Source organism: Desulfuribacillus alkaliarsenatis (assembly GCF_001730225.1).
Lineage (GTDB): Bacteria > Bacillota > Bacilli > Desulfuribacillales > Desulfuribacillaceae > Desulfuribacillus > Desulfuribacillus alkaliarsenatis.
Genome location: NZ_MIJE01000033.1, coordinates 1 through 57671 on the forward strand (window position 1 = coordinate 1; position 57671 = coordinate 57671).

General features: G+C 33.5%; 56 protein-coding genes (1 of these 56 running past the window's edge). 37 read left to right on the plus strand and 19 right to left on the minus strand.

Features of this window, described 5'->3' with window-relative positions:
• Window positions 1-605 precede the first annotated feature (605 nt).
• The 24 genes from BHF68_RS11880 (at window position 606) to BHF68_RS11985 (ending at window position 23007) form a co-directional block, all read left to right on the plus strand.
• Window positions 606-860 carry a hypothetical protein gene (locus BHF68_RS11880; RefSeq protein WP_069643887.1) on the plus strand — a complete coding sequence of 85 codons (255 nt, stop codon included), beginning with the start codon at window positions 606-608 and terminating at the stop codon, window positions 858-860.
• A gap of 74 nt (window positions 861-934) precedes the next feature.
• Complete coding sequence (locus BHF68_RS11885) at window positions 935-1255, plus strand: retropepsin-like aspartic protease (protein ID WP_218070361.1); 321 nt, start codon at window positions 935-937, stop codon at window positions 1253-1255.
• A 205-nt stretch (window positions 1256-1460) separates the two neighbouring features.
• A complete protein-coding gene (locus BHF68_RS11890) occupies window positions 1461-2090 on the plus strand; it encodes a hypothetical protein (RefSeq protein ID WP_069643889.1) in 630 nt (209 codons plus the stop codon).
• 477 nt (window positions 2091-2567) lie between these two features.
• Window positions 2568-2765, plus strand: a complete 198-nt coding sequence (locus BHF68_RS11895; RefSeq protein ID WP_069643890.1) for a hypothetical protein — start codon at window positions 2568-2570, stop codon at window positions 2763-2765.
• Window positions 2753-4099 (plus strand): group II intron reverse transcriptase/maturase, encoded by a 1347-nt coding sequence (ltrA, locus tag BHF68_RS11900; RefSeq protein WP_069643891.1) that lies wholly within the window; start codon window positions 2753-2755, stop codon window positions 4097-4099. The genes BHF68_RS11895 and ltrA overlap by 13 nt, the downstream gene beginning before the upstream one ends.
• Before the next feature lie 141 nt (window positions 4100-4240).
• Window positions 4241-5038, plus strand: coding sequence for a Shedu anti-phage system protein SduA domain-containing protein (locus tag BHF68_RS11905; RefSeq protein WP_069643892.1), 798 nt, complete (start codon window positions 4241-4243; stop codon window positions 5036-5038).
• A 21-nt stretch (window positions 5039-5059) separates the two neighbouring features.
• Window positions 5060-5188 carry a hypothetical protein gene (locus tag BHF68_RS15710; protein ID WP_301553638.1) on the plus strand — a complete coding sequence of 43 codons (129 nt, stop codon included), beginning with the start codon at window positions 5060-5062 and terminating at the stop codon, window positions 5186-5188.
• Between the two features lie 369 nt (window positions 5189-5557).
• Entirely contained in the window at window positions 5558-5713 is a 156-nt protein-coding gene (locus BHF68_RS15410) for a hypothetical protein (RefSeq protein WP_176719934.1), read from the plus strand.
• Window positions 5714-5786: 73 nt separating this feature from the next.
• Entirely contained in the window at window positions 5787-6176 is a 390-nt protein-coding gene (locus BHF68_RS11910; protein ID WP_069643893.1) for a hypothetical protein, read from the plus strand.
• 455 nt (window positions 6177-6631) lie between these two features.
• Window positions 6632-7480 (plus strand): site-specific integrase, encoded by an 849-nt coding sequence (locus BHF68_RS11915; protein ID WP_069643894.1) that lies wholly within the window; start codon window positions 6632-6634, stop codon window positions 7478-7480.
• A gap of 278 nt (window positions 7481-7758) precedes the next feature.
• The gene (locus BHF68_RS11920) at window positions 7759-8265 is read left to right on the plus strand and encodes a hypothetical protein (protein WP_069643895.1); all 507 of its coding nucleotides are present in this window, start codon (window positions 7759-7761) and stop codon (window positions 8263-8265) included.
• 120 nt (window positions 8266-8385) lie between these two features.
• Window positions 8386-8838, plus strand: coding sequence for a hypothetical protein (locus tag BHF68_RS11925; RefSeq protein ID WP_069643896.1), 453 nt, complete (start codon window positions 8386-8388; stop codon window positions 8836-8838).
• 51 nt (window positions 8839-8889) lie between these two features.
• The gene (locus BHF68_RS11930; protein ID WP_069643897.1) at window positions 8890-9192 is read left to right on the plus strand and encodes a hypothetical protein; all 303 of its coding nucleotides are present in this window, start codon (window positions 8890-8892) and stop codon (window positions 9190-9192) included.
• A 39-nt stretch (window positions 9193-9231) separates the two neighbouring features.
• Window positions 9232-10644 (plus strand): DUF4179 domain-containing protein, encoded by a 1413-nt coding sequence (locus tag BHF68_RS11935; RefSeq protein ID WP_069643898.1) that lies wholly within the window; start codon window positions 9232-9234, stop codon window positions 10642-10644.
• Window positions 10645-10673: 29 nt separating this feature from the next.
• Window positions 10674-11687: a hypothetical protein gene (locus tag BHF68_RS11940; RefSeq protein ID WP_069643899.1), complete on the plus strand. Its 1014-nt coding sequence runs from the start codon at window positions 10674-10676 to the stop codon at window positions 11685-11687.
• Between the two features lie 141 nt (window positions 11688-11828).
• Complete coding sequence (locus BHF68_RS11945) at window positions 11829-13034, plus strand: B12-binding domain-containing radical SAM protein (protein ID WP_084019408.1); 1206 nt, start codon at window positions 11829-11831, stop codon at window positions 13032-13034.
• A gap of 79 nt (window positions 13035-13113) precedes the next feature.
• On the plus strand, window positions 13114-13755 hold the full coding sequence (locus BHF68_RS11950) for a CvfB family protein (RefSeq protein ID WP_069643901.1): 642 nt from the start codon (window positions 13114-13116) through the stop codon (window positions 13753-13755).
• Between the two features lie 78 nt (window positions 13756-13833).
• On the plus strand, window positions 13834-15297 hold the full coding sequence (locus tag BHF68_RS11955; protein ID WP_069643902.1) for a tetratricopeptide repeat protein: 1464 nt from the start codon (window positions 13834-13836) through the stop codon (window positions 15295-15297).
• Window positions 15298-15353: 56 nt separating this feature from the next.
• Entirely contained in the window at window positions 15354-18080 is a 2727-nt protein-coding gene (locus tag BHF68_RS11960) for a helicase C-terminal domain-containing protein (RefSeq protein WP_069643903.1), read from the plus strand.
• Between the two features lie 70 nt (window positions 18081-18150).
• Entirely contained in the window at window positions 18151-19035 is an 885-nt protein-coding gene (locus tag BHF68_RS11965) for a ComEC/Rec2 family competence protein (protein WP_069643904.1), read from the plus strand.
• A gap of 92 nt (window positions 19036-19127) precedes the next feature.
• Window positions 19128-19928 (plus strand): S-methyl-5'-thioadenosine phosphorylase, encoded by an 801-nt coding sequence (gene mtnP / locus BHF68_RS11970; RefSeq protein WP_245669673.1) that lies wholly within the window; start codon window positions 19128-19130, stop codon window positions 19926-19928.
• Window positions 19929-19953: 25 nt separating this feature from the next.
• Window positions 19954-20994 carry an S-methyl-5-thioribose-1-phosphate isomerase gene (mtnA, locus tag BHF68_RS11975; protein WP_069643905.1) on the plus strand — a complete coding sequence of 347 codons (1041 nt, stop codon included), beginning with the start codon at window positions 19954-19956 and terminating at the stop codon, window positions 20992-20994.
• A gap of 23 nt (window positions 20995-21017) precedes the next feature.
• Entirely contained in the window at window positions 21018-21689 is a 672-nt protein-coding gene (locus BHF68_RS11980) for a class II aldolase/adducin family protein (protein ID WP_141706283.1), read from the plus strand.
• A gap of 1 nt (window position 21690) precedes the next feature.
• Window positions 21691-23007, plus strand: coding sequence for an amidohydrolase (locus BHF68_RS11985; RefSeq protein ID WP_069643906.1), 1317 nt, complete (start codon window positions 21691-21693; stop codon window positions 23005-23007).
• A 64-nt stretch (window positions 23008-23071) separates the two neighbouring features.
• Here the strand turns inward: BHF68_RS11985 and BHF68_RS15415 are convergent, their stop codons facing one another.
• On the minus strand, window positions 23072-23245 hold the full coding sequence (locus tag BHF68_RS15415; RefSeq protein WP_176719935.1) for an alpha/beta-type small acid-soluble spore protein: 174 nt from the start codon (window positions 23243-23245) through the stop codon (window positions 23072-23074).
• A 196-nt stretch (window positions 23246-23441) separates the two neighbouring features.
• Here BHF68_RS15415 and surE point away from each other — a divergent pair, with 196 nt between their 5' ends.
• The 12 genes from surE to lexA all read left to right on the plus strand — a co-directional run bounded on the left by surE (window position 23442) and on the right by lexA (window position 34852).
• The gene (surE, locus tag BHF68_RS11990) at window positions 23442-24203 is read left to right on the plus strand and encodes a 5'/3'-nucleotidase SurE (protein WP_069643907.1); all 762 of its coding nucleotides are present in this window, start codon (window positions 23442-23444) and stop codon (window positions 24201-24203) included.
• 69 nt (window positions 24204-24272) lie between these two features.
• Window positions 24273-24977: a hypothetical protein gene (locus BHF68_RS11995; protein WP_069643908.1), complete on the plus strand. Its 705-nt coding sequence runs from the start codon at window positions 24273-24275 to the stop codon at window positions 24975-24977.
• The gene (locus BHF68_RS12000) at window positions 24974-25486 is read left to right on the plus strand and encodes a hypothetical protein (protein WP_069643909.1); all 513 of its coding nucleotides are present in this window, start codon (window positions 24974-24976) and stop codon (window positions 25484-25486) included. Before BHF68_RS11995 ends, BHF68_RS12000 begins: the two co-directional genes overlap by 4 nt.
• Before the next feature lie 99 nt (window positions 25487-25585).
• Window positions 25586-26098: a hypothetical protein gene (locus BHF68_RS12005; RefSeq protein WP_069643910.1), complete on the plus strand. Its 513-nt coding sequence runs from the start codon at window positions 25586-25588 to the stop codon at window positions 26096-26098.
• A gap of 52 nt (window positions 26099-26150) precedes the next feature.
• Complete coding sequence (locus BHF68_RS12010) at window positions 26151-27620, plus strand: AAA family ATPase (RefSeq protein ID WP_069643911.1); 1470 nt, start codon at window positions 26151-26153, stop codon at window positions 27618-27620.
• A 194-nt stretch (window positions 27621-27814) separates the two neighbouring features.
• The gene (locus BHF68_RS12015; protein ID WP_069643912.1) at window positions 27815-29020 is read left to right on the plus strand and encodes an acetate/propionate family kinase; all 1206 of its coding nucleotides are present in this window, start codon (window positions 27815-27817) and stop codon (window positions 29018-29020) included.
• Between the two features lie 23 nt (window positions 29021-29043).
• Window positions 29044-30222 carry a pyridoxal phosphate-dependent aminotransferase gene (locus BHF68_RS12020; protein WP_069643913.1) on the plus strand — a complete coding sequence of 393 codons (1179 nt, stop codon included), beginning with the start codon at window positions 29044-29046 and terminating at the stop codon, window positions 30220-30222.
• 143 nt (window positions 30223-30365) lie between these two features.
• The gene (locus BHF68_RS12025; protein ID WP_069643914.1) at window positions 30366-31172 is read left to right on the plus strand and encodes a DnaD domain protein; all 807 of its coding nucleotides are present in this window, start codon (window positions 30366-30368) and stop codon (window positions 31170-31172) included.
• A 9-nt stretch (window positions 31173-31181) separates the two neighbouring features.
• Window positions 31182-32105 (plus strand): ATP-binding protein, encoded by a 924-nt coding sequence (locus BHF68_RS12030; protein WP_069643915.1) that lies wholly within the window; start codon window positions 31182-31184, stop codon window positions 32103-32105.
• A gap of 130 nt (window positions 32106-32235) precedes the next feature.
• Window positions 32236-33000: a YheC/YheD family protein gene (locus BHF68_RS12035; RefSeq protein WP_069643916.1), complete on the plus strand. Its 765-nt coding sequence runs from the start codon at window positions 32236-32238 to the stop codon at window positions 32998-33000.
• Between the two features lie 83 nt (window positions 33001-33083).
• Window positions 33084-34112, plus strand: a complete 1029-nt coding sequence (locus tag BHF68_RS12040; RefSeq protein ID WP_069643917.1) for a tyrosine-type recombinase/integrase — start codon at window positions 33084-33086, stop codon at window positions 34110-34112.
• Window positions 34113-34234: 122 nt separating this feature from the next.
• Entirely contained in the window at window positions 34235-34852 is a 618-nt protein-coding gene (gene lexA / locus BHF68_RS12045; RefSeq protein WP_069643918.1) for a transcriptional repressor LexA, read from the plus strand.
• A 117-nt stretch (window positions 34853-34969) separates the two neighbouring features.
• Here lexA and glnA read toward each other — a convergent pair whose 3' ends face one another.
• From glnA to BHF68_RS12085, 8 genes are all read right to left on the minus strand, one after another.
• Complete coding sequence (gene glnA / locus BHF68_RS12050) at window positions 34970-36271, minus strand: type I glutamate--ammonia ligase (protein ID WP_069644063.1); 1302 nt, start codon at window positions 36269-36271, stop codon at window positions 34970-34972.
• Window positions 36272-36338: 67 nt separating this feature from the next.
• Complete coding sequence (locus BHF68_RS12055; RefSeq protein WP_069643919.1) at window positions 36339-36746, minus strand: MerR family transcriptional regulator; 408 nt, start codon at window positions 36744-36746, stop codon at window positions 36339-36341.
• A gap of 132 nt (window positions 36747-36878) precedes the next feature.
• Window positions 36879-38108 carry a methionine gamma-lyase family protein gene (locus BHF68_RS12060; protein ID WP_069644064.1) on the minus strand — a complete coding sequence of 410 codons (1230 nt, stop codon included), beginning with the start codon at window positions 38106-38108 and terminating at the stop codon, window positions 36879-36881.
• The gene (hflX, locus tag BHF68_RS12065; RefSeq protein ID WP_069643920.1) at window positions 38098-39411 is read right to left on the minus strand and encodes a GTPase HflX; all 1314 of its coding nucleotides are present in this window, start codon (window positions 39409-39411) and stop codon (window positions 38098-38100) included. Before hflX ends, BHF68_RS12060 begins: the two co-directional genes overlap by 11 nt.
• A complete protein-coding gene (locus BHF68_RS12070) occupies window positions 39408-40013 on the minus strand; it encodes a hypothetical protein (protein WP_069643921.1) in 606 nt (201 codons plus the stop codon). Before BHF68_RS12070 ends, hflX begins: the two co-directional genes overlap by 4 nt.
• Window positions 40014-40016: 3 nt before the next feature.
• A complete protein-coding gene (locus tag BHF68_RS12075) occupies window positions 40017-40910 on the minus strand; it encodes an AAA family ATPase (RefSeq protein ID WP_141706290.1) in 894 nt (297 codons plus the stop codon).
• A gap of 211 nt (window positions 40911-41121) precedes the next feature.
• On the minus strand, window positions 41122-41742 hold the full coding sequence (locus tag BHF68_RS15715) for a CooT family nickel-binding protein (protein WP_069643922.1): 621 nt from the start codon (window positions 41740-41742) through the stop codon (window positions 41122-41124).
• Between the two features lie 51 nt (window positions 41743-41793).
• The gene (locus BHF68_RS12085; protein ID WP_176719936.1) at window positions 41794-42714 is read right to left on the minus strand and encodes an RluA family pseudouridine synthase; all 921 of its coding nucleotides are present in this window, start codon (window positions 42712-42714) and stop codon (window positions 41794-41796) included.
• A gap of 480 nt (window positions 42715-43194) precedes the next feature.
• Between BHF68_RS12085 and pepF the strand changes: the two genes are divergently transcribed.
• The gene (gene pepF, locus BHF68_RS12090) at window positions 43195-44994 is read left to right on the plus strand and encodes an oligoendopeptidase F (protein WP_069643923.1); all 1800 of its coding nucleotides are present in this window, start codon (window positions 43195-43197) and stop codon (window positions 44992-44994) included.
• A gap of 61 nt (window positions 44995-45055) precedes the next feature.
• Here pepF and pyrB read toward each other — a convergent pair whose 3' ends face one another.
• The 10 genes from pyrB to BHF68_RS12140 form a co-directional block, all read right to left on the minus strand.
• Complete coding sequence (gene pyrB / locus BHF68_RS12095) at window positions 45056-45982, minus strand: aspartate carbamoyltransferase (protein ID WP_069643924.1); 927 nt, start codon at window positions 45980-45982, stop codon at window positions 45056-45058.
• Between the two features lie 108 nt (window positions 45983-46090).
• On the minus strand, window positions 46091-46327 hold the full coding sequence (hfq, locus tag BHF68_RS12100; RefSeq protein ID WP_069643925.1) for an RNA chaperone Hfq: 237 nt from the start codon (window positions 46325-46327) through the stop codon (window positions 46091-46093).
• 53 nt (window positions 46328-46380) lie between these two features.
• Window positions 46381-47313, minus strand: coding sequence for a tRNA (adenosine(37)-N6)-dimethylallyltransferase MiaA (miaA, locus tag BHF68_RS12105; protein ID WP_069643926.1), 933 nt, complete (start codon window positions 47311-47313; stop codon window positions 46381-46383).
• On the minus strand, window positions 47313-48104 hold the full coding sequence (locus BHF68_RS12110; RefSeq protein WP_069643927.1) for a class I SAM-dependent methyltransferase: 792 nt from the start codon (window positions 48102-48104) through the stop codon (window positions 47313-47315). The genes miaA and BHF68_RS12110 overlap by 1 nt, the downstream gene beginning before the upstream one ends.
• Entirely contained in the window at window positions 48105-49889 is a 1785-nt protein-coding gene (mutL, locus tag BHF68_RS12115) for a DNA mismatch repair endonuclease MutL (protein ID WP_069643928.1), read from the minus strand.
• Between the two features lie 15 nt (window positions 49890-49904).
• Complete coding sequence (mutS, locus tag BHF68_RS12120) at window positions 49905-52502, minus strand: DNA mismatch repair protein MutS (RefSeq protein WP_069643929.1); 2598 nt, start codon at window positions 52500-52502, stop codon at window positions 49905-49907.
• Window positions 52503-52566: 64 nt separating this feature from the next.
• Window positions 52567-54042, minus strand: coding sequence for a putative amidoligase domain-containing protein (locus BHF68_RS12125; RefSeq protein ID WP_069643930.1), 1476 nt, complete (start codon window positions 54040-54042; stop codon window positions 52567-52569).
• Window positions 54043-54077: 35 nt separating this feature from the next.
• On the minus strand, window positions 54078-55430 hold the full coding sequence (locus tag BHF68_RS12130) for a YheC/YheD family endospore coat-associated protein (RefSeq protein ID WP_069643931.1): 1353 nt from the start codon (window positions 55428-55430) through the stop codon (window positions 54078-54080).
• 3 nt (window positions 55431-55433) lie between these two features.
• Window positions 55434-56795 carry a YheC/YheD family endospore coat-associated protein gene (locus tag BHF68_RS12135; protein WP_069643932.1) on the minus strand — a complete coding sequence of 454 codons (1362 nt, stop codon included), beginning with the start codon at window positions 56793-56795 and terminating at the stop codon, window positions 55434-55436.
• Window positions 56792-57671 carry the 3' portion of a YheC/YheD family endospore coat-associated protein gene (locus BHF68_RS12140; protein ID WP_069643933.1) on the minus strand. The gene runs 482 nt beyond the window's last position, so only the last 880 of its 1362 coding nucleotides appear in the window; the start codon falls outside the window, past its right edge; the stop codon is at window positions 56792-56794. Before BHF68_RS12140 ends, BHF68_RS12135 begins: the two co-directional genes overlap by 4 nt.

The following is a 57671-nucleotide window of genomic DNA, read 5'->3' on the forward strand; positions in this document are numbered from 1 at the left end:
TATATTGATGTGGAACCCAAAAAGGCTCTAAGGATACAGCCTTGCATGTGAAATGAGAATCCTAAAAAGTCTCAACCAGCCTAAACATATACACTTAAAGCAATGGGTTACTGTCTCGGTTATGGGAATCTAGTCAAAATGACTTCCCTGTCGGCGCGCACATTTATGCCCACATACAATAGCAGTATATATTCAAGATTGGCCGAGACTCAATAGAAAATAACGACTACAACTACATCTTACAAGTCGACTTGTCCGAGGCTAAGATAGGAGTTATCTAACCCTCGGTCTGCGCCTGTAAGGCTCAGTGACGTCAGGACTGCAAGACGATAGGCAACATAGTTCGCTGCGCTCACCATGTTGCCTATCGTGGCGCGGGCTTTACGCCCGCTGATAGGCGGTTCGCGCAAAAGCGCTCACAACATCGCCTATCAACGACCTTTGCGGACATACCTTCGCCAATTGCAAAAACATTGGCGAAGGCACGTCGCAAAGCCCGCGCCACGTTATGCTAAAGCTCACCGAGATACAATACCAATAATAGACAATAAGTGTTATAATAATAGACAAGCAGGTATAATGTAAGACAATCGGAGGTGCTTCAATTGAAATGGGAAAGCATTAGACAACAATACCCAAATAAGTGGGTTTTGTTAGAGGCCATTGATGCCTACTCTACAGATGGCAGAAGAATAATTAACAAAAGCTCAGTAGTTAATTACTTTAATGACAGTAAAGAAGCATTAACAGAATACAAAGAGCTTCATAAAAACGCACCTGATCGAGAACTATATGTTGTGCATACAAGCAAACAAGATTTACACGTAGTTGAGCGGAAATGGTTAGGTATAAGAGTATGAAAATAACATTAAACATAAATCATCAATTGCCCTTTGTACAACTAAGAATTTGGTACAGAGGGCATAGTTTATTAATGAAAAACGTTTTAATTGATACTGGTTCTGCTAGTACCATCTTCAAGTTAGATACAGTTGAAGAAATAGGGTTAATAGCTGAAGCTGATGATACAGTTGGTACGATTTCTGGAGTAGGTGGCAGTGAATACGTTTTTTTGAAAAAAATAGATTCGATAGAATTGAATGGATTACAGATTAAAGACTTTACCGTAGATATAGGTGTAATGGATTATGGTATTGAGATTGATGGTATAATTGGAACCGATTTTCTTATGAAAGTAAGAGGAGTAGTTGATTTAGATAAGTTACTTTTTGAAAGCAGACTCAAAGAAGGGTGAGCCTCCGCATAACACAATATCACCGCAAGGGTGCGGAAGCATTTTGATACAAGGAGCAATGCTTTGTAGAAGAGGCATGAAGCAACTGCCGCACCATATTTCTTCGCTGGGTGCGGAGCACCGCAAAGAAGTATTCACTGAGAGTACAGCTCAGAAACATCGATGATACCCGTCCGTTAGCGGACATTTAGGGGAGGTTTTATTTTTGAAAGACGAAACACATAAAAACCTTTTAAAAATCACCTGTATTCTACTTATAATTTCGATTGGAATTTCTATAACTATTATTTATATGTACCATGATACTCAGGAAAAATTGGAACAACAGAAAAGCGTACAAATTAATAGATTTGTTACCAACTTGTATAATGCTGCAGCAGATTCTGGACGCTTAGCCAATAAAGGCATAGAAGAATGGATAGAGATTATAGAAAAGAAAGAAAATGATATTTATAATGAAGCAACTTACCTAAACAGATTATCAGCTTCCTTAGAAACGGTATATTCAATATCAAACTTACAATTAATTCCCCAAACACAATTCCAAAACTATATTTTCAGATATTATCTATTAGAAGCTATAGAAATAAATGAAGAATTTGCACAACTAGTACATAAAAACGAAGGGGATATGAATAGATTCGTAAGCAGATTGGAATCTCTTAAATTAGACCTAAATGTTTTATCAGAACATCTAACAGAAGAAGTAATAAAAGAAATAGCAGATAGAGAAAAAACATTACACAATATAATTGAGCAGGAAATCATTCCGAATCTAAGCGATCAACATCGAAATATAATTAGTGATGGATTATTAATGGATAGTGTACGATAGTTAATCAATAAAACGACCGCTAACACTATGTCTCAGCAAGGGTACGGATGCTATTTGATACATGGAGTAAAGCACCTGAAGTACAAACATGTAGCAACTGCCGTACCACATTTCTTCACCGGGCGCTTCGAGCGCGCCACGAAGGAAGATTCACTGTAAGTACGGTTCAGAAACGTCGGAGACAAGCGGACGTTAGTGCGCCAAGCAAAGCTTGGCATTACTGGTAAGGTGTAAGTCCTTACATGATAAGGTCTAGCCAACCATCATTATCGAGTGTTGTACCGTTATTGGTGACAATAAAGGTAAAGCGTACACAGAGAGTATATAGACCATAGGGGAACCGCATCCCTGAAGCACATTCAGCCCCGTTAATGCAGTACCTATCATTATAGGTAAAAATGCAGACGACGACATATTTAACGTTATGGAAGTCAACACAAAAGAATCGAAAATGGCGAGATTCTGGAGGGTCTGTCGGTGTCTAAGCACATGGTATGTATAAAAAAAGTAATGTCAGGAACTTGGGAGGTCTTATCGCCACTCAAAGAGAAGCATGAATCAACCGAAAAAGAAGACCATGTAAAGGTGATAAGAAGTCGGATTTCTCCATACTACTCAGAGGGCGGGAGAGCCGTCTACAAGGGGAAGGGAGAAACAGAAGTATGCATCGTTTAAAGGAAACAAATGCCAGACAAGTAGGGTTGGAAAAACATTTGCAAACCTCCCTGAACGATATCGAAAAGAAGGCGAAATACAAGAAAGACCATAAGTTTGAGAATCTATACAGACTACTGAACAAATGGAATCTTGGTCAATCATGGCAACTTATAAACAAAAGAGCAGCAAAAGGAGTCGACAAAATAAGTGCCAAAGCGTTTGAAGCAAACTTACCAGAAGAACTAAACCTACTGGAAAAAGAACTGAAAAAGGGAACCTACCGGGCAAACCTAATCAGAAGAACGCACATCAGCAAATCGGATGGTGGACAAAGACCGCTAGGAATACCAGTAGTAAGAGACAAACTGCTTCAAACAACCTGCAGCAAAATACTACAAGCCATTTATGAGCCCAAATTTCAAGATTTCAGATACGGCTACAGAAAAGGAAAAGGAGCAAAAGACGCAGTCAAGCACCTAAGCAAAGAACTAAACCACGGCAAATACGGCTATATAGTAGAAGCAGACATCAAAGGCTACTTTCAAAACATAAACCATGATTACCTCATAGCCATGCTATCCAATGACATAGCAGATAAGCCATTCATAAGACTCATCAAAAAATGGCTCAAAGCAGGGATAATGACAGAAGAAAACATCATAGAAAAACCCCAACAAGGAACACCGCAAGGCGGAGTAATCAGTCCGATACTAGCCAACATCTACCTTCACTACATTCTAGACCAATGGTTTGAAAAAGCAGTCAAAAAGCAATTAGAAGGAGAAAGCATGTTATTAGCGTATGCAGACGATTTTGTTTGCGCCTTTAGATATCGAAAAGACGCTGAAAGATTCATGATTGCCCTAGAGAAACGCTTTAACAAATTTGGGCTAGAACTAGCAAAGGATAAAACCAAGCTCATAAAATTCAGTAGATTTAGTAAAGAAAGAAACGGTGATTTTGACTTTTTAGGCTTTACCTTTAATTGGAGAGTATCACGAAAAGGCAAAGACATAATAACCCACACAACAAGCAAAAAGAGATTCCAGACATCTGTCCAGAAAATAAAGCAGTGGATTAAAGAAAATAGAAACTGCAGACTCAGAAAATTGACAGACCTCCTGAACATAAAACTAAGAGGCTACTACAATTATTATGGGATAATGGGAAATCACAAGATGCTCAGAAAAATGGACACCATCGTAAAAAAGCTGTTGTATAAGTGGATGAACAGAAGAAGTCAAAGGAGAAGCTTTAACTGGCAAGAATTCAATAAGAAACTCAGAATAAGTTATCCGTTACAAAAGCCGTTTATAGAATCGATAAACAGACAGATGGTATTTCAAATGTAAGCCTGATGCGGAAGTAGAGATATACAACTGAAGAGCCTGGTGCGGTAGTTCCGCACGCCAGGATTCTGTGCCAGGGGCAGTGGGTGACTACTGGCTCTATGGTGACTGTGAAATCACTTTGAATAGAGAGGGGTTAAAGGCATGAACTTATATGAAAGAGATTATAATCAAATTTCAAAAGATGAAATAATAGAAATAGACAGAGTAATGGAGAAATACACTAAAAAGCTGGGTAATATAAAAATTTATAACAGCTCCTATTTCCGAGAGCAACCTAAAGCTGGAAGGCATTATGCAAGTTTGTTTCCTAATAATTATCTTGACATTGAAGATTTACAGAATAAGAAAGAGTTAGAAAGAAAAAACAAACAATTTTTAAATTTGCTAGAGAACAATGGGGCAAAGGAACAAGAAATTCTAAATTTTATAAAAAATGAAAAAGCATATCATGTTATTGGATCTATAATGAAAGAGTATAGATTTGGACATCATGATGCATATTTATTTCCTGAATTTCAGCTAGGAAATAGCTACAAAGTAGATTATCTATTAGTGGGGAAGTCTTCTGGAGGATACGAGTTTATTCTAGTAGAATTAGAGGCACCTTATGGTCGAATAACAATTAAGTCAGGAGACTTTGGGGAAACAATCAGAAAAGGGATTAATCAAATTGAGGACTGGAAGATTTGGTTAAATAGTAATTATTCAGCATTTAACGAACCATTATTAAAAAGTTGTAAAGGTGAATTGTCTCATGAATTTTATAAATATGAACCAAATAGGTTTCATTATGCGATTGTTGTTGGAAGAAGAGAAAACTTTAATGAAAAAACATATATACTCAAAAGGAGCTTAAGAAATCAACAAAACATCAATCTCTTACATTATGACAATCTAATAGATAAGGCATCAAGATTAATTGAGGAACCATCATATTAAATAAATAATGGAGGAATTTTTGTGTCATCTAGATTACTTGCATTACGTCTATTTGAGGCTTGTTCAATTCAAAGATGGAATGACCGTGTTCGCTCAATTGATATAATAGAGATGGACAAACAAGCTTATAAAACGAAATGGCAAGTATAAGATTTAAGTATTTAAAAAACCTACGAAACGTAGTGGTATCACGTATTGAAATATTTCTTAGAGTTTACTATGAAGAAAAGTGACTCCACATAACAATATGTATGGCGTAAAGGTGCGGTAGTTAGTATACATGCAGAATGGCAATGATGCCAAGCATGAAGCAACTGCCGCACCGCATTTCTTCGCTGGGTGCGGAGCACCGCAAAGAAGTAATCACTGAGGGTACAGCTCAGAAACGCCGCATACACGGAACGTTAGGCAACAGACTCTGCAATCACCGCGCGTCCTGCGCGGGATTTTAAAAAGAGTAATAGAGTTACTGCACATATGATATGAAAGACGACACGTTACTGGAGGAGGTAGTTAAAAGTGGATTTTTTTCTTGCTGTTATTATGCCTTTTTTTATATACATACCAATAATTTTTATTGTTTGGTGGATGCTTAAATTAAAAAGAAACACAGAAAAACAAGTCGAACAAAATAACGAAATTATTGAGCTGTTAAAGCATCTAAACAACAAGTAGATTAGGGTATTTAAGTCAAGCAATCTAATCCTGCGCGTTAAAGAAGTACAATGAAGTTAGGGATGTGCAAACAATGAAAATCAAAAGAATAGTTACAATAATAGCAATTATTGCAGTTTTAGGGGTGTATATATATTCACAGTTTGGGGGTAAGTTATCTTCGCAACTTAGCTATGCATATAACAATGATACTGAATTATTTACTGGAGAAGTAGTGTTTGAGATATTCGGCTTTAAAAAACCGACAGATGTTGAGGTTATTGTAATAAGTCCAGACAATACAGTTGAATTTTTAAGTGTTGAAAAACAGGGTAAAAAATATATTTCAGAAAAATATGAATCAATTATTTTAAATGATACGAGACCTGAATTCTTAATATCTTGGAAAATTGACGGTAAAAAAAATGTTGAATATGTTTATCCGAGAGAAAATTACCGATTTTTCTCAGAAAAAACTGAATAATAAATACAAATTGAATTGTTTTCTCTATATATGTGGGTAAATAGTAATTGATTATTGTTTCAAGAGTATAGTTCCTGCACGTGATGGTTCTTGAATTGGGTAGCATCCTATTTATTGTTATGGAGCAAGTTTATTTTTTGGTACGATAAGTAATCCTCGGGCAAGCCTGTAAGGCTCAGTGACGTCAGGACTGTAAGACGTTAGTGCGCCAAGCAAAGCTTGGCATTACTGGTAAGGTGTAAGTCCTTACATGATAAGTTCTAGCCAACCATCATTATCGAGTGTTGTGCTTTTATTGGTGACAATAAAGGTAAACTGAAGAGCCTGGTGCGGTAGTTCCGCACGCCAGGATTCTGTGCCAGGGGCAGTGGGTGACTACTGGCTCTATGGTGACTCGGAAAGATGAGGCGGAGAATTTTTTCAAGTAGAAAAAATTAGAGTGGAGATGTTTATTTATGTATAAATTCTATGATGAGGTACAAGAACTAATTGATGAATTACAGCAAACGTACGGTATTAAGAAGAGTAGTCTTGTCTTTTACAAAGGAAGAATAAATAAGTTCTTTAATGATTATATGAGTCAAGAATATAAAGATAAACCTCTCAATGCGATCACTTATTATGACATAAATACCTTTATCAATAAGCTACCATTTGGTGATGCTGAGAAATTAAATCATTATAATTCCTTAAAACGTTTTTTTGACTATACTTATTTAAAAAAACTGACACCGGAATTAATGTCTCAAGTGACGAGACCAGAATATCAACGTCCTCCTAAAAAAATACTGAGTGATGAAGAATACGATAAACTGAGAGATTTTATCGTATGTAGAGATAACAATATAAAAGAAAGATTAATTTTAGGATTATTTCTTTTTACAGGGTTAAGTAGAATGTATATAGGAGCTATTGTGAATTCACAGTTTATTTATGATAGAGGGGTTTACAAACTTATGATATTACAAGAAGGTGAAGTTGTATTACCTTTGAAAGCAGAATTACAGTTAATTGTTCATGAATACATTAATTCATTAACAGATGACGATAATTTGAAGAAAGTTGTTCCATACGATCAAAATTATATCAGTACATATATTGGTAGATTAACAACGCAAATTTTAGGTAAAAAGCATAATCCCACAACATTATCCAGCACTTTTATTAGGAAAGCTTTATCAAATGGGAATTATGTTTGGGAAGTAAGTAAGCTTACATTGGAATCAATTGTGACTATTGAAAAGCATGTAATTAACTCGGAAGATATTTTTAATCGGCAAACTTCAATATTAAACCGTTTTTAATTTAGATTAATTAAGGGTGCGACGTCCTGTCGCGCTCTGGCTTCGGAGGGCCTCATCCATCCGATAACAGAGTATTGCCAAAAATTTGAAAAATGAATGTGATTGGACGCTTCGGCTATACTCGGAACGTTAACTGAAATCGGACGAAAAAACGCGCCGTCTTGACGCGGGTTAAGGAGAATTTCTAAATAGCTATTAAAAGAACGGAAAGTAAAATACAAAGGTATAATCTTTGGATCTGAAGGCTTCCAACATCAATAAATTGGGAAGGAGACGAAATGAGACAAAATAAATTTCTGTTATTTCTATCATTAGTATCTATGGCATTAGTAGTTAATTTAATAGCTTTTATTATTAATTTGAAGCTTTATAAGGGAATAATTATTACGGCAAACTTAGGGCTAATAATACCAATAATAGTATTTCATACACGATACATTTACCAGTTGTATAAAACGAACACTTTGTTATCAGGTCATAAAGATATTAGAATGATACTAGGATACATAATAGTACCAGTAATACTTTTAATAACCATGCCGAGTCATACTTACTATGAAGGAAAAGAAATAATAAGCAATAAATATTCGTCTAATATAGAGTTCGTTAATTACTCAACAGGAAAGAGCACTGTTCCAGTTGTTGGTGAACATCAAAAAATATATCTAAATAATAGGTTTTACTATTATTCGATTAATATAGAGAGTGAAGAAAAAACCTTACATTATATGGTTAATCCAGTGAATGGAAAAGCTATTGAGGTAGAAATATATTGGGATTTTTAGGGGCTGCCGTCCTAGCAGCCTCTGAACTAGTTCAAAGATATTGTATTTTACTATCTACTTACATTAAACATAAAAAAACAATGCAAAGTGAAGTAATACGCAAAAAGGTGCTGAACAATTATGAGTATTAATCCTATTAGAAAGAAACAATTATTTAGGTTGCTAAAAATACTTCTTATATATTTAGTATTTATATTCGTAGTAGATTTTTTGATAGGCTCTATCATCACTAGTTCTATAAATATAAGGTTCATAGATTTAATAACAAATCCTTCAATTTTAATAACATTGGTGCTATTTACTTTATCATTTATTTATCATAGTAGGAATATAACAGAAAAAATATCAGGTATTGAAAAACATGAAATTTTACAAGTAGCAAAAAAAGAAAATTATGCAATTATATCAGAAGATGATACAAAGGTTATAGTTGATACAAAAAGCTGGTTCAAAAAAATTTATGGAATAAGAATAACAATTATAATCTTAGACAATGAAGCTAAATTAATGGGAGAAGCAGTAAATGTTAAAAGTTTTAAAGATAAACTAGAACTCTACATGATGAATAGATAATAAAGCTAATTATCCAGCAATCCAAAAACTATTTAAGAAAGAGGCCATAAAATGAGAGTAGTTTTAGAATTACTTCGAATTATATTAATTTTTGCAATACTAGCAACAATATTAGGTTATATTCCTGATTACATATATTCAAAGCTTGGTATAGATACAAATAAATATGGCTGGACTTCGATAATCGGTGTGTTTATCCTTATTTTTGTTTTATATAGGAATAAACTGCAATTTAGCGGATGGTATAAAGGTAAAGGAATAGAAAAACTACCTAAGAGAATATCCATTATTTTAATAATATGTTCTATCGTTCTACTCTTGTCGCCTCCAATACTTCATCTATTATTGAACTAAGAATTATTAGGATATTTATACAACAACGGAGGCGATAGTTTGCGTAATATAAGAAAAATAGTGGTCATTATTTGTATATTAGCTATTACTATTACTGGGTGTGGAAGAATGCCAGATCCGCCAACAGCAACAGAAGTAACAGATCTTATAGATTATATTGGTTTTGAGGATTTATTAGCAACTGATTCTGGTCTTAATAAAGGAATGGAAATGACACCACTACTAAATAAGTCTGTAACTAACAATGGAATTGAATTTACTGTACATCAAGTGATTGCAGATGCAATTAGAACAATAATCATTTATAGCTATGAGTTTCAAGAGAATAGCTATGATTCCAATAGAGGTGCAGACAATAATAACCATTATATGAAACCAGGAGACGTAAGAATAAATGAATTAACTTCTCACCCCATGAGCCATGGTCGTTATAGTGAACAAGAGGAACGTTATTCAAGTATAACTATTTTCAATCGGGCATTAGATAGAGACATAAAGAAGATAACAATTGAGGCTGAAAACCTTGGTGGTCTTGAAGGGGAATGGAGTATAGAAGCTCCTGTCTATTTTATGGAAGATATTGAAGGAAGAGATATAGTAACATATGAAATGCTTCGAGTAGAAGAAATAGGAATCGGCTTTACAGTAGTTGAATTAACACTAGGAAGTACAGCAACATATTTGAACTGGGTATTTAGAGAAATATTGATTTATGAGGATGACCTTGATTTTACAATGGTTAGAAGTAGTCTATATGAAAATGAGCAGTTTTTCCCGTTATTGACGTCACCGTTACTGGGGTTTCGTTCGTATCCAGAGTTCATAATGAAAAACCAAGTAGTGTATATCGAAGATGAGAGCGGGAACATATTAAGACCTGATCGTTCAAGTGGATCTTCAGAAGCTATGTTTCCACCTATAAAAGAAGATGAAGAAGTGAAAATTATTGCAAAACACCCGTTACTACAATCTAAGGAACCAGTCCTATTTCAAATAGAGATGGGTGCTAGTGGTTGGCAGACAGCTTCATATGAAAAAGCTGGAACAACTGTGACGTTAGATGAAGTTGCAATTGGAGATAAAACCTCAATTAAACTACGTTACCAATACGGAATGCTAGGAGAGATGAGGGAAGCCTATATACTTGATAATCAAGGTAATCGCTACGAATTAGAAAGAATGGAGCTGTGGATGCCAGCCTATGACGAACTAGAATTAACAATCGAGGAATACAATATGATGGCACAATATAGCGAAGGATACGATGTTGAGGAATATAGAAATAGGTATATCGAAACAATGCGCTCCTTTATAGACAATTACAAGGAATATGAAAAATATCAAATACTCTACTTTCCTGCTCTGCCAGAAGATACAGTTTCTTTTGTCTTACAATTCGATGAAGTAATGTTCGTTCCTGATGTGACTTGGGAAGTGAAAGTTGAGAATTAGAGATTATATAAGTATAGGGAGAGATAACGGTGACAAGACTCTTGAAAAGCTCCATAGCTAAAATAATAATGGCCATAGTACTTTTATTTTTACTGGTTTGGGGGGCAATTTCCTTATACTATTATAATCAGCATGTTGTAACAATTAAGAAATTCCCTATCGGAGAGAGGTTCGAAACAAGCGATGGTATTGTTTTCATTCACAGTATAGAATTACATAATTTTGATAGAAAGTTCGATTTAGATAATCCAAAAGTAGATTTTTTTTTCAACAAGCTATTACCAATAACACCAAAGAGATTTCATATGACAGTAGGTAAAGTGTTTTGGTTTTATAATAAACCCTATAATTTTGAATTGAGTACGAATAAAGATGTACCTGGTAAAATCATGACTCTTAATGGGTTATATGTTCCTATAAACGATGATGTGGAAAGTTTGTATAATATAATAAGTGCTGATGTAGTTGTTGAACAGACAGGGTATTTTCTTACAGGGAGACAAACTGGATTAAAACGCTTTATGAGCAGTAATATATTCGCATTTCATTCTAGAGACAGGTTCTTTGTTAATGGTTATGACCCAGATAGTAATGAACAGTTAATCATTAGGATACTTGACAAAATAACTGATGAAACACATCAGATAAAAATACAACCTCAATGGTTAACCAAAAAATATAACTATTTCAATAGGCCCCCTGAACAATATAGCTTTACTCCTGAAAATACTATAAGTGAGTTTATCAGTGCTGCTGTTTACAGTGATGATATTAATAGTGCAAAAGCATTAATACACCCAGATATTCAGGATTTCCCATGGGGACAAATAAATCACAATATGTGGTCATTGACTAGAACATCGGAAATTTATTATCAAGATAGACATTTAGGTTATAAAGATGTATTTGAGAAGAAAATTTTGTTTGGTAATTTATATAGTAGTGACTTTAATGCGATTGCAGAACAAAGCTTTTATATAACACAACATGATAAAGAGTGGCGTTTAATTGATATAGGTTCGTTAATTGAACGTGATATATAATATAGAGGTATATCAATGAATACTAATGCACTAGCATACCTAGGAGTGATTTAAATACCTACGTTACTTCTGATAACTCCAGAAAATGAAGAAATAAATCGACACCGTGTTCATCAGTTTAACAACTTTACACAATTAACGATGCCTTATTTAGCTGGCTTTGTACCATCTTCTTTTGAAATAATATTAATAGATGAATACTCACAACAAATTCCCTTTGAAAAGTTTGATGTAGTTGCAGTAACTGTAAATACTCCTAATGCTCCACATGTATACAGGATAGCAAAAAAGTTCCAAGACCTGGGATCTTGGGTTGTATTAGGTGGACCTCATATTACGCTTCTACCTGAAGAAGCAAGTAAACATGCTAATACCATATTCGTTGGTGAAGCAGAAGAAACTTGGCCTTCTTTTTTAACAGACTTTCTTGAAGGAAAGCCAGAGGAAGTTTATGAGTGTAAAAATACTCCTGACTTAAAAGATTTACCATTGCCTAGGCGTGATTTAATCGTCGGCCACAAGTTTACTAGTGGAGCAGTTTTTGCTACTAGAGGATGCCCACACAATTGCAGCTATTGTTGCCTCAAAAAAATATATTGTCATCATTTTCGAAAAAGACCTGTCGAGGAAGTTATTGAAGATATAAAAAATATTCCCAATAAACATTTCGTCTTTTGGGATGATAATTTTTTTGCTGATGCTGAGTATACAAAGAAACTATTGAAAATGCTAAAACCATTAAAGAAAAAATGGGCAGCTCAGGTAACAGCTCAAAGCTGTAAGGACGAAGAGCTATTATGCATGGCAAAAAAAGCTGGTTGCCTGTACTTATTTCTGGGATTAGAGTCCTTTTCAAAAGAGGGTTTAAAGGACGCAAATAAAAGTTTTAATATAATAGAGCAGTATCCGAAAATAGTAGAACTAATACATAGTAATGGCATAAGTGTGCAAGCAGGTGTCGTGTTTGGTTTTGATTCAGACACAATGGCTGTTTTTGACGATGCCCTAGAATTTTGTGAATCGATAGGTGTAGATGGCGTAACTGCTAGTATTCTAACTCCGTTTCCTGGTACTAGTTTATATGATGCTTTGGAAAAGGACTGCAGACTTCTTGACGTTGATTGGTCATATTATAATGGGAAAACCAGAGTCAGTTTTGAACCTAAGCAGTTAACTAGTTCGGAGTTACTTGAAGGTTATAATAGTTTTCGTGGTAAGTTTTATTCGTGGAGAAGCATTGTGAGGAGATTATCCAAGTCACGTGTAAATATCATATACAACTTAATAATGAATTTAGGTTATATGAAAGCATATAAAAGGTTTCAGAGCAAAACAAGAGTCGAATAATGTAAACAAGCTTGTTAAGCTATAAAGTTAAGATTATACTAACCGTAAGATTAAAAATTATTTGAAAAAGAGGTATACCATGAACGAAACTAATAAAATACATAAACTAAGAGTAAAAAACACTACAAGAAGCGGGGCATTTTTGGAATGGGAACCAGGCAATGACCTTTTCTTACCAATAAGAGAACAAACTACTGACCTTAAAAATGGAGATGTATGCTTAGTAGGCTTATATGTTAACGAAGATACCGACGAGTTGTGTGCAACAATGTATCTATATGATTTATTAAGCACTGAATCACCATACAAAAAAAATGATGTAGCGCAGGGAACTGTATATAACATAAATAGAGATCTAGGAGTTTTTGTAGCTGTTGATGATATATACCACGGTTTAGTTCTCAATAAAGAGTTATATGGCAACTTTGCAATAGGTGACAAGATTGAGGTTAGGATTAAAAGCGTAAGGGAAGATGGTAAATTAGAGTTAAGCTTGAGAAAACAGGCACACAATGAAATCGAGAGTGATGCACAAAAGATTATGGAGCTACTAAAGCAACGTGATGGAAAGCTCTCAATCAATGATAAAAGCGCTCCTGAAGAAATAAAAGCAGAATTAAATATTAGTAAAGCTGCTTTTAAAAGGGCTGCTGGCAGGCTCTTAAAAGAGGGTGCCATCAAAATTACTGATGATGGTATTGAGTTAACCTGGAAAAATTAAATCAAACAATTTCATTATGTATAAAGCATGCTCATCCTACAAAAACTGAGGTAATAATAGTTTGGTGGGGTGAGCTTTTTGTCTTCTTATAAATATTTTGATGAATTATTCGAGAAGCTAGTTGAGTTACATGAACAATTAGATACAGCATCTATGAAAGAAAAGAATATAATTATTGATGAGCTACGAAATGTCCAGACTCAAGGTGATGACATATATAAGCAGTGGTTAATTCTCCAGGAGTATATAGATATATTAGATCAGGAATATAACCTCTCAATGAAACAGGAGAAAGCTGCTGAAACTGAATATAAAACAAATAAAGAAGTTGCGCCAAATGGTGACACTTCGAATCTTAAGATAGATACTAAGGAAAATGAATTACCTGATAATGAACAAAAAACAAAGCAGATTTTTTGGGTAGCTGATGAAGAAGCTGTTACAACTTTTAGAAAAGGTATTGGATATTTTGAGCTGCTAATGTTTGAAAACAGCATTGAATATTTCAAAGAAACTGTCAATAATGATCCAAATTTTATGATGGCACGCGTATATCTGGGATTATGCTATTTAAGTCTAGGTAAGTTTAATGAAGCAGAGGAAGAGTTGAAGAAATCGCTTCTTTTTGCCGAAGAAGGAAATCCATATATCACACTAGCGAATCATGCTTTAGGATGTGTATATGCCCAACTGAAAAAATATGAGCTGGCCCAACAGTACTTCCAAGAGGTAATACATATAGATGAGAACTTTAAAAACATTTATTTTAATCTTGGAGCATCGTATTATAATCAGCAAAATTATGCAAAAGCAAAATCGATATTCCTGAAAGGCATTAAGTTAAATCCTAAGGACTGGGAGCTATATTTCTTATTAGGCAAATGCAATATGTTTTTAATGGACTTTAATCAAGCAATAAAAAATTTAAAGATTGCCTTTCAGCTATCAAATCGGATAGAGGTGGGCTTAACATTAGGTAAAGCTTACGAAATAACTAATCAAACATCTATGGCATCAGGTGTTTATGAAAATTTGTTGGAACTATTCCCAAAGGAAGCAGAGTTATATCATCGCATGGGTTGGATACATTTATATAATAATGAACACAATAAAGCGGTTATTGCAATTAAAAGGGCTATTGTATTGGATCGGAAAAATGAATCTTATTTATTCTCATTAGGTTGGGTCTATCTACACGCAAATAAAAAAACTCAAGCAAACATCTGCTTTAAGCAGATAGAAAAATGTAATATTAAGAACATATACTCAAAAATTGGTTTTGCTAAGTTAGCCAATGAATCCGATAGTTACAATAATGCAAAAGAATACTTATTAAAAGCAATTAAAGACACCTATACAAAGCATGAACTAGGAGTTTTAGCATATCACCTCGGCTATTATTGGTTACAGCGCAAAAACTACAATAAATCGTTGAATAGCTTTAAAGCCTCATTGCGGATTGCACCATATCTAACAGAATCAAATTTTTATATTCAGGTTTTAGATAAAATAACAAATAAAGAAAAACAACCTATAACGTAATTTCATAGGTTGTTTTTATGTTATTATTAGAGAAAATACTCAATCAGGGGATATACATGAGCAACTTATATGAACGATATATCATAATGTACATAAACGAGCTTCTTATCGAAGACAAAATCACGAAGAGCATCGGCTATGTTTCTATAGAAAATACAAAGATTACTGATGTAAGCGCTGCTAACTTAGGGATACATGAATTTATAATTGATGATAGTAATACTGATGCCTATTTAGCAGAGGTTTTACCATTGCTAGACAACAGTATTGTGGTTTTTTACTCTGCCGATGAACAGTTGCCATTGCTTAATAGCATACTGGAATCATCAGGCTATAATCACTTTAATGGTCTATACTTAGATTTAAGACGGACCTTACCTGTGTTTACGAACTCAACAAACACTGGGGAGCAGCATTTAAGTCACTTAGAGTTAATGGTGCAAATTTTTTGGCATCAATACAACTATTTGAAGGAACTACCGATATTAGTGATTCAAAAACTAATTGAAGTCTATAATTCAATAGAAGATATAGCTATTAAAGGATATTTGCTAAATATTGAAAATGAAAAAATGCAAGAATTGGGTGCAACGACCCTAGCAAGTGACTCCGTTGCCTTCTCTCAGTTGGTCTTAAAGAAGAAGGTAATAACAGAGGTAGAAGAACACAATATAGGGTTAAATGATTTGCTAAACTTTTTTCAAAATCCCAATCGAGAAAAGATACTTAATGATTTTGAAGCACGACCGCAACAGCAAAAAATGCTGGAACATGTTCATACTGCACTAAAGGAAAACAAACATCTATTAGTAGAAGCGGGTACAGGAACGGGTAAAACATTAGCATATTTATTACCGCTCCTATATTTTAGCCTTACTAACGAAAAAAGAGTTGTTGTAGCTACCAATACGGTTTTGCTACAGAAGCAAATATTTGAGAGGGATATACCATTACTGCAAAAAATATATAAGATTCCTTTTAATGTAGCTATATTTAAAGGTAGGGGTCGTTATCTTTGTCTACGCAAGTTAATTAACCAGTTAGCAAACGACAAAGGTAATTCAACGAAGAAAAGCGATTTACTTGCTACAATCATTGTATGGTTATGTAAAACTGAGACTGGCGAAGGGGAAGAGCTACAGCTAAAGGATAATAAAGACTGGCAGCAAATCAGTAGCGATTCAGAAACTTGCTTAAATAAAAAATGTTATTGCTTTTCTTATTGTTATTATCACTTTGCTAAAGAAAAAGCAAACCATGCAAATCTAATTATCACCAATCATTCACTGGTCTTTTCTGATATTAAAACGGATCATCAAATACTACCTGCCTATAAGCATATTGTCTTTGATGAAGCCCATCACCTTGAAAATGAAGCAACTAAACATCTTGGAACAAGGATACAATACCATGATATCAAGCAATGCCTAACTTATTTATATCGGGATATTAAGAATGGTGCTTTGCCGAAAGCTATGGATTACATTAGATTGCTATTAACGCAGGGAAATGTTGAGTATGGTGACATATTAGAAATCCTCAATCAGTTAATCAAACAAACTATGGAGCTTACGCTAGCATTCGATGATTGCATGCTTGAGGTTCGCCAGTGGATACTCAGCCACCAGAAGGAACAATATGAATATAACGAAAGCATCCGCTTTACAACAAAATTGAGGACAGATTTTACAAAGCAGGACTTGTTTTCAAATGTTACCACTCAACTAAAGCTAATTAATACGCTAATGGAAGACCTTGAAAAAGCTATTCACAACTATGATGAGCTTGATTATCAGCTAAGCGAATATGTAAATAACGTACTAATGCAGAAGAGGCTGCTTCAGCAGTTTGAAAAAGATTTGCAGTTTTTCTTTAGTAAGCATGAAGATGATAAATACGTGTATTGGTTTGAAATAGGTTCTAATCATTCCTATAAAAAACTATGTTTTAATGCTGTTCCAATATATATTGGTGAAATTCTAAACGAGAAGTTATTTGATAAAAAGTCATCATGTATTCTAACATCTGCAACCCTAGCTATCCGAGGCTCTTTTAAATATGCTATGAAAAAGTTTGGATTAGATGTAATCAGTGAAAGGGTTATGTCACTTGAACTAGACTCACCATTTGATTATAAAGAGCAATGCCTAGTATGTATACCAACTAATATTCCATCAATTAAAGATGAGGGAGTCTTTATTAACAATGCCTGCAAGCTTATTATCAAGCTTTTAAGTATAACAGATGGCAAAACATTGTTGCTATTTACTTCTAATCGAATGCTTGCTAGCTTTCATAGCAATCTGAAACAGGGTTTAGCAACAACTGACATAAAAGTGCTAGCACAAAATATCGATAGCAACAATCGTTCAAAGTTACTTGAAGAGTTTTTTGAATCGAAAAAAGCCATCCTGCTTGGTAGTAATTCCTTTTGGGAAGGGGTGGATATGCCAGGGGATGCTTTGACGAACTTATTTATAATTAAGCTACCATTTTGGCCACCTAATATGCCTATTGTTGAGGCGCGAACTGAGCAATTGGAGAAAGAGCAGAAAAACTCTTTTATGGAATATGCTTTACCAGAAGCTATTATAAGATTCAAACAAGGCTTTGGACGTTTAATTAGAACTAAAACAGACAGGGGAATTGTAGTAATTTTTGATCGGCGGGTTATCGATAGTAAGTACGGTAGCTTTTTTATTAAAGCTTTACCAGGTCCTACTGTTAGAGCAGTTTCTGAAAATGAACTGTTTAATGAAATTAGTGAATGGAATCAATCATAATAGCATAATTATATATAATAATCCTTATTCCTAAGGACGTAACTGTAAAATATGAAAAAGGATTGATTCTATGCTTCGCTTCTGGTATTTCACAACTGCAGTAACACTAGTTTTATTTATTTTATCAGTATCTATATGGTTGAATAATGTAACACCAACCGAAGGTAAATATATAGAAAGACATACTAAAAACGATACAAATAATGAACAAAAGTCAAAACTAAAAAGTTATTTTTTGGATTTAGGTAGAAGTGAAGCTACGATTTTAATAACACCTAATAACAAAGTAATACTTGTCGATACAGGGGATGATGAGCATTTTAAAAAGCTAGACTTTATTCTTAAGGAGCTTAAGATAGAAAATATAGACTATCTATTTCTGACCACAAACGAACCAGACCATATTGGGGCTTTTCCAGAATTACAAAAAAAATATAACATCCATAGCACATTAATATGCAAGGAGCCAGGAATAGGCTTGTTTGAACCAGATATCCGAAAATTACTAGTGGAATCTAAAAATGTTGTCTTGCTTCCAGAAAATAAAAAACTTACATTAGATGATGATTTAGACGTTTATGCTTTTTATGAGCATCCAATGGTATTAAAGTTCAAATATAAAGAGTCTTCTATCTTAATGATGTCAGATGCAAATTTTGAAATTGAAGAAAAACTTATAGCAAAATATAAAGAAAATCTAAAATCACTAATTCTCAAAGTTGGTAACCACGGACAAAGCTTGACGAGTAGTGATGAATTTTTAAAAGCTGTCAATCCACAGGTTGCTATAATTTTAGGAGGGGACACTGAAGATAATAGCCGCCCGTCATATGGTGTGATTGAGCGCTTAACTGAATCTTGGATAGATGTGTATAGAAACGATGTGAAAGGTACTATTTTAGTACAACTTGATGGTGAATCATTTGAAGTAAATACCCATCTAAATAATTATTAGAAACACTTAGTCGCAACTTGACTTTTTAATATTTGACTGATTTAATGAACCTAAAGCCTATTTGGGCTTATTTTTTTGAGGGAGATGATAACTTGGACAACCTTGCACGAGCAGACATTGCAATTATTGGTGGAACAGGGGTATACGACCCTGAGCTACTTAGTGATATTGAGCAGATCTTACTAAATACTAAGTATGGCTGTGTAGCTGTAACGATAGGTAGTTATGAAGGAAAGAAAGTCGCTTTTATAAGCCGTCACGGCAAAGGTCATACGACACCTCCACATAAAATTAATTATAGGGCAAATATTGAAGCAATATATAAATTACAAGCAAAAAAAATATACGCGACAGCAGCCGTCGGCTCTTTAAGAAAAGAGTTGAAACCAGGAGATTTAGTAATTTTAGATCAATTTATTGATTTTACAAAAAAACGAAAGTATACGTTTTTTGATGGGGAAGAGGGAGTTGCTCATGTTGATTTAACAGATCCCTATTGCCTAGAACTAAGAGATAAAATTATTTCACAATGCAATAAATTAAAAATACCATACCACGCAACAGGAACATACATATGTACGGAAGGACCTCGCTTTGAAACTCCAGCAGAAATTGCTCTTTTTGCAAACTGGGGTGCTGATGTAGTCGGAATGACAAATGTACCAGAGGTAATTCTGGCTCGTGAAAAAGAACTTTGTTATGCTACAATAGCAACGGTTACCAATTACGGTGCTGGTATCTCTGAAACATTATTAACCCATAAAGAAGTAAGTGAGGTTATGTCGAATAACAATAAGCTCTTACGGGATTTATTGAAGGCAATCATAGGAAATGAAGATAATGAAAGAAACTGCAAATGCAAATATGCTGCTGCCGAGCTTGGAAAATTCTGATTCTATATTTATGGGGGAATTATAAATGCGACCAATGAAGTGGGAAAACCGTAGACTGAAATTAGTAAACCAGCTTCTACTACCAGAGCAAGAACAATGGATTGAATATAGCGATTATAATGATGTAGCGACAGCTATCAAAACTATGGTGGTTAGGGGCGCCCCAGCCATTGGAGCAACTGCTGCATTTGGACTAGCTTTAGCTGCATTGAAGTATCGTAATAGTGCAATAGATGAGTTCCAAAGTAATTTTGACAATGCTGCTGATATATTAGCAAAAACTAGACCTACTGCTGTTAATTTGTTTTGGGCGATAGAGCGCATGAAACGGGTCGTTAATGAAAATCGTGAGCAGTGCACAGTACCAGAGCTCGTTGAAAAACTTGTCAGGGAAGCTGAAAACATTGCCGAAGAAGATATTATTATAAATAAGAGCATCGGCAAACACGGTGGTAACTTGATTCCTGATAACGCTCAAATCTATACTCATTGTAATGCTGGGGCATTAGCAACAGTTGATTACGGAACTGCCCTTGGAGTAATACGTAATGCACATGAACAGGGAAAAAATATACATGTGTACGCAGGGGAAACTAGACCGTTTCTACAGGGTTCTAGGCTAACAACATTTGAACTTATGAAAGACAATATACCTGTTACTCTAGTTACAGATAATATGGCTGGCTTCTTAATGAAACAAGGCAAGGTTGATTGTGTTATTGTTGGTGCTGACCGTGTTGCTGGGAATGGTGACGTGGCGAATAAAATTGGAACCTACAGTCTGTCTGTACTTGCGAAAGAACACAATATTCCGTTTTATGTAGCTGCACCTATATCGACAATTGATTTAAATATAGATCATGGTGACGATATAGAAATAGAGGAACGTGGAGTAGATGAAGTTATTAAAATTTTTGATGCTTATATCGCTCCAAAGGACGCTGTAGCATACCACCCAGCCTTTGACGTGACACCTAATTCGAATATAACTGCAATTATTACAGAAAAAGGTATCATTAAAAACCCTTCACTTGAGGCTATGAAGTCATTTTTTAATAAAATTTAAATGTACTAAACAAGGAGATTAACGTGTATAGGAATATTGAACAAGCCCAAAAAGCTGTGCTTAACTCCGTTCATGATATGATTGAAAGCAAGCTAGTTGCCTCTACATGGGGCAATGTAAGTGCTAAGGTAGATAATGATAATCTAATAGTAATTACGCCATCAGGTGTTGATTATAAAAACCTTACATTTAACGAACTTCCTGTCATCGATATGGACGGTAAAAAAATATATGGAAAATACGAGCCATCATCAGAAAAGCTTTTACACCTTGCTTTATTGAAAAATCGCAAAGACATTCATGGCGTTATGCATACTCATAGTATATATGCGAGTGCATTTTCAGTTATCCGTGAGGCAATTCCTCCAATTATCGAAGATATGGTGCAAATTGCTGGTGGAGAAATACCTGTAGCTCCATATCATCTTCCTGGCACCCCTGAATTAGGTAACGATGTATTACGGGTTATGCAGGATAAATACGGAGCTTTAATGGCAAATCACGGTTTTGTAGGTGTTGGCAGGACTGTACACGAAGCGTTTAAGGTATGCTTAGTCGTGGAAAAAGCTGCCCAGATACATTTTATTGCAAAGGCGATTGGTACTCCTAATATATTGAGCGAAGAAGATGTAAGCATTATGCGTAAAGGCTATTTGGAATCATATAGTAAACATGATATGGAGGGAGCAGGTTAGAATGAAAACAATTCTAATTAATGGATTAGTTTTAACAATGGAGGCGGATTGGAAGCCAGCCTATTTAGACATTGTTATAAATGATCAAAGAATAGAAAAAGTTGAACAATTATCGGACGATGAGCGTAAACAGTATATAAATCAAGGCTATCAATGTGTAGATATGGCTAATAAAGTAGTTATGCCTGGCTTTGTAAATACTCACGGTCATGCTGCTATGACCCTTTTACGTAGTTATGCAGATGACCTACCATTACAACAATGGCTAGAAGATAAAATTTGGCCTTTTGAAGCAAAATTAACGGCAGACGACATATACTGGGGAACTAAGCTTGCTATTATAGAAATGCTTGAGACAGGAACGACATGCTTCACAGATATGTATTTTGAAATGGAGCAAGTTGCAAAGGCTGTTGAAGAAATGGGTATTAGAGCTTGTTTGTCCCGTGGCATGATTGGTGTAGCGCCAAATCGTGATATTGCTTTAAGCGAAAGTGAACAATTTATTAGTCAATGGAATCAAGCAGCAGAAGGTAGAATCACGTGTACATTAGGTCCACACGCACCTTACACTTGTCCACCGGACTACTTAAAAAAGGTTGTTGAGTTAGCGAATAAGCTTGACGTACCAATTCAAATTCATGTCTCTGAGACTGAAAAAGAAGTAAATGATTGCAAGGAGATGTATGGAGCTAGTCCAGTTAAGCATTTAGAGAATATTGGGCTGTTCTCAAGACCAACTATTGCGGCCCATTGTGTTCATTTAGATGATAATGATATCGATATTATGCATAAGCACAATGTTACTATAAGCCATAATCCAAGTAGTAACTTAAAGCTTGCTAGCGGTATTGCTCCCCTTAAGAAGTACATCGACAAGGGTTTAACAGTTGGAATTGGAACTGATGGATGCTCAAGTAATAACAACTTAGACATGTTGGAAGAATTAAAGCTTGCATCTCTAATTCATAAAGGCAATACATACGATCCGACCTTGATACCTGCGAGAAAAGCCTTAGAAATGGCAACTATCGAAGGTGCTAAAGCATTATTTTTAGATGAAGTTATCGGCTCAATAGCGCCTGGTAAACAAGCAGATATTATTGCCTTTAGTTTGGATAAATCTTTATATTATCCATCCTTTGATATCACATCATTGTTAGTGTACTCTGCAAATTCTAGGGATATTTCTGATGTATTTATTGCTGGTAAACAGATAATGAAGAACAGAAGATTAGAGTTTAATAAGCAGGAAATTTTTCAGCAGGTTCAAGATAGAGCACAAAATATTGCAAAAGAAATAGCGGCTACAAAATAGCCGCTTAATAATTTTGTTTATAGAAAGTTTTTGAATAAAATTACCTTTGCGTTAAATACTAAATTTAGAAACTATTTCTAACCTTAACTGTTTCATCCTTGAAGTCACTCTGAGAAATACATGACCATTTTTCAGATTTGACTTCGGGTGCTATTCCTAATTCTTCGGCCACTTCAAAATGAAAATTTTCAAGTACATCATCTGACATCTGAAACAACTTAGTAGTCATTCTTGCCATAAAAGCATCACCTCCTTAAAGGTGTACTTATATTATGACACTGCAATGAAACAATATGTCTAACATATACAGGTAAAAACACGGGTTACTTAGCATATAAGGTAAATCCTTGTTTTAACCTGTTTTTAATTCAGCATATATTTTTACAATTATATTATATAATGTGTAGTACAATAGTTTCGGAGGTGCTTAGTGTATGGATATATTAGTGACTAATGACGATGGTATACATGCAAAAGGTTTAAAAGCATTAGTGAAAGAGTTATCTAAAATAGCTAACGTATATGTTATTGCTCCTGACCGAGAACGAAGTGCTACGGGTCATGCTATAACTATTCATAGTCCGATAAGAACAACAGAAGTTCCAGGTTTTACAGACGCAACAAAAGCTTTTCAAGTTGATGGCACACCAGCTGACTGTGTGAAGCTAGGAATTAGTACTCTTCTTGATAACAAACCAGATTTTGTAGTTAGCGGTATAAATGCAGGTCCTAATTTAGGGCTTGATGTTTTATATTCTGGGACAGTAGCTGCAGCAATAGAAGCCTCTATTCACGAAATTCCTGGTATAGCTTTTTCCTTAGCTGGAAGTACTGATTTTTGTTACGACACAGCAGCGAAAATTTCAATACAGATTTTAAAGCAGCTTATGGAAAAAAATCTAGATAACAACTCTATTTTTAACGTGAATTTACCTGTATTAGCTGACCAAGGATGCAAAGGCATTGTTGTAACTACCTTAGGCATTAGAAAATACATAAATTTCTATGAGCAGCGCTCTGATCCACGGGGATTGCCTTATTATTGGCTAGCGGGTGATTTAATGGATCATATCAACAAGCCTGACACTGATGTCAATGTTGTAGACAATGGTTATGTAAGTATTACACCAATCAATTTAGACTTTACCCATTATCAAAAGGTAAAAGAAATGAAAGACTGGAACTTTAAATTTTAAATAATCTTTTAATTAATATATCGTCCTATCCAGCATACATTGTACTATTGCTAATTAGGAGTTGGATTTATGGACGATATTAGAGAATTACAGAAAAAAATTATTTTAAGGATTACCATTTGTAGCTTGATAATTATTGTTTTCTGGGTAGTTATTAATCCGCCTGGATTTGATAAAAATCAAAAATCTGATATGTACACACTGTCTCATATATTTGCTAACATAGATAGCCAAAGCGTTGTTTTTTCTGTTATAGGAACGGATATAGTTGATTTTTTTCAAGAGGAAATTCCAATTGAACAATTAATCGTGGAAATATCTTTGTTAGAGCTTGAAGACTTATTTTATTTATACTCTACACAAAATAAGCAGCTTTTGGTTCATGTATCAGAGACAATGCTGGTTTTAGAGCAAAATGGATTGTTTTATTATAGTGAAGATGGAAACGATTGGACGCGATTTGAACAGTTAATCTCAACTACTAATCCTTTTTCCCATATAAAGCATCTTAATAACTACAAGTTAGAGCAAATTTATGTGAACGACTCTTTTTACTATTCAGTTGTTATAGAGGACGCTGAGGTTAATTTTACATATGTAATTGAAATGGATAATAATAATCTATATCCATTAACATTGACTATAATTAAAGCATTAAATAAATCAACTGAATTAGATATCATCAAGTATCACTTTTATGATTGGAATCAAAGCTATATAATAGAGAAGATTGACAACATATTAGATGTATTTTCTGGGAGTGAATATAATTGAAGCGTTTACTTGTATCCATATTCTTTATAATTATTGTATTAAGTATAATAATCTCAAACTTGTATGCGAGCTATGCTGTTACGAGGTCTGATGAATTTAAAACAGCTAAACAAATAGCTAAAATGAACAATGATTTTGAAGTTGTGCTTGGGAACATATTTGTAGCTACTCCTTTACAATATGTGTTTCTTTTAGAAAAAGAAGATAACTTGTATTGGTCATTTGTAACCAATGAAACTGTTGAGGCACTAATTAATGCATCAGATGGTATTAGCTCAGAAGAAATTATTGAACGACTTGAAGCATTAAAGATACCTATGTTTGAAGAAATATATCAATTAACACCTGGTTTGATTAAACGGGATAGTGCTGAATTACCGTATTACGCTACCTTAACTGATACCGCAATTGTATGGGAGGTAATCGGTCTTAATAGCAATGACAGAGTACAATACACATATTTTGATTTTTTTAGTGGAAAATTAATTTGGAATTATCAACTCCAGTAAAACCTACCTATAATTACCACATAAGATGATGTATATTTCGTGATATACTGTTATGTACACTTGCTTGATATACACATCTGTGGAATAGGAGGTTTTTTTATGAACTCAATTAAAATACCATATATAGCTTTATCGTTTTTCTTCTCGTTATTATTGCTTATCTCTAGTTTTTTTGCATATAATCAATATTTTGTTATTCAGCCGTTGCACAATTTGATTTCTGAAATCGAAGGTGTTAGTGACACGGAAATTACAAGTACTCTTAATAAAAGAGAAATTATTATATATTTAGAGACAGATAATTTGATGGGTAGTTACCATGAAATTATCAATGCTGTCAATGAAGTTGTAGATTCAGACATATATACAATAGAAATAAAAGACGATCGCAACCAACTAATAATTGATAAATATAATAACCTTAGCTTTTATGTTTTTGAAGCTATAGAGAACAACCAGTACTCGGCATTTAACAATATTATGGATTCAGTAAGCAAACCATATGACTTAAGAATTGAAATGGATGAAAATATTATTTATGTAAATCTTAAAAATGGTGAACACTATTTATATAAGCTGATACCGCGTAAGCAAAATAAGCTAGTAACGTAAAATAAATAATGTAACATTAGCAAATAACGTAAGCAATGATTGGATGATACGTATGACTAAAAGTATTATTATCGGTGTTATTCCAGCCATATTAATTTTCTTATTTTTATTAGGCTTTAACATTGCACCTGTTGTATTTATACTAGTCCTTATTGGTTTGATTTTCTTATTAATCTATTCTAAGGACGGTTTTTCAAATGTACTGAATAAGCCAAATCATCGAATTAATAATTCAGATATTAAATTTGAACAAATAGGTGGCCAGGCTAGGGCCAAAAGGGAAATCAAAGAAGCTCTAGAGTTTGTATTAAAAGCTGATGAATATAAGGAAATGGGCATCCGTGCCCTTAAAGGACTTTTATTGGTTGGCCCACCAGGTACAGGAAAAACGCTTCTAGCTAAAGCTGCAGCTAATTATACAAATTCTGTTTACTTTGCTGCTAGTGGTTCTGAATTTGTTGAAATGTACGTTGGAATGGGCGCAAAAAGAGTCCGTGAAATTTTTAATAATGCCTATAAAGAAGCTGAAAAAGAGAATAAAAGTAGTGCAATTATTTTTATTGATGAGATAGATGTAATTGGACAAAAAAGGGAAGCATCCTCGAATAATAAAGAGTATGATCAAACGTTAAATCAACTACTTACTGAGATGGACGGAATAAAAGAGAATGATAAAGTAAAGGTTCTAGTGCTTGCTGCAACTAATCGTGTAGACATATTAGATCCTGCTCTCTTACGTCCTGGTAGGTTTGATCGAAAAGTCATGGTTGATCTTCCAGATAAAGAAGGTCGTAAACAAATATTAGAAATTCATACACAAAAAAAGTCTTTAGCAGAGGATGTAAGTATAGAATTTATCGTAAATAAAACCTTTGGATTTTCAGGTGCTGAATTGGAAAATCTTGTGAATGAAGCAAGTATACTTGCGTTACGAAATAATAAACAAGTAATTCAGAAGCATCATATAATCGAAGCAATAGATAAGGTTATGATAGGTGAAAAGTCTGATCGAAAGCCTAATGAAGAGGAGATTCGTAGAGTTGCCTATCATGAGCTTGGACATGCAGTTACAACAGAGTTGCTAAATCCTGGCACAGTTGCAAATATATCTATTACACCTAGAGGTGGTGCTTTAGGGTATGTTCGACAAGCAGACACTGAAGATCGCTATTTATATACTAAGGACTTCTTTGATAAGCAAATAATGATAGCCTTAGCAGGTGCAGTTGCTGAACAAGAATTTCTAGGTAATAAGAGTACTGGAGCTCAAAACGACTTTAGCAAAGCACTACAATTAGCTAAACAAGTAGTAACGAGTGGTTTAACGGAGCTAGGGATTATAGATAAAGATTTAAACAAAAAAGAGTATACAGAAAAAGTAAATAGTATCATAAGGGAATTAGAAATTGCTACCGTTGAATTAGTACAGAACAATAAAACTGCAATTACAGATATATTTCATGTGCTGATTGATAAAGAAACCATTGATGGAGATGAATTCAGAAGCTTGTTAAGGAAATAATTCAATAGTACGACAGTTAGAAATTACTAGTAATACAGAGCTAGCCGTAGTATGGTTAGCTCTATTTATTTAAATCAGCTAAAAAGCAGAGTATCCAAAATCTACAAGCTTTAGTGAATGTGGTAATATTGTATACAAATAGTTGGCAAACTAAGAAAGTAGCCATATAACATTTTATAAACGGAGTGATAATAATGAAAATATTAGTATTAAATTGCGGTAGTTCATCATTAAAATATCAGGTATTTAATATGGATGGTGAGACCGTACTAGCTAATGGTAAAGTTGAAAGAATTGGTATGGAAGATGCAATATTGACACACGAACCTACGGGCAAGCAAAAAGTAAAAAAAGTATCAGAAATTTATGAGCATAAAACTGCAATTAAATCAGTATTAGAAACTTTAATTGATAAGTCCGATGGAGTATTAGCTGACTATAGTGAAATTCAAGCTGTCGGCCATCGTGTTGTACATGGTGGAGAAAGCTTTTCAGACTCTGTATTAATCACTCCTGAAGTCGAAGACGCAATTAGAAAGTGCATAGATTTAGCGCCATTACATAACCCTGCTAATCTATTGGGTATAGATGCAGTTAAAGAAGTTATGCCAACCACACCACAGGTTGCCGTTTTTGATACTGCATTTCACCAAACTATGGATAAGAAGACTTTTTTATACCCAATTCCTATGGAGCAATATAAAAAATATAAAATTCGTAGATATGGATTTCATGGAACATCCCATAAGTACGTAGCAGAAAAGGCATTAGACGTTCTAAATTTAAGCGCAAATGGTTCTAAAATTGTCTCTTGTCACATAGGTAATGGTGGAAGTGTTACTGCAATTAAAGATGGTAAATCTGTAGATACGTCAATGGGCATGACCCCCCTTGAAGGACTTATGATGGGAACTCGCTCAGGAGATATTGACCCAGCGGCTGTTTTGTATATAATGAATAAAGAAGAACTTACACTTCAAGAAATTAATTCAATGCTAAATAAACATAGTGGATTAATCGGTATATCAGGGATAAGTAGTGATATGCGGGAGATAGAGGACGGTTTATTAGCCAATAACGAATCTGCAACTCTTGCCTTCAATATGTATGAGTATAGGATTAGAAAATACATTGGTGCATATGCTGCAGCAATGAATGGTCTTGATGTACTTATCTTTACAGCAGGAGTTGGTGAGAACTCACCAATTTTAAGAAAACAAATCTGCGATAACTTAAGCTACTTAGGCGTGGAGCTTGATAATGAGAAAAATGATGTGTTTGCTAAACATGATCGGGTTATCAGTTCTGAGAATTCACGGGTTAAGGTTTTAGTTATACCAACTAATGAAGAATTAATGATTGCCCGTGATACTCAAAATATCATAGGTAATCAAACTTAATAAAATGTAGGGAGAGAATATGTATGAGATTATCAAAACGTGTAGAAACTCTTACACCTTCAACTACCTTAGCAATTACTGCAAAGGCAAAAGAGTTAAAACAGCAAGGGATTAATATTATTAGCTTTGGAGCAGGGGAGCCAGATTATAATACTCCTCAGCATATAATTGATGCTGCTTATAAAGCGATGCAGGATGGACAAACAAAGTACACCCCAGCTGCCGGTTTACCCGAACTAAGAAAAGCAATCTGCAAAAAACTCTTAGATGATAATCAACTTACATATGAACCAGCTAATATCTGTGTATGTAGTGGAGCTAAGCATGCTCTGTACAATATTTTCCAAGTTATTTGTGACCCTGGAGATGAGGTTATAATTCCAATTCCATATTGGGTTAGCTATCCAGAGCAAGTAAAGCTAGCTTCTGCTACGCCTGTATATATCGAAGGCTTTGAAAGTAATCAATTTAAAATTACTGCTGAGCAATTAGAAGCTGTTATTACTGAGAAAACAAAAGCATTAATACTTAACTCACCTAGTAACCCTTCAGGTACTGCCTATTCGAAGGAAGAATTGGAGAGTATTGCTGAAGTTTGTGTTAAGAAAGATATAATGGTAATTTCTGACGAGATTTATGAGAAGCTCGTTTATGATAATGTTGAGCACATTAGTATTGCAAGCTTAAACGATGAAATATTTAAAAAAACCTTAGTGGTAAATGGTGTTTCTAAACCTTACTCCATGACTGGCTGGAGAATTGGCTATGTTGCAGGTGATAAGGATATTATCAGAGCGATTATTGATTTATCAAGTCATAGTACTTCAAACCCAACTACCATGGCTCAGTGGGGAACATTAGAAGCGTTAACAGGGTCTCAACAGCCATTAAATGATATGGTGAAAGAGTTTGATAAGCGCAGAAAAGTTATGATAGAGCTACTAAATGATATACCTGGAATCACCTGTGAAACACCTCAAGGAGCATTCTATGCTTATCCTAATGTGAGCGCGTTATTTTCAGAAAAAATAACTAATGCAGACGAATTATCTAGTATATTATTAGAGCAAGCTAATGTAGCTGTAATACCTGGTTCCGCATTTGGGTCAGATAAACATGTTCGTTTATCATATGCTACTAGTATGCAAAACATAGAAGAAGGTATTAAGCGCATTAAAACATTTGTAGAAAATAATTTATAATCTTAGAAAGAAATAAGACTAATTTTACAATTGGTCTTATTTTTTGTTTCACTATGTACATTTATATCTTTATTTCACAACTATATCTTTTTTCCCTGTGATTATAATTGAATGCCTGTTATACTATCTATGAGGTGTTTTTTATGAAAAGACAAGCTAACAACATTATAAAAAAAATAGTAAATGCTAGCTGGGATCAACAGCTACTAATACCAGGTTCATTAATGAAATATTATAAAAAATTAGGTCTTAATGAACAGGAAGCTATGTTTATCCTACAAATAATCTATTATCAGAAAATGGAAAATGATGCGTTTCCAAGTATCAATTTGTTATGTGAATCAACAACTTTTAATGAATCTCAGATAATGGACTTAATTCAGCGACTTATAAATAGTGGATATCTAAAAATTGATGAACATTATGACGAATCAACTGATATGTATTATGAAGCATATAATACTCAGCCACTGTTTGATCAATTAAGTGATTTATGGTTGAAGGAACAGGGCTGGATTGATAAATTAACAAAAGTATATAACGAACGGGAAAATAAACCTGCTAAATCAAGCCTGGAGCTTGTATCAGAGCTAGAAGAATTGGACATCTTTTCAATCTTTGAAGGCGAATTTGGTAGACCGTTATCTCCTATAGAATGCGAAAAGATTATTAAGTGGGTAGAAGATGATAAGTTTAACAAGGAAATAATTACTGAAGCATTAAAGCAGGCAGTCCTGAATGGGAAATACAGCATGAATTATATTGACAGAATACTATTAGAGTGGAAAAAACGAAATATTCGTTCTATACAAGAGATTGAACAGGCTAATCTAGAATTTCAAAATAGCAAGAAGAAAAAAGAGCCCAAAAAACCTAATACCAGTAATAACTACGAACAGGATAAAGAATTATGGTATTGGTTGAATATTGAATCACAAGAAGGAAGATAGGGAATATACATGGAGCCAATTAATTTAAGCATAAACTCACAATTGAAAAAAATAAATAACAAAACTGCAAGTAATCCAGGTAATCCTAGTAATCATAATAGTTACATATATGGCAGCTATCAATGTAATGACTGTAATGACACTGGCTATGTGCTTAGCGGGTCTGGGTTGGATATGGCAGCTACTAGATGTAAATGTTTGAAAAATAAAAGCATACAAAGAAAAATAAAATCTGCAAGAATTTCTACCTTATTAAGAAAGTGCTCCTTTGATAAATTTGATTCTCGTTATTACTCTAATAAAATAATTAAAGGAGGGAGTCATTCTTACCGAGAAATGGCTGAAAAAGCACTCGATGCAGCTGCAAGTTTTGTCCATAATGTCCTGGAAAATCAGCTACCCGATAGCTTATTATTCGTCGGAAAAACTGGCAGAGGAAAAACCTACCTAGCAGCATCTATTGCTAACGAAATATTAGATAGGAAGCCAGATATAGGACTACTTTTTGTTGTTGTTCCTGATTTGCTTAATGAGATACGTTCAACCTATGATAATAAGAATAATACACATTCAGAGTTTGATATTATAGATACAGCTAGGAATGCCGACATACTTATTCTAGACGATTTAGGCGCCCATAATTATAGCGACTGGGTGAAAGATAAATTGTATAGCATTATAGATTACAGATTACAGGAGCAATTACCTACAGTTATTACAACAAATTTATTAGATCCACCGTCTATGGATCAAGTACTGGGAGAGAGAATAACTTCTAGAATATTTCAATTATGTAGGGTTTATCGTATGATGTGTGAACGAGATATAAGATTAATAAACTCCTATGAAGATATGCTAAACGTATTTAGCAAAAATGATAACTTAAACGATAAAAAAGATAAAAATGATAAAATTGATAATCTGAACGAATAGAAGATATTTTTTAAAAATATATATTTGTCTATAAATAAAACCTAAAGGTATACATAACATTTATTATGTATACCTTTAGGTTTTTAGTTGTAGTTAGATTAGTAAATATTTAAAGAGGAGCTATTTGTTTATGGAGATTATTAATAAATGGACCATGTATGAGAAATTAATTAAATCTAGACATATAGATATTTTTCTGCCTGAAACTGCACTCATTACTAAACCTGAGATTGTATTTGACATGCTATATTGTTATAAGTCAGTGTTTATAAAACCATGTGTTGGGTACGGGGGAAACTATATAATCCATATATTTAAAATTAAAAGAGACTTATTTAAATTTTATTACTATACAAAGGAGAATATTTACACTAAAACGATTTCATACATCGAACTAGAAACGCTGATTCTTAAACAAATATATTGCAGACAATGTATTGTTCAACGAGATGTTAAATTAGCAAAGTATAAGGGAGCTTATACTAATATTCGTGTACGTGTAGAAAAACATATTGAAAAATCATGGAAATGCACAAGAATTTTGGGTAAAGTGGCCACCAAAGAACTTACTATTACTAGCATCGATTTTGGAGCCACAGTAGTTAGTTATGACAAATTAAGTTTTTCATGTTCAATAGACAAAAGCTTAGTGCAGTTAGAACTTTATGATTTATCTATTCATGTTGTAAAACATTTAAGTAAAATCCATGATTATTCATGTACCTGTGTCTGGGGCTTAGACTTAGCAATAGATCATTGTGGAGGAATATGGTTTATAGATGCATGTTTATATGATAATATAACTGTTAAGCCAGGAAATTTTAAAGAACGGTGTATAATAACTCTTGACCAAAGTATTAACTTTTTAGCAGAATTAAGAAGGTTATTAAAATGACCTATGTGTTCGCATAATACAAATTAAACGAACACATGTGATGATTGTTTTTACAATTCAATGTTTACAAGGAGTTTTATCTAATGTCTGATTTCCTAAACAAGTTAAGTATTAAACAACAGCGAGTATTTAATAACCTTATTAAAGAGCTACCTGCCTTCTGTGAAATAGTTGTAACTACAAAATTTGTCATAGAAGGACGATTACGCTCTACTATTATTCATTATATGCGTGACTGGCACCTCTTCTTTCAATATTGTGTTGAACACCTTGAGCAATTTCAAGGTAAAAAAATTAAAGAGCTTACAAATGAGGATATTAATTCTATCACCTATGATAACCTTGTATATTTTGAGCAATGGTTGTTAAATGATCGTAATGTGGTTAAAAGCACGCAATCTCGAAGACGCTCTGCTATCAAAGTCTTATTTAACACCTTATATAAAAAAAACATACTCAAGCAAGACCCTACTATCCAATATGATAAATTAAAAATTAACAAGCAAGGAATTATAGCATTAGCACCACACGAGCAAGTATCTTTGCTTGATGCTATAGAGTCTGGTTATGGATTAACTGATAAAGAGAAAAAATCACGTACTGAATTCTCAATAGCCAGGGATTTAGCTCTTATCACTTTACTATTAGATACTGGATTGCGAATTGGTGAGGTATATACATTAAATAGAAAAAACTTTAATTTCGATAATATGGAGATATCTGTACTGGGTAAAGGTGCAAAAGTTCGTACTGTTGTGTTTTCGAGTGATACTAAGACCTCCCTACTTGCCTATTTAAAGCATCCTACGAGATTATCAAAGCAGATTATTGATAAAGAGGCTATCTTTCTTAATAGAGACTATGACAGGTTAAGTATTAGAGGAATGCAAAAAATTGTAAAAAAATACGCTAGTGCTATTGGCAAGTATAATATAACACCACATAAACTTCGCTCTTCTGCAGGTTTATCATTATATGAAGCTACTGGTGATATTCGTGTGGTGGCTGCACAGCTAGGTCATGAAGATATTTCAGTAACTGCAAAGAAATATGTAGATGCCTCAAAGCACAAATTACATGACGCAATTCGCAAGCGAGGATCACTGAGATAGTTAGCTTGAGATAGTTAGCTACAGAATAGCGATAATTACACCCAAATAACGAACTTCTGTTTGCTTTTGCCATAACTTGTGATATAATGGCATAAATAGATATTAACATTAGAGGTGATACGATGAAACCATTGTCTAATAGACAAACACAAATATTAAATTTTATTAAATTAGAGGTTCAAAAGAAGGGCTATCCCCCTTCAGTTCGTGAAATTGGTGAAGCTGTTGGACTAGCTTCTAGCTCCACTGTACATAGTCATTTAGCAAAAATTGAAGAAGCTGGTTATATAAGACGTGACCCAACTAAACCAAGGGCTATAGAAATATTAGATGATTTAGATTCTGAGTCGTTAATACAAGAATATAGTTATGTTCCTGTAATAGGAAAAGTAACAGCTGGGATTCCAATTACAGCTGTTGAGCATATTGAACAATATCTACCTATTTCTAAAAATCTCATAAAAAATGATGTAGCATTTATACTTCACGTATCTGGTGAAAGTATGATTGAAGCTGGAATATTAGATGATGATTATGCTATCGTCAGACAGCAACCTACTGTTAATAATGGTGAAATTGCAGTAGTAATGACAGAAGACGATGAAGCTACAATAAAACGTTTATATAAAGAAAATAATGGATATCGATTGCAGCCTGAAAATTCTTCATTAGCTCCTACATATGTAAACAATGTTACTGTTTTAGGTAAAGTAATTGGAATCTACAGGGAAATTCGTTAATACAAAATGTTAATACAAAATAAAGAACCTGTTGCTCTCATTAGAATAAAATGAAAGCAAAGGTTCTTTTTTATACATATAAATCCATTAAATACTAGTTTAAATTCTTGTTTATGATTAGTACTGCCTCATATATTGCTCGCGCTCCCACTCATGTACCTGAGTTCGGAATATATCACACTCAATTTGCTTAGCGCTTACAAAATGATTTAAGGCATGTGACCCTAAGGCTTCACGCATAACTTTGTTATTAATCAATTCTTTTATTGCTTCTTCTAAGGTCAGTGGTAATGATTCAATCCCTGCATCCCTTAATTCCTTTTCATTCATGATATATATATTTCTATCAGTTGGTTTAGGAGCAACTAACTTATTTGTTATTCCATCTAGGCCAGCTTTCAACATAACGGCTAACGCTAAATACGGATTTGTCGCCGGATCTGGGAAACGGGCTTCAATACGGGTACTCATTCCTCGAGCAGCTGGTACTCTAATTAAAGGACTACGATTTTTTGCAGACCAAGCAATATAGCATGGTGCTTCATACCCTGGCACAAGTCGTTTGTAAGAGTTAATAGTAGGGTTTGTTATAGCCGATAACGCACGGGCATGCTTTAATAAACCTGCAATAAATTGTTTAGCCGTTTCACTTAAGCCTAATTCATCACTCTCGTCATAAAATGCGTTTTCATCATCCATAAATAATGACTGATGGCAATGCATACCTGATCCGTTGATTCCGAAGAATGGCTTTGGCATAAACGTAGCATGTAATCCATGTTCTTTAGCTACAGTTTTAACAATTAATTTAAATGTTTGTATCTGATCTGCTGCAGTAATTGCATCTGAGTATTTAAAATCTATTTCATGCTGACCAGGAGCATCCTCATGGTGTGATGCTTCAACTTCAAATCCAATCGATTCTAAAGTAAGTACAATATCTCGTCGACAATTCTCACCTAAATCGACTGGAGCCCAATCGAAGTAGCCACCTTCATCATTCATAACATTTGTAGGCTTGCCATTTTCATCAATCTTAACTAGGAAGAACTCAGGCTCAGGACCAACATTAAATGATGTATAACCCATATCATTTGCTTCTTTAACTACACGCTTTAAGATTCCTCTAGGATCGCCTGCAAAAGGGGTGCCATCTGGCATATATACATCACAAACTAAGCGAGCTACCTTACCTTTATCTGCGTACCAAGGAAAAATAACCCACGTGTCTAAATCTGGGTATAAGTACATATCAGACTCTTCAATTCTTACAAACCCTTCAATTGAAGAACCGTCAAACATCATCTTATTATCTAAGGCTTTGTCTAATTGACTAACTGGTATCTCTACGTTTTTAATAGTACCAAGTAAGTCAGTAAATTGTAACCGAATAAATGAGACATTATTATCTTTAGCCATTTGCTTGATATCTTCTTTTGTGTAGCGACTCACATTATTACCTCCTATGCCTAAAGAATATTATTTACTATCTGCGAAAAAAGCGATGTAATTGCCCTTGGATTAACGGATTGTTCATGCTAGGCTTTGCAATATGCTCCTGGATATGAGCCTGCAATAAATCGTGTAGCTCTTTATCGGAAAGGTCGTTTTTCTCCTCGACTTCTTTAATATCAGCTACAGGTGGAGTTCCGTCAATCGTTCCAAGTACGGTTTTTATACCTGCAATATTAACACCCTGATCTATAAGTTCTTTTATTTCCAAAAGTCTATCTACATCTTCAAACGAGAATAAACGTTGGTTTCCCTCAGTTCTAGTTGGCTGAATTAATTTATGTTCCTCATAGTAACGTATTTGTCTCGCAGATAAACTTGTTAATTTTTTAACAATTCCGATTGGAAATAATGGCTGTTTACGACGTTCATTGTTGTCCATTGCCTTCCTCCTTGAGAAATCAATGAAATAAGGTAGTTTCATCATATTTTTTATTGTTTTTCGTAGTTTCATTATATGTAGATAATTAAAAGCTGTCAAGTAATGTAAGGAATATTTACAAGCGCCCTTAAGCTAAACAAATTTAGATATAGCCTTAAGGATTGCAATTTTTACATGGGAGTATGTAAGTCCACCCTGAAAGTAAACAGTATATGGCTCACGCATTGGTCCATCAGCACTTAATTCGATACTCGCACCTTGAATGAAGGTACCAGCGGCCATAACTACTGGATCAGCGTATCCAGGCATAGAACTGGCTATTGGGGTAACATGTGAGTCAACAGGTGACGCATTTTGGATACCTTGACAAAATTGTAATAGCCTGTCTGGGTCTTGTAAGTGAATGGCTTGGATAATATCAGGTCTATGGGCTTTCCAATTGGGATCTGTAACGAAGCCTAGCTTTTCTAATATTGCTGCTGCAAAAACAGCACCCTTTAACGCTTCACCTACTACATGTGGAGCTAAAAATAAGCCTTGGAATATCTCCCTAGTTGTGCCTAGCATTGCTCCTCCATCTACACCTATGCCAGGTGATGTAACACGATAGCTCGCTTTTTTGACTAGATCTTCTCTTCCGACAATGTAGCCTCCAGATTTAGCTAGTCCACCGCCAGGATTTTTAATCAATGAACCTGCCATAATGTCTACCCCGACATTTGTTGGTTCGAGTAACTCAGTGAACTCACCGTAACAGTTATCAACAAATATAACAACATCTTCTTTTATTTCCTTACAAAAATGTACCATTTGCTTAATTTCTGCTACTGAAAAGGTAGGTCTGTTAGCATAACCTCTAGACTTTTGTATCCCTATCATTTTCGTTTTTGCGGTAATGCTTTTCTTAACTAAATCATAGTCAACTTTATTGTTCTTTAAAGGCAGCCACTGATAACTAATATTAAAGTCCTTTAAGGAGCCCTGGTCTTTACCCGTATCTCCAACCACTTCATCTAATGTATCATAAGGCTTACCAGTTATATATAATAACTCGTCCCCAGGACGTAACAGTCCAAATAATACGCTACTAATTGCATGAGTACCAGAGACAATATGTGGTCTAACTATACTAGCCTCTGTCCCAAAGATTGTTGCGTATACGTTTTCTAAGGTTGTCCTACCTGTATCATTATGCCCATAACCAGTTGAATCTACAAAGTGAAAATCACTGATTTGATGTTTATGAAAAGCTGCTAATACTTTTTCTTGATTATGGTCTACTATTTTATTTATTTCCTCAATTTTTTCGGCAATTTGTTTTTCAATATCATATTGTAGGTCACGAAGTTTTCTATCTATCATCATGAAGTTCACGCTCCAGCAGCTCTTGATTATAATTATATCTTTTTAGCAACAAGTCTACATCTTTACTTTTCGCTAAAAATTTAATTCTCCATCCATTCTCTAAATCTTCTTTCATAACCTGATGTCCAATTTTATGTATAAATGAATATAGTTCTTGATTATCAAAATCGCAATACATGGTAACTGTTTCGTATTCCTGAAAGATTATTTTTTTAATACGACTAATTAATTCATCTATACCTATTTCTGTTAATGCTGAGATTTGAACACCATCTTGTGTGCTTTTCCATTCGGCCATAGTTTGCATTGGGCATAGGTCAACCTTATTGTACACGTATAATATATTTTGATTTGTGATTCCTAAGTCAGTTAACACTTGCTCAACAACATTTAACTTATTTAAATAATCTTGATCACTAATATCAACTACAATCAAAATAATATCAGCATATAAAACTTCTTCTAAGGTTGAGCGAAACGCTGCTATTAAATTATGAGGTAGGTCCTGAATAAAACCTACGGTATCTATAAGAAGCGCTGGCATCTTATTATCGAACTCTATGGTTCTGATGGTAGTATCTAGAGTCGCAAATAATTTGTTTTCTGCAAAGACGTCTTCTTTAGCTGGAAACGTATGATACTTCTTATAGAGTAGGTTAAATAAACTGCTCTTTCCTGCGTTTGTATATCCTACTAAAGCTATAATTGGTATATCTTGCTTCGTGCGTAGATTTCGTTCAATTTGCCTTTGTTTCTTTATATGTAACAAATCTTTCTTGATTTTTGATATTTGATCTCTAATTTTTCTTCTATCTACCTCGATTTTTGTCTCTCCTGGTCCGCGTGTTCCTATTCCTCCTGCAAGTCTTGATAGTTCAAGACCTTTACCCACTAATCTAGGTAAAAGGTATTGAAGTTGTGCCAATTGTACCTGTAGTTTACCTTCATGTGTTTTAGCTCTTAATGCAAATATATCTAGGATTAACTGTGTTCTATCAACCACTTTGCATGGAAGGCTTTTTTCTATATTTGTTTTTTGTCTAGGTGTTAATTCATTGTTGAAAATAGCCACATCTACATTATTATCAGTAATATAAGTGGCTATTTCCTCTAATTTACCTTTACCAACGATAGTTCTAGTATCAACATTCGCTCGATGCTGTTGAAAAACATGAACAACTTCAGCACCAGCGGTTTCTGCTAATTGTACTAGTTCAACTAATGAGCTTTCAAAAAGCTCTTGCTTTATTTCATTTTTAACTAATAAACCAATAATAACTGCTGTCTCTATAATAGTCACCTACTTAATACAGGCTCTTTCATGACAGAATTTACACTTTGATATACATGAAAGAAGCCTTCTTTATATTTTGCAGATATAGGATAAACATAGGTATCTAATTTCTGCTTTAATTCTTTGAATGTTGTCATTTCTGTAGTTAAGTCTGTCTTGGATAGTAACATAATATAAAACTTCTTACGTTTACCAAGTTGAAATAGCTCATAGTTAATAGGGTCAAGCCCTTTTTTAACCAATTGAGTACTGTCAACTATATGAATTAGATAGTTGCTATTTAGAATTTTCTCTAATGTTTTTTTTGTATTCTTCCTATGTTCATTATTACTTTGTAAGCTATCATCTAAACTATAGGCCTCGGATAACTTAAGATACTTTTTTTGCCCCCTTGTGTATAATGTAACACACTGAGGAAGATTTTGCTTCTTAATTCCTTTATTATATACCGACAGAGCATCTCCTAGGTCAGATACTTTTCGCAGGTGAACACCTTGGTCTGAATTATATATACAATCAAAGCCATTTTCTTCAGCAATATATTCAGCAAACTGAAGCATAAATAAAGTCTTGCCGACCCCTTTTTTACCTATAATTGTTAATTCCATCCTTTAGCTTCCCTCCTCATGTATTTCTATATCAGACTCACTAATTGTTATTAAATCACTCCTACCTAGAAAACTTGCATTATCATTTGTTTTCTTGAATAATCTTATTGCCTGCTTTCTGATAGCACGCTCAATAATGTTTCTAATTAATCTAGCATTGCTAAAGTTGTGGAAGTTATTTTTTTTGTAAGTGATTAGTTGGTTTTGAAGCTTGCTTTTAGCTAGCTTGTTTAACTTATACTGTCTTTCTTCTAGCATTAACTCGGCAATTTCTACAAGCTCTTGAATAGAGTAGTCTGGAAACTCTATCTTTAATGGAAACCTAGATGGCAGTCCTGGATTTACTAATAAAAAATTTTCTATTTCATTAGAATAGCCTGCTAAAATTAATATAAAATCGTTTTTATAGTCTTCCATCGCCTTGACTAAGGTATCTATCGCTTCTTTTCCAAAGTCCTTTTCTCCACCACGATTTAGGGAGTATGCTTCATCGATAAATAAAATACCTCCTTGCGCTTTTTTTATTTGTTCCCTCGTTTTTTGAGCAGTATGCCCAATATACTCTCCTACTAAGTCTGCACGTTCTACTTCAATCATATGACCTTTTGATAATATATTAAGTTCATTGAATAGCCTCCCGAGCACACGGGCAACTGTGGTTTTACCAGTACCAGGATTACCTTTAAAGATCATGTGTAGCACTATTGAATCAGTCAATAAACCTTGTTTGTTTCTTTGTCTTTGGATTTGTAGGTATGCATATATTTCACTTACTAGTTTTTTGACTTCATAAAGACCTACAAGTTGATTTAATTCTTGGAAAAGCTCTCGAATCGATTTATTATTTATATCATTATTTGAAACCACATTGGTATTTTCTTTATTTATATAACGCATTGTGTCTGTTAAAGAAATTTTCCCTAGCTCATATTGAGTTAAAATAGTCTTCATCCCTTTTTCGTAAACTGAAGTATGTCTCATGAATCATTTCACCTCGCATAGATTCGTACTACAGTCTATGAAAAAGAATCAAAATGGGTGAATGCCCATAAAAACATCATTATTAAATAAAAAAACTTCACAGTATCGTGAAGTTCCTAGATAAGAATTAAGATTTTTCTAATATGATTTTGTGATTTACAAGCTCCATTTTTTTAATTTTTGCTTTAATAATCTTTTGCTCTCCAAAAATATTTTCTAAATATAAGCCGTCAGAATGTGGGACTATTTTATCTACTCGTTCTAATAAAAGTGTTTCTTCTCCATCTTTATAGAGATATGCATTTGCTTCGCACATAGTAGCTTCCTCCATTTTCTTTTTTATAATCGGCTTCAATTCTTTTAGTAACTCATCTACTAAGTGAGGTAGTGGTTCAAGGTTATTGCCTATTAAGGTGTAATCTCCTTTAAGCAATGGTAACAAAAACTTATGGGCCTTAGATAGGCTAATGGAGCTTGCAATATTAACAGTAATTTCGCCAGACATAGAGTTAGGAATAACTATTCCGATAGATCCAATAATAATGTCAACCGTATTTACTACACTAGCTACTGCGTTGTCGCCTGATGCGGCTTCATTAGCTCCTGCCTTTAGCATCAGCGATGCTGCTAAAGCATTAGTCCCAAGGGCAATAATATGATAATCAGTGCCATATGTTTTACGCACCTTTTCAGTAATAAGCTTACCAATACCCCCACCTTGCCCATCTATGATGGCTATCTTTACCATGAATACCTCCATACCTAATCATTAAATACAATTTATTTATACATAACATATCTAGCTATCTAAATCAATAGAATTCATCAATTCATGGATATCATTCGGTATTTCTGCTACTACAGTCCTTAGCTGCATATTTTCAAAATCCAGCCAAGAAATCTTGTGTGAATGAAGTGCTTGTCGACTAATTGTTTTATTACTAGGACCACCATACAAGGTGTCTCCTATTAATGGATGCCCTATGTGTGAAAAATGCACCCGTATTTGATGTGTTTTACCAGTTTCTAAGGTTACTTCTACAACAGCAAATCTTTTATTTTGCTTTACAACAGCATAATTTGTAATTGCTTGGTCTCCTGTTTTATGTACAGTTCTTCTATTGACGGCACTAGCCAGCTTGGCAATTGGTAAATCAATAGTACCTGTTAATTCATTAAGCTCTCCATCTACAATGGCAAGATATTGGCGTTTGATTTGGTTAGCTGTTAATTGTTTAGCTAGTAAATGATGAGCATAGCTGTTTTTGGCTATCATTATTGCCCCAGAGGTATTTGTGTCGAGTCTATGAACAAAATGAACACCACTTACAATGCCTTTATCTTCATAATAGTATTGAATACCATTAGCTAAAGTTAAATTATCTTCTTTATTTGTTTGATAAACTTTTAAACCTGCTGGCTTATTTACGATCAACAGCCATTCATCTTCATATATAATGTCTAAATCCATTGCTTGTGGTTTGACCTTATCAGTAACTGACTCTTCAATACGTACCTTAACTATGTCGCCTTCCTTTAGTTTTTTGTTTAAATAGCTTTTCTTATTGTTTACATATAAACCCTTTGACCTAGTTAGCTTCTGTATACGTCTACCAGAGATAGATAATGTATCTTTCAATAGCTCCTCAAGGGTAATTCCAATAAAAAATTGATCAACTGTATATTCTAGCCACTTTCCCTTAATTTTTAATTTTTGCAATGATATACCTCCATAAATTTCTCGAAATTTGAAATTTCAAAAATAAAAAAACGATAAACATTAAATGTTAATCGCTAAGTTTAGTAATATGTATATCTTTTTTGCACATTATAATATTAATAATAATACACAATAATTGCAAGCACTACAAAACTAAAGGCAGTTACTCTTACAAAAAGTAGTTGAGAATTAGTAGGGCTAACATTTTTAGTAAATACAACCCTTGGAAATACAAATATAAACATATGAAATACTATAAACAATAATAAAAATACTAATACCATAGTTGCACCTACTTATGCTCATTTATTTTGCTAATACTATAATAAAGTTTTCTAGCCTGTATATCAACATTCTTTTTAGTAGATTTTTATAGTAGCATCTAACTATTTTTCATAAAATTTTGTTAGTTAATGTTATAATAACGATATTAGAGGAATGATTTTCAAATAATTTAGCCATATTCTAGGAGGAATATACATGTCAGAATCAGATCGCATTCAAGCACGAGAAACTATAGATGAACAATACAAATGGGATATTTCTAGTTTTTACAAAAGTGAGGAAGAATGGAGAAAAGAATTTGAAAAAGTACAGCTACTACTAAAAGAAGTTGAACAATATCGTGGAAAGCTTAATCAATCTAGTACTTTATTTAAAGAATTCATTATTCTTCGTGAAAAAATTATAATCGGTATGGGACGACTATACACATATTCTAAAATGCGTTGGGACGAAAATACAAAAATAAATAAAATTAAGAGCATGTTTGATCAGGCTCAAAATTTAAGTACGGAAGTAGAGCGAGTATTATCTTTCTTAGAACCAGAGCTTTTAAAGGACCTGGATACTTTTTTAAGATTTATCACAACTGATGAAAAATTATCTGAGTATAAACGATATTTCGCTCAATTAAAAGAGCAACAGCAGCACATTTTATCAGACAAAGAAGAAAAAATCATTTCTGAGGCTGGAGCTATGGCCCAAGGGCCTGAAAATATTTTTAGTGTATTATCAGATAGTGATCTTACTTTTCCTATTATCAAGGATGACAATGGAGAAGAAAAACGCCTTTCTCACGGAAGATTTATTAGATTTATGGAGAGTTATAATCGTGATGTCCGTAAGCAAGCATTCGAGGCAATGTATAATACATATAGAAAATATATAAATACATATTCCTCTATCTTAAATGCTCATCTTAAAACGGATGTGTTTAATACTCGCGTACGAAACTACAGCAGTAGTTTAGAAGCTGCTCTAAAGCCTAATGAAATTCCTGTCGAAGTCTATACAAACTTAATAGATACAGTGAATAAATCGCTTCCACTATTGCAACGCTATCTTAAGCTAAGAAAAAAGCAGTTAAAATTAGATAGCTTAGAAATGTATGATTTATATGTGCCTATAATACCTGATATTGATTTTAATGTTACATATGAAGAGGCCTGCGATATTATTCTTAAATCATTAGAACCATTAGGAACTGAATATACCGATGTTGTCCGAGAGTGCTTTGAACAAAGATGGGTAGATGTATTCGAAAATGATGGGAAAAGAAGTGGAGCTTATTCGTGGGGTAGTTACAATACATATCCATATATCTTGATGAACTATCAGAATAACTTGAATTCTTTGTTCACTTTAACCCACGAAATTGGTCATTCTGTTCATAGTTATTTTTCAAAAAAGCGTCAACCATTTGCGACATCTGATTATGTTATATTTGTTGCAGAAGTTGCTTCAACAGTTAATGAAACATTGTTATTTAATTACTTATTTAATAATTATGATGATAATAAATTCAAAGCGTATTTAGTAAATTATCACCTTGAGGGATATAGAACAACAGTTTTCCGTCAGACATTATTTGCTGAGTTTGAAAAGGTTATACATGAAATGATTGAACGTGGCGATGCTTTAACAAGTGATGATTTTTCTGATATCTACTATAAACTTAACGAGAAGTATTATGCTCCTACCGTTAATATAAATAAAGATATTGAATTAGAATGGGCTAGAATACCACACTTTTATTACAATTATTATGTATATCAGTATGCTACAGGATTTTCCGCTGCACAAGCGCTATCGAAAAACATATTAAATAATAATCAAGAGTCTGTAAGCAAATATATAGATTTCTTAGCATCCGGTAGCGCTGATAAGCCAATTGAGCTTTTAAAGCTTGCTGGAATTGATATGACATCACCACAGGCCGTGTTGACTGCCTTTGAAAGCTTTAATGAGTATATTTCTGCTCTAGAAGAGCTACTATAAGAGCAAACTACTTAAGAAAAACGTATACTCTAGTCGTTATTTAGAATAAAAAAGCAGGCTCTTATGAGTCTGCTTTTAAGCATTTCTTTAACAATGCCATTCTGACAAATAGTCCATTTCTCGCTTGTCTAAAGTATGCTGCCCGCTTATCGTTATCTATTTCTGGTTTGATTTCACCAGCTCTAGGCAGCGGATGCATAATGATACTATGTTCCTGCAATTGTTCTAATAATTGATTATCAATTATAAACCTACCCGATGCCATTTGGTACTCTTCCAATGAACTAAAGCGTTCCTTTTGAATACGAGTTTGATAAATTACATCGACTTTTTTAGCTACAGCTTGAAAATCATCAGATTCTTCATAGCTAACATTATTCTCTTCTAAGTAATTTTTTACATATGTAGGTATTTGTACGTTTTCTGGTGCAGTAAAATAAATCTTAATATTTCTATAATTTGCTAAAAGATATGCTAGTGAATGAACTGTTCGACCATATGTTAAATCTCCAACCATAGCAATTGAAATGTCATCAACTGTACCTAGTTCTTTTTGAATTGTAAATAAGTCCAAAAGAGCCTGTGTTGGATGTTCTCCAGCACCGTCACCAGCGTTGAGAATTGGAACAGTAGCAGATTCCGCTGCACGGTTTGCTGCACCTATGTCTGTGTGTCTGATTACAATAACATCGCAATAATTAGATACTACTTGGATTGTATCTTCTAATGTTTCGCCTTTAATTGCCGAAGAAAATTGGTTTGCATTTTCAGTGCCTATTACTTTACCTCCGAGACGAGACATTGCAGCTTCAAACGATAACCTTGTCCTAGTACTCGGCTCAAAAAATAGTGTTGTCATGATTTTGTTATTAAAAATATCTGATCCACCTGATTTTTCAACTTCTTCCATCTCTTTTGACAATTGCATAATTTCATCTAGTGACTCTCTGTTAAATTGCTTCGCACCTAGTACATGATATAATGTCAACCCGTTCCCCTCCAATATTTGATATAGTTTGCTAACTTAATTATAAACTAAAAATATTATAACCTAAAAATGCAGCCCCTAAGAGCACTGCATTTTTCTTTTTAATTATTATTCATTTGTATCTTGTTGTAAATTCACATTACGGGAAGGAATAAAAGTCGATATAGCATGCTTATATACTAATTGCTGTTTTCCTTCAGCTTCGATTACAACTGTGAAATTATCAAATCCTTTTATTAAACCACGAATTTGAAATCCGTTAACTAAATATATAGTCACTGGGATGTTATCTTTTCGTAATTGGTTCAAAAAAACATCTTGGATAATTATTTGCTTGTTTGTCATTGAATATCCCTCCGCATTTCTTTTTTTCTACACTTATATAGTATATTCTCTAATTAGTTAAACTTTCCTGCTATTAAATTATCAATTTTTTGTAAAAGTGTAGACCAGTTATTATTACCTACATCATACCAACAGATTCTAGGGTCGCGCTTAAACCAAGTAAGCTGTCTCTTGGCAAATCTTCTTGTATTTCTTTTAAGTATTTCAATGCATTCATCTAAACTCATTTCATTCCTAATAAACGGAAATAATTCTTTGTATCCTATTGCTTGCATTGCAGTACTATCCTTCGGCAAATGCAAATTACTTAAGTATTTAACCTCTTCTATCAGCCCCTTATCAACCATAGAGTCAACTCGTAAGTTAATTCTTTCATATAAATCTTTTCGATTCATTTCTAACCCAATATAGATAAGATTATACGGAGACTCTCCTTTTTTTGACAATTCTGATATTTTTTTATTTGTTAAATGATAAACTTCTAATGCCCTAATTATTCTTTTTACGTCATTACTATGTATTTTTGCTGCTGCATTAGAATCGATTTGTACCAGTTCTTTATATAACAGCTCACTACCATATTGCTCTACAAATAATTGCTTCTCTTCTCTAAATTTCTCAGAGCCCTCAATATCTATAAAATTGTAGTCATCTATGAGCGATTGAATGTATAAACCAGTTCCCCCTACTATAATTGGCAGCTTATTTCTACTATTTATATCTTTGATGATCGGAGCTGCGTAGCTTTTAAATTTAGCAGCGGAAAAATCTTCGTCAGGTTCTAATATATCTAGCATATGGTGTGGGATACCGTCCATCTCATTCACTGTAACCTTTGCTGTGCCAATATCTAGATTTTTGTACACCTGCATAGAGTCACCTGATATAATTTCTCCATTGTGCCTTTTTGCAATATCTATTCCTAACTGACTCTTGCCAACTGCTGTGGGCCCTATTATTACAATTAAATTATCAAGTTTTTCCATCAGCAACCCTCCACATCTATAATACCATATGTGAAAGATGAATTGGGCCTTATAATCTGCTTGAACCCTAATCGCTTAAACTCATTACTATAAGTCGTTTCTTTTAAGACAACTTTTTTCCTTGCTACTCGTACGGCTTGTTCGATTGTCTCGATTGGTATTGCATCATTGCAGCAACGGGTTTTAATCATTTGCATATTCGGTGATAGACTAATACCATCTCTAAACATAGGGTCGAAATACACAATATCAAATGATTTATCAGGAGCTTGTTGTAAATACTCATTATAATTCATATGTATAACCTTAATTTTAGTCATTGCTTGTTTGATTTGTGAATCTATATCTTCATCATAAACCGTTAAACCTCTTTTTATAAAGAGTGCTAGAAGTCTCTCTGCTTCTAAGCCGATGACCTGCCCTTCTTTAGCAACATACTGGGCAACTATAGCATCACTTGCTAGACCAAGGGTGCAATCAAGTATAATGCTATCATCTTTAATATCTAGCAAGTCAATCATGGAATCATTATTGCCAGATATTAGTCGCTTTATACGAATAAGAGCCATTCCTGGATGATATTTTATCGCTCCATGTTGATTATGCCATATAATGTTCTTTTGATGGTCAAGCACTAAAACATTATCTACATTGTACCTGGAATTAAATGATTGTACTGAGTGTTTTTTTCTTTTTACATACGGTATATTCCATTCCGTTGCGATTTCTCTTGCTACAGGCTCTAAATCAATCTGCTGTCTAGAGGCTGTAGTAATTATTACATCATCCATTTAATTCTTCCTCTTAAATAGTTTTTCTATTTCATAGGTACTATAATGTACCGATATCGGTCGACCATGTGGACAAGTGTAAGGTGAACTAGTTTTTCTTAAATCTATAATTAACCTTTCCATTTCTGTTACAGATAAACGTTGATTTGCCTTTATCGATGATTTGCAGGCAAATAAAATACAAGACTCCTCCAGTATTTCAATAATGTTAATTTTGTTAGTATGAGCCAGCGCTTTGTCTATTACAAAAGTTACATACTCGTAAACTTTATTGTTGGGAATCCAGTCTGGATAGGCTCTTATTATAAGTGTTTTTTCACCAAATTGGTCAAAATCTAACGCAAACTGCTCTAATATTTCTTTATGTTCTTTAATAAGTTCTATTTCTGTCTTCGAATAATGTAATTGAATAGGAACAAGAAGTTCAACCTTACGAATTGTTTGATTTTTTACGGCATTAAGTGCCTTTTCATAATTTATTCTCTCATGGGCAGCGTGTTGATCAATTAACAACATACCTTTATCGTCTTCAGCAATGATATATGTACCATGAACTTGTCCGATAATTCTAAAGTCATGTTCATTGTTATCAAACTCTATCACTGATTGCTTGCTTGTATTAGTGTGACTATTGCTTAAATTAGTGTAACTATCCTCCTTAAATGGTTCATGAACAGCTAACACTTTTTTTGTATCACGTTCTGAGTAATTATTATAGATGTTGTCGACCTTTGAAATGTTGTTAACTTTAGGTGTATTATTTACTGTTTCTTTAGCACTTATTTCAGGAACTAGATTAATCCTTAATAGTTCTCTATTTATCGACTCCTGCAGCAATAGATTAAGCTCTTGTTCTTTACTAAACCTAACTTCTAATTTGGCTGGGTGCACATTCACATCAACTAAGGAATAGTCCATAGTAATATGTAGGCACGTTATTGGGTATTTATTAATCGGAGTCAAAGTATGATAAGCTTTGACAATTGCTTCTGATAATTTAGGGTTTCTGATAAATCTACCGTTAACGAAAAAACTAATATGTTGTCTATTTGAACGGGTAAATTCAGGTTTAGCAATATAGCCTTCAATTTTAAAATCTAGATTTTCTAGGGCAATCGGAATCCAGTAATCTCTTGTATTACTTCCATATATATTAATTAAAACATCATGCAAGGAATTATTACCTTGCGTCATAAATATTTGTTTATTATTATGACTGTAATTAAAACTAATATTCGGGTACGCCATAGACATTTTCATTAAATAATCATTAATATGATTGGCTTCTGTAGAAATAGTCTTAAGATATTTTAAACGTGCTGGCGTATTATAAAATAGCTCCTCAACGACAATTTGAGTACCTATAGGGCACCCAATTGGCTCTATGGTACCTTTTTTCCCGCCTTCTATCCTCAAGTAATTTCCTAATGAAGCTGCGTGTTGTCGTGTCTTAATCTCTAGCTTACTAATAGCAGAGATACTAGGCAATGCTTCACCCCTGAAGCCTAATGTTTTTATTTTAAATAAGCTTTTTTCATTAAGTACTTTACTTGTTGCATGTCTCTCAAATGCGAGGAGGGTATCTTCTTTACTCATACCTGTGCCATTATCAGTTACCTTTATTTTATCGAGACCACCCTGCTGGATTTCTACCACTATTCTAGTAGAATTAGCATCTATTGCATTTTCAACTAATTCTTTTATAACAGATACAGGCCTTTCTACAACCTCGCCAGCTGCAATTTGATTCGCTATGTGTTCATCGAGTATTCTAATAGTTTGCAAATTGACCAACTCCGACTAAGAATTAATGATTTCATTTTGTAATTTAGCTAAATAATTTAAAGCCTCTAATGGTGTCATATTATTAATCTTTTTGGTTTCTAACTCTTTAAGTAATTCAATTTTTTTATCTGATATTATTTTATCTTGTGCTACTGGTTTCGTCTCAATAAATGATAATTGTAACGATTCACCTTGTTTTGATTGTTTTTCATACATATTTAATAGGTGTTTAGCTCTTGTAATTACATTTTGGGGCATGCCTGCGATATGCGCTACATATACTCCATAGCTTTTATCAGCTTTACCACGTTTTATTTGACGCAGAAAAATAACTTTACCATCTTTCTCTATACATTGAGCATGATAATTAACTAATCTAGCAAACTCTTGCTCTAGGTCTGTTAGTTCATGATAATGGGTAGAAAACAATGTTTTTGCCTGTACTTGCTCATGTATATATTCAATAATAGCATGGGCTAGTGCCATTCCATCATAGGTAGAAGTTCCCCTACCTATTTCATCTAAAATAATTAAGCTATTATTAGTAGCTTCTAATAAAGCTTCCTTTGCCTCAATCATTTCTACCATAAACGTACTTTGGCCACTAGCAAGGTCGTCACTAGCACCTATTCTGGTAAAGATTCTATCTATTAAACATAGCTCAGCTTTTTCTGCTGGAACAAAAGATCCAATTTGCGCCATTATAATTATAAGTGCAGTTTGCCTCATATAAGTAGATTTTCCTGCCATATTAGGTCCAGTTATTAACTGAATTTGCTGTCCCTTGTTATTTAGTGAGACATCATTTGGCACGTAGTTCTCAGACGCAAGAACTTTTTCCACAACAGGATGGCGACCTTGGCTTATAGAAATTATTCCTTCATCATTAAACACTGGACGAGTATAATAATTTAATTTAGCTACTATAGCCAAAGATAAAAGCGCATCTATAATAGCTATGGATTTACCTATCGATTTTAAAGCAGGTAAAAAACCTAATGTGTAATCTCTAATTTCGATAAAAAGCTGATATTCTAGTTCAATCAAGCTAGCTTCAGCTTTAATAATTAGTTCCTCACGCTCTTTAAGCTCTTCTGTTATATACCTTTCAGCATTTGTTAATGTCTGTTTTCTTTGGTAATAGTCTGGTACCTGAGATAGATTTGCTTTAGTTACTTCTATATAGTATCCAAAAACCTTATTAAAACCAATTTTCAAAGACTTTATTTTGCTTTTTTCACGTTCTTGTCTTTCATAATTTGTTAACCATTCCCTACCGTTGTTACTAACATCTCGATATTTATCAAGTGTTTCATTGAATTGCTCCTTAATCATTTGCCCTTCTTTAATCGTCATTGGAGGATTTTCAATTAAAGCAGATTCAAGATATGCAGTTAGATGAGTCATATCATTTAATTGTTCTGTTAAGTCTTTAATTAAAGGAGAATTTAATTGACTTAGTGTTTGTTTGATGAATGGAACCTCAAGCAATGATTTTTTCAATGCTATTAAATCCTTTGCATTAGCTGACCCATAAGATAGCCTACTAATTAGTCTTTCGATATCATAGATATTCTTTAGTGTCTTTTTAAGATCTTCAATAATACAAATATCGCGACTAAGCTCTTCAACTGCATCAAGACGCTTCTCTATATCTGTTCTATTTAATAATGGATTTTCGACCCATGCCCGCAGTTGCCTTGCACCCATAGATGTAATAGTATGATCTAGAATCCACAGTAATGAACCAGTTTTTTCTTTGGTTCTAATTGTTTCTGTGATTTCTAGATTTCTGCGAGCATTAGAATCTAACGACATGTTTTGTGATTTATTTATCTTCTGTAAGTTAGATAGGTGGTGTATAGCCCTTCTTTGGGTGGTATGTATATATTCTAATAACCATCCTACTGCTTGTTTTTCTAAATTATTAATATCACTTGGATAGTAAGTACTTGGATTTGAAAAATGTTTATTGAATGACTCAAGTGAATCTATGTTTTTATTAATATAAGTTGCATTCGAGTCGGAGACAAAAACACCAGCATCTTTAAAAAGTTGATATAATTTATTATTAGAATCTGTTATAAAAACTTCTTTGGGATTATATGAGATTACCTCGTTAAATAAACGTTTTACTGAAGATTGGTAATCTATAGTACATACATAGAAGTCACCAGTTGTTATATCAACGATAGATAATGCTGCATCACAGTCATTATTTACGATACTGACAATATAGTTATTTCTTTTTTCATCTAAAGTCTTTTCCTCTAAATTAAGACCTGGTGTTACAATCTTTACCACATCTCTTTTTACAATACCTTTAACATCTGCGGGGTTTTCAACTTGCTCGCAAATTGCTACTTTATGTCCTTTTTCAATTAGTTTAGGTAGGTAGTTGTTCATAGCATGAATAGGTATCCCGCACATTGGAATTCTATCAGCCTGTCCAGCTTCTCTACCAGTTAGAGCTATACCTAAAACCCTTGATGCTACATGTGCATCCTCAAAAAACATTTCATAAAAGTCACCTAATTGAAAAAACAATATACAATCCCCATATTGTTTCTTTATCTGTAAATATTGCTCAATCATCGGTGTATATTTCCCCACGTTTTATAAACCTCCACACTTAAAATTAAGATATATTATAACACAGATAAAGAAGCAAAGGCAGTTAACTACTCTTTGCTTCTCTAACTAATTTTTGTGAATTTATATTCCAACTCTTTATAAAATCTACTTTCTCATCCCATATCACATCTTTTTCTATCATCTCTGGAACAATCTTAATGTGATTATATACTGATAAAAATCCTGGTATTTGTTCTAGTTCATCCCATAAAATATTAAACTTACTTTTCAATTCAGCGCGGTTAACATTATAGAATAGCCTTTGCTGGTTATAGGAGTCATAGATGTTTGTCTTTAGTTTTGTATAGTTTTTAACTAAAAAGTGACTTAAATATAAAACTGCTTTACTAATTTTCGGACAAACTACCCAACTACTTAAAGTGCGATACTCAAAGCCGCCATGGAATTGAGTACGAACATCACCTAGAAATCCGTATCTAGGTCTTCTTTGTTTTGCTGTTACAGGATTTTCTATTAAAGCTAATGGAAGAGCTAGATAGCTATCAAGCACTCTTACCATTGGTGTATTTAATTTAACGTTGCTAAAATGTATATGACCTCCAATGGCGTAGCCTTTGAAAGGCATGCTACCCGCTACCCAAGAGACTTTATTAGAATTTACTACACCAACTGCTTCTGCCATAATATTTCTTATGTTTTCAAGTAGTTGTTGAGGATTACTGCTAGGTTCAGGTCTGATTTCTCCTAATGGACGTTTAGCTTTATTTCGATTAATTGTCCTAGCATCACAACCTACACTACCATTTTTAGAAAAATATTTGGATGCTAAAATCATTTTTCCTTTATTATCTTTAAACATAAACTCCGGATCTGCACCTAAGACAGGGTTTGTCGACAACTTATCGTTATTATATTGCTCTATGAAAGACACAATTGCTTGCCTAAATAACTTTTCCCTTTTTATGTTTAGAATAGGAGCGCTATCAACATTTAGAACGATATTTTTCTTAGAGCTTGTTACACCTATCCAAACAGAGCCAAAGTCTAACCCCAAAGAATAGACTGCTCTTTGGGCCAGTTGTGCAACTTTTTGGGTTTCTCTATTCTCACTCTCTGCAGTCTCAAAATATTTAATATTTACTTTAGAGGGTTTTTGTGATAACCAGACTAAATTATCATTAGAACGGTACATGATTACCGTATTAAATTGAAATACAAAAACACGGTAGTTTCGAATCGTATTTACTTTCTCCACTTTATATCGCGCTATACCAGACTCTGTCTCACCTATTCTTTTTATCGGAGGTATTTCTATGCCATTAAGCTTAAGAATCTTGAACATTCTTAGCCTATTTTTAATATTATTTAATCCATGGGCAGGATTACAAACATAGTCAAACTCTAAATCATTATAATTATTTTCTTTGCCCCAATTTAATAAAACACTATTTGCGGAACTGTTGTTTTTACTTTTAAAAATTGATTTTAATTCTTTATTAATATTTTTTTCTAATTTTTTGACATACTCTTGATTAGCATAGTTAATCTTACATTCCACAATGTCTGTCGCCCCCTTCAAGGTTGATTGGGCAGTTATTCCCAGTTGCTTAAATATGAAATGTATGCTGATAATTTATTAACTGCTTCCTCTTGTATTTCTACTTCATCAAATCGCATTGGTTTAGCATTTATTTCTATTAAAAATAAATTGTTGTTTTTATCAATCCCAATATCCATTGACATCTCACCAAAGTTTACTTCAAATTCTTTTTCAATGGTTCTTGGTATTTCTGTCGACATTTCATTTAGTTGTTTATAAATATCATTTAGTTTCTCTTTATCATCAATTGTATTTCTTAAAATCAAATCTAAATCCATTATTTCTCCACCGTTTGGTACATGGGTCATAAACGCGTTTGGTGCTGCTACCCTTGCTCCTGATCCTGTTAAACTCCACTCCCCAAGGCAGTTCTTCTGGGTCAATGCTCTAATATCAAATATTCTATCATCATGGCGTAATAACTTAACACCTTGTTGAATTAAATATCTTGTATTCCCTATATTTGACTCAAATAATTGTAATAGTTTACGAACATTTTTACTAACATAATTAACTACTTTATTATCTCTTTTAGTTTGAAATACGAACCTCCTGTCTTTAAGTTTTAGCAGTCTCCATATCCCATTTCCTAAAGAATTACTGATGGGTTTAAAGTACAACATATCGTATTTTTTTAACATCTTAACAGCATTATTCGCGTTATAAATTTTCACGTCTAACAAGAAGTTTTTAAGATAAGGGTTTTCTGAAAGTATACTGTATGACTCATACTTATTTAGAAAACAAGCATTAAAAAATCCTTCTCCTATCTTTTTAACTATGACCTCCTTAGCGTACTTTGAGGTCTCAAGCGCCTCCCATTTCCTGGCAGATATTTGGTTGTATATTACCTTAGGAAAAGGAAAAACAGCTTTTTCCCAAGTATATTTATCACCTTCAGATGAGCAAGTGTATACATAACCAGAAATAGTTGTTTGATTATAGCAAGTTACGCTCTCGGGATGTATGGCTGTTACAGCAAAACCTTTTTTGCTTAATTTTTCTGCAAGCTGGTTTAAAACAATCATCTTCCCTTTCTTACTCTTAACGGTTTTTCCTGGTACTGACATAGGGTCTAACAAAATACTGACTATTGGTGCTATATTAACGATATGATTCTCTATCTTATACTTCATTATAATAGCAGGGGTTGAAATTTGTGTTTCGTTTTTCATCTTAAAAGAGTACATTTTATCTACAACAAAGTTAGTTTTTGGGGAAATTGTGGCTAGTTCGAGATTACCCCAAAATATTTTTAAGGGTTCCAATCTATCTTTTAATAAATTATCAAGTTTATGGAATCTTATATGAAGTTTTGCTTTTTTTAAATAAAAAGTACATAACATGTACTACACCTCTTTTTGATATCCATCTTTAGCTAAGTATCCAGCGTATTCTATAGGTCTTCTGAAAGATTTTTCTACAAGCTCTTCAGAGCCTTCTGTTGTTTCTATTGCTTTCCACGGCTTTGAATTTATTTCTATTAGCCAAATCTCTCCGTTATTTGTAATTCCTAAATCTAATCCTAATTCACCAAATTTTTTTTCTGACTGCTCTTCAAGTGCTTTTGGGATAATTCTCGAAGCTATAATCAATTTTTTCTTTATATTCTTAATCATGGATGCAGAGAACGACTCCGTTAATGTATCATCTAAAGTTTTTGCCTCTCCACCTAAACTTAAATTTGAGGTAATTGAACCTGGTTTAGATACCCTTGCAAACATTTTTGTTCTGATCCAATTGCCTTTTTCATTCTTTTGCATTAGTACTCTAATATCAAGAGGTGATCCTTTGTATTTTACTAATGGTAAGCCTCTTTGAATAATGTATTTCCTTTTCTTAACAATGTTACTTATAAATTCTTCAAGCCTTGCTATATTATTCGCACTTCCTGCAATTAATGTATTACCTTGGTATTTATACTCAAATACATTTTTGTTTTTTGTAACTGTAATAATGCCTCGTCCTTGACTACCGTTGATTGGTTTTAAATATACAAGCTTATATTTATTAACTTCTTTAGCTACTTGATTTACATTCTCTAAAAGAACTGTTGGAGGATGATATTTTTTCGCAATCTCGTGTTCAGTTATATAATTAAATATCTCCCATTTGTCTAAATATCCAGGGTTAAAGTAATGAAGAACTTTATTATGAAGTTTCTCAAGGGATTTTTTTACATTAGGTAATTTCTCATATGTTCTTGAAGAATTCTGGTCATACATAACATTCGGAAAAGGCATATATTTTTTTGTTAATTTACCATTTATCAACAGGTATCCATGTATTATTTTTTTTTGCCAGTTTATATCATCTGCATTAAATGCATATGCTACATAATTTAATTGTTTAGCGTGATTAAAGTAATGTTCAAGTACTTTCTTTTGTAGCACCGATAAGCTTTTGTTATTCCGTCTTTTTCTTATAAAAATTCCTATTAGCGGGCCGAGAATAAGTGTTTGTTTTCTATCATTAATTTCATACTTAATAACAAGATTTTCATCTGATAGATTAAGTATGTTAAATAGCTTAAGAGATAGCTCAATTCTTTCATTTTTATCAATGTTTTTAGTAAGGTTTATCCTAGCCTTCTTGCTACCGAATTGAATTATATAATAAGAGTACTTACCTTTATTTGTTTGTGATGTATACAATTTCACTTCATTTATATCTAAATCATTATTTACAATAATAGAAATGCTTTTTTTCACTTTAGACCACCCTCACAATGCTTTAGCCAGAGCTGCAAGCAGTATTCAATAGGTATACGTAAAGATTTTAATCGTAAATTTTTGTCAATAAGCTTTAATGCTTTTCTGCCAGGACGGGGATTAATTTCTATAATCCATGGTTTGCCAGATTTATCAATTCCTATATCTATACCCAACTCGCCGTATGTTCCGTAATGGTTTTCAAGTGTATATGCAACTAATATTGAGATATCTTTTATTTGCTGTAACAGGAATCCAGGTTTTTTACCAGTTATCTTTGATATTTTATTGATTATTAATTCACCATCTTTAACAGTGCCTCCGCTTGCCAAATTACTTGTAATATCGTGTTCCTTACCTATTCGTGCAATAATTGCTGTTACTCCCCAGCGTAAATTTGGCTTTTTTTGTAGTAGCGCTCTAAAATCGATAATTCGATTGTTACTCTTTACTAAATTTATCTCTTGCTGTACTAGGAATTTTCGTTTATTTTTTATAAAATATTTAACAATGTAATTCTTTGCTTGATTCATTCTTTTACTAGTACTCTGAGTATTATTAGAAAATATTTTTATGATGTTCTTTTGTTTTTTTATTTTATAGATATTCTGGCCCTGAGTGCCATTTATTGGTTTAATATATAAAGAAGGATGTTTTTCAATCATGTTCATAAAATCATTAAATGTTTGGAATTTTACCGTATCAGGGAGATATGGACTTACCATTGGATTTTTATTTAGAATTGTGTGTATTTCATATTTGTCTCCAATAGAGGAGTTATATTTTAATATATTGGAATATTGTTGAAATCGTTTGCGTTCTTCATGGGCAATCGCCCATTCTGTACTAGATCCATAGATACCTCGATCAAATATA

Coding starts and splice junctions, on each gene's coding strand:
- BHF68_RS11885 (WP_218070361.1), top strand. CDS start 935: ATGAAAAACGTTTTAATTGATACTGGTTCTGCTAGTACCATCTTCAAG.
- ltrA (WP_069643891.1), top strand. CDS start 2,753: ATGCATCGTTTAAAGGAAACAAATGCCAGACAAGTAGGGTTGGAAAAA.
- BHF68_RS11905 (WP_069643892.1), top strand. CDS start 4,241: ATGAACTTATATGAAAGAGATTATAATCAAATTTCAAAAGATGAAATA.
- BHF68_RS11910 (WP_069643893.1), top strand. CDS start 5,787: ATGAAAATCAAAAGAATAGTTACAATAATAGCAATTATTGCAGTTTTA.
- BHF68_RS11915 (WP_069643894.1), top strand. CDS start 6,632: ATGTATAAATTCTATGATGAGGTACAAGAACTAATTGATGAATTACAG.
- BHF68_RS11920 (WP_069643895.1), top strand. CDS start 7,759: ATGAGACAAAATAAATTTCTGTTATTTCTATCATTAGTATCTATGGCA.
- BHF68_RS11925 (WP_069643896.1), top strand. CDS start 8,386: ATGAGTATTAATCCTATTAGAAAGAAACAATTATTTAGGTTGCTAAAA.
- BHF68_RS11930 (WP_069643897.1), top strand. CDS start 8,890: ATGAGAGTAGTTTTAGAATTACTTCGAATTATATTAATTTTTGCAATA.
- BHF68_RS11945 (WP_084019408.1), top strand. CDS start 11,829: ATGCCTTATTTAGCTGGCTTTGTACCATCTTCTTTTGAAATAATATTA.
- BHF68_RS11950 (WP_069643901.1), top strand. CDS start 13,114: ATGAACGAAACTAATAAAATACATAAACTAAGAGTAAAAAACACTACA.
- BHF68_RS11960 (WP_069643903.1), top strand. CDS start 15,354: ATGAGCAACTTATATGAACGATATATCATAATGTACATAAACGAGCTT.
- BHF68_RS11965 (WP_069643904.1), top strand. CDS start 18,151: ATGCTTCGCTTCTGGTATTTCACAACTGCAGTAACACTAGTTTTATTT.
- mtnA (WP_069643905.1), top strand. CDS start 19,954: ATGCGACCAATGAAGTGGGAAAACCGTAGACTGAAATTAGTAAACCAG.
- BHF68_RS11985 (WP_069643906.1), top strand. CDS start 21,691: ATGAAAACAATTCTAATTAATGGATTAGTTTTAACAATGGAGGCGGAT.
- BHF68_RS15415 (WP_176719935.1), bottom strand. CDS start 23,245: ATGGCAAGAATGACTACTAAGTTGTTTCAGATGTCAGATGATGTACTT.
- surE (WP_069643907.1), top strand. CDS start 23,442: ATGGATATATTAGTGACTAATGACGATGGTATACATGCAAAAGGTTTA.
- BHF68_RS11995 (WP_069643908.1), top strand. CDS start 24,273: ATGGACGATATTAGAGAATTACAGAAAAAAATTATTTTAAGGATTACC.
- BHF68_RS12005 (WP_069643910.1), top strand. CDS start 25,586: ATGAACTCAATTAAAATACCATATATAGCTTTATCGTTTTTCTTCTCG.
- BHF68_RS12010 (WP_069643911.1), top strand. CDS start 26,151: ATGACTAAAAGTATTATTATCGGTGTTATTCCAGCCATATTAATTTTC.
- BHF68_RS12015 (WP_069643912.1), top strand. CDS start 27,815: ATGAAAATATTAGTATTAAATTGCGGTAGTTCATCATTAAAATATCAG.
- BHF68_RS12020 (WP_069643913.1), top strand. CDS start 29,044: ATGAGATTATCAAAACGTGTAGAAACTCTTACACCTTCAACTACCTTA.
- BHF68_RS12025 (WP_069643914.1), top strand. CDS start 30,366: ATGAAAAGACAAGCTAACAACATTATAAAAAAAATAGTAAATGCTAGC.
- BHF68_RS12030 (WP_069643915.1), top strand. CDS start 31,182: ATGGAGCCAATTAATTTAAGCATAAACTCACAATTGAAAAAAATAAAT.
- BHF68_RS12035 (WP_069643916.1), top strand. CDS start 32,236: ATGGAGATTATTAATAAATGGACCATGTATGAGAAATTAATTAAATCT.
- BHF68_RS12040 (WP_069643917.1), top strand. CDS start 33,084: ATGTCTGATTTCCTAAACAAGTTAAGTATTAAACAACAGCGAGTATTT.
- lexA (WP_069643918.1), top strand. CDS start 34,235: ATGAAACCATTGTCTAATAGACAAACACAAATATTAAATTTTATTAAA.
- glnA (WP_069644063.1), bottom strand. CDS start 36,271: ATGGCTAAAGATAATAATGTCTCATTTATTCGGTTACAATTTACTGAC.
- BHF68_RS12055 (WP_069643919.1), bottom strand. CDS start 36,746: ATGGACAACAATGAACGTCGTAAACAGCCATTATTTCCAATCGGAATT.
- BHF68_RS12060 (WP_069644064.1), bottom strand. CDS start 38,108: ATGATAGATAGAAAACTTCGTGACCTACAATATGATATTGAAAAACAA.
- BHF68_RS12070 (WP_069643921.1), bottom strand. CDS start 40,013: ATGGAATTAACAATTATAGGTAAAAAAGGGGTCGGCAAGACTTTATTT.
- BHF68_RS12075 (WP_141706290.1), bottom strand. CDS start 40,910: ATGCGTTATATAAATAAAGAAAATACCAATGTGGTTTCAAATAATGAT.
- BHF68_RS15715 (WP_069643922.1), bottom strand. CDS start 41,742: ATGGTAAAGATAGCCATCATAGATGGGCAAGGTGGGGGTATTGGTAAG.
- pepF (WP_069643923.1), top strand. CDS start 43,195: ATGTCAGAATCAGATCGCATTCAAGCACGAGAAACTATAGATGAACAA.
- hfq (WP_069643925.1), bottom strand. CDS start 46,327: ATGACAAACAAGCAAATAATTATCCAAGATGTTTTTTTGAACCAATTA.
- miaA (WP_069643926.1), bottom strand. CDS start 47,313: ATGGAAAAACTTGATAATTTAATTGTAATAATAGGGCCCACAGCAGTT.
- BHF68_RS12110 (WP_069643927.1), bottom strand. CDS start 48,104: ATGGATGATGTAATAATTACTACAGCCTCTAGACAGCAGATTGATTTA.
- BHF68_RS12130 (WP_069643931.1), bottom strand. CDS start 55,430: ATGTTATGTACTTTTTATTTAAAAAAAGCAAAACTTCATATAAGATTC.